Annotated in this window: 52 protein-coding genes (2 of these 52 cut by a window edge); 24 read left to right on the top strand and 28 right to left on the bottom strand. The window is 73.1% G+C overall.

Annotated features, from left to right (window positions below):
- Positions 1–1,999, bottom strand: partial view of an NACHT domain-containing protein gene (locus SMD11_RS30850; protein WP_087929569.1) — the 5' portion only. The gene continues 371 nt to the left of window position 1, outside the view; only the first 1,999 of its 2,370 coding nucleotides appear in the window; the start codon lies at positions 1,997–1,999; the stop codon falls past the left edge of the window.
- A gap of 198 nt (positions 2,000–2,197) precedes the next feature.
- Between SMD11_RS30850 and SMD11_RS30845 the strand changes: the two genes are divergently transcribed.
- Positions 2,198–2,380, top strand: coding sequence for a hypothetical protein (locus SMD11_RS30845; RefSeq protein ID WP_087929568.1), 183 nt, complete (start codon positions 2,198–2,200; stop codon positions 2,378–2,380).
- 387 nt (positions 2,381–2,767) lie between these two features.
- The gene (locus tag SMD11_RS30840; RefSeq protein WP_087929567.1) at positions 2,768–3,541 is read left to right on the top strand and encodes a hypothetical protein; all 774 of its coding nucleotides are present in this window, start codon (positions 2,768–2,770) and stop codon (positions 3,539–3,541) included.
- A 213-nt stretch (positions 3,542–3,754) separates the two neighbouring features.
- Here the strand turns inward: SMD11_RS30840 and SMD11_RS30835 are convergent, their stop codons facing one another.
- Positions 3,755–4,714 carry an EamA family transporter gene (locus SMD11_RS30835; RefSeq protein ID WP_087929566.1) on the bottom strand — a complete coding sequence of 320 codons (960 nt, stop codon included), beginning with the start codon at positions 4,712–4,714 and terminating at the stop codon, positions 3,755–3,757.
- A gap of 70 nt (positions 4,715–4,784) precedes the next feature.
- Between SMD11_RS30835 and SMD11_RS30830 the strand changes: the two genes are divergently transcribed.
- Positions 4,785–5,651 carry a LysR family transcriptional regulator gene (locus tag SMD11_RS30830; protein WP_087929565.1) on the top strand — a complete coding sequence of 289 codons (867 nt, stop codon included), beginning with the start codon at positions 4,785–4,787 and terminating at the stop codon, positions 5,649–5,651.
- A gap of 24 nt (positions 5,652–5,675) precedes the next feature.
- Here SMD11_RS30830 and SMD11_RS30825 read toward each other — a convergent pair whose 3' ends face one another.
- Both SMD11_RS30825 and SMD11_RS30820 read right to left on the bottom strand, forming a co-directional pair.
- Entirely contained in the window at positions 5,676–6,143 is a 468-nt protein-coding gene (locus SMD11_RS30825) for a PPOX class F420-dependent oxidoreductase (RefSeq protein ID WP_087929564.1), read from the bottom strand.
- A 95-nt stretch (positions 6,144–6,238) separates the two neighbouring features.
- Entirely contained in the window at positions 6,239–7,177 is a 939-nt protein-coding gene (locus SMD11_RS30820) for an oxidoreductase (protein WP_087929563.1), read from the bottom strand.
- Between the two features lie 104 nt (positions 7,178–7,281).
- On the opposite strand from SMD11_RS30820, the gene SMD11_RS30815 reads away from it, so the two are divergent.
- Entirely contained in the window at positions 7,282–7,863 is a 582-nt protein-coding gene (locus SMD11_RS30815; RefSeq protein WP_199844105.1) for a TetR family transcriptional regulator, read from the top strand.
- A 132-nt stretch (positions 7,864–7,995) separates the two neighbouring features.
- Positions 7,996–8,568, top strand: a complete 573-nt coding sequence (locus tag SMD11_RS30810; RefSeq protein WP_087929561.1) for a TetR/AcrR family transcriptional regulator — start codon at positions 7,996–7,998, stop codon at positions 8,566–8,568.
- Here SMD11_RS30810 and SMD11_RS30805 read toward each other — a convergent pair.
- Positions 8,558–9,481: an MBL fold metallo-hydrolase gene (locus SMD11_RS30805; RefSeq protein ID WP_087929560.1), complete on the bottom strand. Its 924-nt coding sequence runs from the start codon at positions 9,479–9,481 to the stop codon at positions 8,558–8,560. The two genes, SMD11_RS30810 and SMD11_RS30805, sit on opposite strands and share 11 nt — an antisense overlap.
- A gap of 176 nt (positions 9,482–9,657) precedes the next feature.
- Here SMD11_RS30805 and SMD11_RS30800 point away from each other — a divergent pair, with 176 nt between their 5' ends.
- Both SMD11_RS30800 and SMD11_RS30795 read left to right on the top strand, forming a co-directional pair.
- Positions 9,658–9,867, top strand: a complete 210-nt coding sequence (locus SMD11_RS30800) for a hypothetical protein (RefSeq protein ID WP_087929559.1) — start codon at positions 9,658–9,660, stop codon at positions 9,865–9,867.
- Positions 9,854–11,245 carry an amidase gene (locus SMD11_RS30795; RefSeq protein ID WP_087929558.1) on the top strand — a complete coding sequence of 464 codons (1,392 nt, stop codon included), beginning with the start codon at positions 9,854–9,856 and terminating at the stop codon, positions 11,243–11,245. Before SMD11_RS30800 ends, SMD11_RS30795 begins: the two co-directional genes overlap by 14 nt.
- Before the next feature lie 78 nt (positions 11,246–11,323).
- Here SMD11_RS30795 and SMD11_RS30790 read toward each other — a convergent pair whose 3' ends face one another.
- Complete coding sequence (locus tag SMD11_RS30790; RefSeq protein WP_087929557.1) at positions 11,324–12,487, bottom strand: AAA family ATPase; 1,164 nt, start codon at positions 12,485–12,487, stop codon at positions 11,324–11,326.
- Positions 12,488–12,750: 263 nt separating this feature from the next.
- Here SMD11_RS30790 and SMD11_RS30785 point away from each other — a divergent pair, with 263 nt between their 5' ends.
- Positions 12,751–14,109, top strand: coding sequence for a hypothetical protein (locus SMD11_RS30785; protein WP_087929556.1), 1,359 nt, complete (start codon positions 12,751–12,753; stop codon positions 14,107–14,109).
- Positions 14,110–14,137: 28 nt separating this feature from the next.
- Here SMD11_RS30785 and SMD11_RS30780 read toward each other — a convergent pair whose 3' ends face one another.
- Positions 14,138–14,971 carry a maleylpyruvate isomerase family mycothiol-dependent enzyme gene (locus tag SMD11_RS30780; protein ID WP_087930832.1) on the bottom strand — a complete coding sequence of 278 codons (834 nt, stop codon included), beginning with the start codon at positions 14,969–14,971 and terminating at the stop codon, positions 14,138–14,140.
- Between the two features lie 129 nt (positions 14,972–15,100).
- Between SMD11_RS30780 and SMD11_RS30775 the strand changes: the two genes are divergently transcribed.
- Positions 15,101–16,042 carry an NAD-dependent epimerase/dehydratase family protein gene (locus tag SMD11_RS30775; RefSeq protein WP_087929555.1) on the top strand — a complete coding sequence of 314 codons (942 nt, stop codon included), beginning with the start codon at positions 15,101–15,103 and terminating at the stop codon, positions 16,040–16,042.
- Between the two features lie 376 nt (positions 16,043–16,418).
- The gene (locus tag SMD11_RS30770; protein ID WP_087929554.1) at positions 16,419–17,315 is read left to right on the top strand and encodes an alpha/beta fold hydrolase; all 897 of its coding nucleotides are present in this window, start codon (positions 16,419–16,421) and stop codon (positions 17,313–17,315) included.
- A 13-nt stretch (positions 17,316–17,328) separates the two neighbouring features.
- Here SMD11_RS30770 and SMD11_RS30765 read toward each other — a convergent pair whose 3' ends face one another.
- Complete coding sequence (locus SMD11_RS30765) at positions 17,329–18,639, bottom strand: aminotransferase class V-fold PLP-dependent enzyme (protein WP_087929553.1); 1,311 nt, start codon at positions 18,637–18,639, stop codon at positions 17,329–17,331.
- Between the two features lie 246 nt (positions 18,640–18,885).
- On the opposite strand from SMD11_RS30765, the gene SMD11_RS30760 reads away from it, so the two are divergent.
- Complete coding sequence (locus tag SMD11_RS30760; RefSeq protein ID WP_087929552.1) at positions 18,886–19,872, top strand: aldo/keto reductase; 987 nt, start codon at positions 18,886–18,888, stop codon at positions 19,870–19,872.
- 64 nt (positions 19,873–19,936) lie between these two features.
- Here SMD11_RS30760 and SMD11_RS30755 read toward each other — a convergent pair whose 3' ends face one another.
- The 4 genes from SMD11_RS30755 to SMD11_RS30740 form a co-directional block, all read right to left on the bottom strand.
- Positions 19,937–20,335, bottom strand: coding sequence for a hypothetical protein (locus tag SMD11_RS30755; RefSeq protein WP_159395408.1), 399 nt, complete (start codon positions 20,333–20,335; stop codon positions 19,937–19,939).
- 145 nt (positions 20,336–20,480) lie between these two features.
- On the bottom strand, positions 20,481–22,061 hold the full coding sequence (locus SMD11_RS30750; RefSeq protein ID WP_234366240.1) for a hypothetical protein: 1,581 nt from the start codon (positions 22,059–22,061) through the stop codon (positions 20,481–20,483).
- Between the two features lie 128 nt (positions 22,062–22,189).
- Positions 22,190–23,677, bottom strand: coding sequence for a sensor histidine kinase (locus tag SMD11_RS30745; RefSeq protein WP_087929549.1), 1,488 nt, complete (start codon positions 23,675–23,677; stop codon positions 22,190–22,192).
- Positions 23,670–24,356 (bottom strand): response regulator transcription factor, encoded by a 687-nt coding sequence (locus SMD11_RS30740; RefSeq protein WP_087929548.1) that lies wholly within the window; start codon positions 24,354–24,356, stop codon positions 23,670–23,672. The genes SMD11_RS30745 and SMD11_RS30740 overlap by 8 nt, the downstream gene beginning before the upstream one ends.
- A gap of 145 nt (positions 24,357–24,501) precedes the next feature.
- Between SMD11_RS30740 and SMD11_RS30735 the strand changes: the two genes are divergently transcribed.
- The 3 genes from SMD11_RS30735 to SMD11_RS30725 all read left to right on the top strand — a co-directional run bounded on the left by SMD11_RS30735 (position 24,502) and on the right by SMD11_RS30725 (position 26,580).
- Positions 24,502–24,927, top strand: a complete 426-nt coding sequence (locus tag SMD11_RS30735; protein WP_087929547.1) for a PepSY domain-containing protein — start codon at positions 24,502–24,504, stop codon at positions 24,925–24,927.
- Between the two features lie 120 nt (positions 24,928–25,047).
- Positions 25,048–25,521: a carboxymuconolactone decarboxylase family protein gene (locus SMD11_RS30730; protein ID WP_087929546.1), complete on the top strand. Its 474-nt coding sequence runs from the start codon at positions 25,048–25,050 to the stop codon at positions 25,519–25,521.
- A 135-nt stretch (positions 25,522–25,656) separates the two neighbouring features.
- On the top strand, positions 25,657–26,580 hold the full coding sequence (locus SMD11_RS30725; RefSeq protein ID WP_087929545.1) for an RNA polymerase sigma-70 factor: 924 nt from the start codon (positions 25,657–25,659) through the stop codon (positions 26,578–26,580).
- 190 nt (positions 26,581–26,770) lie between these two features.
- Here SMD11_RS30725 and rox read toward each other — a convergent pair whose 3' ends face one another.
- Together rox and SMD11_RS30715 are read right to left on the bottom strand one after the other, a co-directional pair.
- Complete coding sequence (gene rox, locus SMD11_RS30720) at positions 26,771–28,195, bottom strand: rifampin monooxygenase (protein ID WP_087929544.1); 1,425 nt, start codon at positions 28,193–28,195, stop codon at positions 26,771–26,773.
- Between the two features lie 207 nt (positions 28,196–28,402).
- On the bottom strand, positions 28,403–29,818 hold the full coding sequence (locus tag SMD11_RS30715; RefSeq protein ID WP_087929543.1) for a polysaccharide lyase 6 family protein: 1,416 nt from the start codon (positions 29,816–29,818) through the stop codon (positions 28,403–28,405).
- A 165-nt stretch (positions 29,819–29,983) separates the two neighbouring features.
- On the opposite strand from SMD11_RS30715, the gene SMD11_RS30710 reads away from it, so the two are divergent.
- The 4 genes from SMD11_RS30710 to SMD11_RS30695 all read left to right on the top strand — a co-directional run bounded on the left by SMD11_RS30710 (position 29,984) and on the right by SMD11_RS30695 (position 35,382).
- Entirely contained in the window at positions 29,984–31,366 is a 1,383-nt protein-coding gene (locus SMD11_RS30710) for a M14 family metallopeptidase (protein ID WP_234366239.1), read from the top strand.
- A gap of 98 nt (positions 31,367–31,464) precedes the next feature.
- The gene (locus tag SMD11_RS30705) at positions 31,465–32,325 is read left to right on the top strand and encodes an ABC transporter ATP-binding protein (protein WP_087929542.1); all 861 of its coding nucleotides are present in this window, start codon (positions 31,465–31,467) and stop codon (positions 32,323–32,325) included.
- Positions 32,322–33,311 carry an iron-siderophore ABC transporter substrate-binding protein gene (locus SMD11_RS30700; protein WP_087929541.1) on the top strand — a complete coding sequence of 330 codons (990 nt, stop codon included), beginning with the start codon at positions 32,322–32,324 and terminating at the stop codon, positions 33,309–33,311. Before SMD11_RS30705 ends, SMD11_RS30700 begins: the two co-directional genes overlap by 4 nt.
- A 4-nt stretch (positions 33,312–33,315) precedes the next feature.
- Positions 33,316–35,382, top strand: coding sequence for an iron ABC transporter permease (locus SMD11_RS30695; RefSeq protein WP_087929540.1), 2,067 nt, complete (start codon positions 33,316–33,318; stop codon positions 35,380–35,382).
- 125 nt (positions 35,383–35,507) lie between these two features.
- Here the strand turns inward: SMD11_RS30695 and SMD11_RS30690 are convergent, their stop codons facing one another.
- Positions 35,508–36,107: a short chain dehydrogenase gene (locus tag SMD11_RS30690; protein WP_087929539.1), complete on the bottom strand. Its 600-nt coding sequence runs from the start codon at positions 36,105–36,107 to the stop codon at positions 35,508–35,510.
- 137 nt (positions 36,108–36,244) lie between these two features.
- Between SMD11_RS30690 and SMD11_RS30685 the strand changes: the two genes are divergently transcribed.
- Positions 36,245–37,108, top strand: a complete 864-nt coding sequence (locus tag SMD11_RS30685) for a LysR family transcriptional regulator (protein WP_087929538.1) — start codon at positions 36,245–36,247, stop codon at positions 37,106–37,108.
- Here SMD11_RS30685 and SMD11_RS30680 read toward each other — a convergent pair.
- Positions 37,105–37,731, bottom strand: coding sequence for a UbiX family flavin prenyltransferase (locus SMD11_RS30680; RefSeq protein WP_159395406.1), 627 nt, complete (start codon positions 37,729–37,731; stop codon positions 37,105–37,107). The two genes, SMD11_RS30685 and SMD11_RS30680, sit on opposite strands and share 4 nt — an antisense overlap.
- Positions 37,728–39,170 (bottom strand): hypothetical protein, encoded by a 1,443-nt coding sequence (locus tag SMD11_RS30675; protein WP_324614787.1) that lies wholly within the window; start codon positions 39,168–39,170, stop codon positions 37,728–37,730. The genes SMD11_RS30680 and SMD11_RS30675 overlap by 4 nt, the downstream gene beginning before the upstream one ends.
- A 484-nt stretch (positions 39,171–39,654) precedes the next feature.
- On the opposite strand from SMD11_RS30675, the gene SMD11_RS30670 reads away from it, so the two are divergent.
- Positions 39,655–40,056: a hypothetical protein gene (locus SMD11_RS30670; protein WP_087929537.1), complete on the top strand. Its 402-nt coding sequence runs from the start codon at positions 39,655–39,657 to the stop codon at positions 40,054–40,056.
- A gap of 73 nt (positions 40,057–40,129) precedes the next feature.
- Here SMD11_RS30670 and SMD11_RS30665 read toward each other — a convergent pair whose 3' ends face one another.
- Entirely contained in the window at positions 40,130–40,894 is a 765-nt protein-coding gene (locus tag SMD11_RS30665; RefSeq protein ID WP_087929536.1) for an SDR family oxidoreductase, read from the bottom strand.
- Between the two features lie 71 nt (positions 40,895–40,965).
- On the opposite strand from SMD11_RS30665, the gene SMD11_RS30660 reads away from it, so the two are divergent.
- Positions 40,966–41,589, top strand: a complete 624-nt coding sequence (locus tag SMD11_RS30660; protein ID WP_087929535.1) for a TetR/AcrR family transcriptional regulator — start codon at positions 40,966–40,968, stop codon at positions 41,587–41,589.
- A gap of 115 nt (positions 41,590–41,704) precedes the next feature.
- Here SMD11_RS30660 and SMD11_RS30655 read toward each other — a convergent pair whose 3' ends face one another.
- The 5 genes from SMD11_RS30655 to SMD11_RS30635 all read right to left on the bottom strand — a co-directional run bounded on the left by SMD11_RS30655 (position 41,705) and on the right by SMD11_RS30635 (position 46,897).
- Positions 41,705–42,871 (bottom strand): serine hydrolase domain-containing protein, encoded by a 1,167-nt coding sequence (locus SMD11_RS30655; protein WP_087929534.1) that lies wholly within the window; start codon positions 42,869–42,871, stop codon positions 41,705–41,707.
- Between the two features lie 175 nt (positions 42,872–43,046).
- A complete protein-coding gene (lepB, locus tag SMD11_RS30650; RefSeq protein ID WP_087930828.1) occupies positions 43,047–43,931 on the bottom strand; it encodes a signal peptidase I in 885 nt (294 codons plus the stop codon).
- 239 nt (positions 43,932–44,170) lie between these two features.
- Positions 44,171–45,475 (bottom strand): phosphatase PAP2 family protein, encoded by a 1,305-nt coding sequence (locus tag SMD11_RS30645; RefSeq protein WP_087930827.1) that lies wholly within the window; start codon positions 45,473–45,475, stop codon positions 44,171–44,173.
- 115 nt (positions 45,476–45,590) lie between these two features.
- Entirely contained in the window at positions 45,591–46,472 is an 882-nt protein-coding gene (locus SMD11_RS30640; protein WP_087929533.1) for an NAD(P)H-binding protein, read from the bottom strand.
- Positions 46,469–46,897, bottom strand: coding sequence for a nuclear transport factor 2 family protein (locus SMD11_RS30635; protein ID WP_087929532.1), 429 nt, complete (start codon positions 46,895–46,897; stop codon positions 46,469–46,471). Before SMD11_RS30635 ends, SMD11_RS30640 begins: the two co-directional genes overlap by 4 nt.
- A 92-nt stretch (positions 46,898–46,989) precedes the next feature.
- On the opposite strand from SMD11_RS30635, the gene SMD11_RS30630 reads away from it, so the two are divergent.
- Positions 46,990–47,580 carry a TetR/AcrR family transcriptional regulator gene (locus SMD11_RS30630; protein WP_087929531.1) on the top strand — a complete coding sequence of 197 codons (591 nt, stop codon included), beginning with the start codon at positions 46,990–46,992 and terminating at the stop codon, positions 47,578–47,580.
- Between the two features lie 89 nt (positions 47,581–47,669).
- Here the strand turns inward: SMD11_RS30630 and SMD11_RS30625 are convergent, their stop codons facing one another.
- The gene (locus tag SMD11_RS30625) at positions 47,670–49,271 is read right to left on the bottom strand and encodes an alpha/beta fold hydrolase (RefSeq protein WP_087929530.1); all 1,602 of its coding nucleotides are present in this window, start codon (positions 49,269–49,271) and stop codon (positions 47,670–47,672) included.
- Between the two features lie 11 nt (positions 49,272–49,282).
- Complete coding sequence (locus tag SMD11_RS30620; protein WP_087929529.1) at positions 49,283–50,857, bottom strand: alpha/beta fold hydrolase; 1,575 nt, start codon at positions 50,855–50,857, stop codon at positions 49,283–49,285.
- 232 nt (positions 50,858–51,089) lie between these two features.
- Between SMD11_RS30620 and SMD11_RS30615 the strand changes: the two genes are divergently transcribed.
- Complete coding sequence (locus tag SMD11_RS30615) at positions 51,090–51,476, top strand: VOC family protein (RefSeq protein ID WP_087929528.1); 387 nt, start codon at positions 51,090–51,092, stop codon at positions 51,474–51,476.
- A gap of 34 nt (positions 51,477–51,510) precedes the next feature.
- On the opposite strand, the gene SMD11_RS30610 is transcribed toward SMD11_RS30615, so the two are convergent.
- From SMD11_RS30610 to SMD11_RS30600, 3 genes are all read right to left on the bottom strand, one after another.
- Positions 51,511–52,569: a vWA domain-containing protein gene (locus tag SMD11_RS30610; protein WP_087929527.1), complete on the bottom strand. Its 1,059-nt coding sequence runs from the start codon at positions 52,567–52,569 to the stop codon at positions 51,511–51,513.
- 112 nt (positions 52,570–52,681) lie between these two features.
- Entirely contained in the window at positions 52,682–53,080 is a 399-nt protein-coding gene (locus SMD11_RS30605) for a DUF6234 family protein (RefSeq protein ID WP_234366238.1), read from the bottom strand.
- Between the two features lie 154 nt (positions 53,081–53,234).
- Positions 53,235–54,485 (bottom strand): MFS transporter, encoded by a 1,251-nt coding sequence (locus SMD11_RS30600; protein ID WP_087929526.1) that lies wholly within the window; start codon positions 54,483–54,485, stop codon positions 53,235–53,237.
- Positions 54,486–54,851: 366 nt separating this feature from the next.
- Between SMD11_RS30600 and SMD11_RS30595 the strand changes: the two genes are divergently transcribed.
- A protein-coding gene (locus SMD11_RS30595; RefSeq protein WP_087929525.1) for a VOC family protein crosses the window boundary here: on the top strand, positions 54,852–55,125 show its 5' portion. 119 nt of this gene lie beyond the right edge of the window; 274 of the gene's 393 nt are visible here — the first part of the coding sequence; it begins with the start codon at positions 54,852–54,854; its stop codon lies beyond the right edge, outside the window.

Here is a 55,125-nt window from a genome sequence, read left to right as displayed (position 1 = left end):
TCTCGCGCGCGGCCGCCGCGGTCTCCGGGCGGATGCGGGTGCCCAGTGCCGCCTGGAGGGCGATGAAGGTGCCGCCTTCGGCCCCGCCCTTCCGGGCCACGCGATGGAGCTCCTTCCACGGGTCGGCGCCGGCGCTCGCGGCGAGGTCGAGGACGAATCCCGCGTAGGACATGTCGGCGCGCTTGCGCGCCGGCGCCTCCTCGTCCGCGCGAGAGCCGCTGCGCAGGGCTCTGCCGACCGGCATGCTCCAGCACCGGCAGAACGGCCACGTGGCGGGAGGCCTGGACCAGCCCCACTTGACGAGGCGACGGGTCGCCGCGGCACTCGCCGCCCGGTCGCGGGTGGCGTGGCAGGCGGCGTGGTACTCCAGGAACGTCCGGTGCGGGAAGGACAGTTCCCCGTCCTGGACGGTCAGCAGGCCGGTGGGGCGCAGCAGGTCGCCCAGGAACCGGTTCCAGTCCGGCCCCGGCACCTGCGCGGGCGGCCGGGCGAGCGGGTGCGCGGCGAGTGCGCCGAGCGTGGCCGGGGTGTCCTCGAAGAAGACCCGGTGGGCGAGCGAGCGGACGAGCTCCGGGAGGTGGCGCCGCGCGCGCTCCGCCGCGGCTCCGACGTCCTGTCTGTCCGGGAGGTGCTGGAAGGGCTTCTCCAGGGCGTCGACGGCCCTCTGCTGGGTGTCGGCGATGCTCTTGTGGCTGTTGCGCCGGTAGATCCGGTCCATGAACCGGGTGTAGACGGCGGTGCGCCCCTCGGGGAACGGGCCGCCGGGTTCGACGGCGTACAGCCCGCACAGCATGGAGGCCATGAGCGGGGTACGGGCCAGGTGGTCGAGGTCGGCGTCGGCGATCAGGGCCGTGAACAGCGCGGTGTGCCGGTCCGGGTCGCCCAGGACCCGGAACCGCTCGTGGGCGTAGCGGCGCAGGTCGTCCTGGGTGAAGGGCCGCAGGGCGAAGCGGGCCGCGTGCGAGCCGGGGGTGTCGAGTTCGCCCGCGGGCAGGGGGCGGGTGGCCACGACGAACCGGTACGGCGACCCGTCGGCCGCCGCCTGGTCGGCCAGCCTGCCCAGCAGGCCGGCGCGCGCCTCCTGGTCGGCGACCTCGTCGAGGCCGTCGACCAGGACGAGCCAGGTCGCCCGTGGGCGGGGGCGCCGGCCGAAGAAGTCCTCGGTCAGGGTCGTACCGGGCGGCAGGTGCCGTCCCAGCAGCGCGGTGACGCTCGTGGCCAGTGCCTGGGACAAGGGGGCGGGACCGGTCAGGGCGACGGCGGGGACCAGGACCGGGACGGTCGCGTTCCGCTTGGCCCTGCCGTCCGGCGGGCCGTCCGCCGAGTCGAGCAGATGGACGCGGAGGAGGGTGGACTTGCCGCTTCCGGGGGCGCCGATCAGCACGGCGACCGGGCTCCCGGAGGTGAAGACGTCCGTCGCGGGCCCCGGCTCACCGGCGGGCGGGCACGGTGCTCCGGCCGCACCGGCCGCACCGGCCCCGGCGGACCCGGCGGCTCGCGGGGGCAGAGGCAGCACGTGCCGGGGCACACAGCCCTCGGGCAGCGGCGGCGGCCGCGGGGTGTCCGGGAGGTCCGGGTAGGGGTGGTCGCGGGCGTAGCGCGCCGCGGCCTTCAGGTAGCCGGACAGCCGGGGGTCGGGCCGCGGCGGCGGGTCCTTGCGGGCCAGCAGCCACAGAGTGTGCCACGACGCGCGTAATCCGTCCCGCTTCCTGACCTCGGCGGCCTCCGGGCGGGCGGCGCCCAGGGGCAGCAGCCGCCCGCATTCGATGAGCAGGGCCTCGGCCAGGGCCCACAACTGCGGGAAGTCGGAGCCCGGTTCCCCCGCGAAGCGTTCGCTGACCCGTTGCGGATTCAGCTTCGCCACCCCGTCGGGCAGCAGGCGGTTGGCCTTCGCGAGCGCCTGGCTCCGGTCCAGCCCCGAGTCGTGCAGCAGCGCGCGCAGTTCCCTGCCCAGGATCAGCCGTCCGGCACCCGCGCCCGTCGCCTCGTCCCCCGTCATGTCTCACCCGTTCCGGCGTCCGGGCGCTCCGGGAAAATCCGCTCCCGAGCCCGGTACGCACCGCTGTGACCTGCGTCTTCGAACTTCCGATCCGGACCCTTCCGGGAACGCGTGACCCCACCGCGCGGCCGGAGGAGTCTGCCTGTGTCCACGGCCACCGGCCGGGGGAACGAGCCTTTAACGGAAGGGAGTCGGCACATGGCCGACACAGCCTGGCCGCTGGTGGCGGGCCTGCTGATCATGGCACTCATGGTGGTCCTGGTCGCCCACCTCGCGTTGAGCGGCAGCGCCGCGCGCGACCGGGCCCGCGTCCTGAAGGCGCTGTCCGAGGTGATCCACGCGCTGGCGGAGGTGGTACGGGCCTTCTGGGGCAGGAGGTGACCCGCGGGGAACACCCCGGCAGCCTTTGCCTCATGGCCTGACATGATGCCGGGGACGCCGGGGCCGCGTCCCCCGCATCGCCGGGATTTTGCGTACGGAGCGGTGGCGGCGGCCGCCGGGTGCCGGGGAACCGCCGGCCCCGCCCCCTTCGGCCGGATCTTCCGCACCACATGCGGAATATCGCCCACCGCCCGGCGCGCCACGCACCCCGCGCCGGACCGGCCTCCGCAGATCTGACGCCAAGTCACCGCTTTGCCGGTTTTTGACTTCTTCTTGAACGTCAGTTGCCTGTACTGTCCCGTCCTGGCCGGTGTTCGCGATCAAGTCCGGCCCGTACCCCACCACTCGCCGGCTCCCCGTGAGCCGCCGGATGCCACCGGAGGATGCATGCCCTCTCGTATCGCCACCACGGTCGCCACGTGCGCGCTGAGCCTCGGGGTCCTCGCCTCGGGCGCGGGCGCCGCCATAGCCGCCTCCTCGTCCACCGCCGCCGGGCCGGCCGCCGACGCCTCGACGCGCCGCGCGGCGGTCGAGGCGCGCGCCGCCGCCGTGGACCGGTGCAGCTACCAGGTGGTCCGCTCCGACGACTCCCGCTACGTCTACTCCGTGAGCGGGGTCTTCGGCGGCACCGTCCGCGAGCTGCCGGTCCAGAAAGAGGACTTCGTGCGGTTCTCCGACGGATGGCGCAAGGTCACCCAGGTCGACGCCTGCGCGGGCGGGCAGAGCCAGGCCCCCACCGCGCTCCGCGTCACGGGCAAGCTGGACAACCCCGACGGCTACGACTCCTCCGTGCCGCGGACGATCCGCAGCGACGACGCCAGGCCCTCGGCCTCCTCGGTGATCCCGAAGGCACCGGCGGTGACGTCCGTCGACCGCCTCGACGCGGCCACCGTCCGCGTCAAGTGGACGCCCACGCAGGGCGGTCCGGACCTCCTCGCGCTGATGGAGACCAAGCCCTTCTACAGCAGCGAGATCGGCATCTGGCACCCCTACACCTTCCAGCGGGACGTCCCGGCCGGCGCCACCTCGGCGGACCGCAAGCTGGAGCGCAGCGCCGGCATCCCGGCGGACGTCCGGGCGCACTCCTACTGGCTGCGCGTCGTCAAGGGCGGCTTCGTCAGCGACCTGCGCGCCGAGAAGCCGGTGACGATCGAGCCGTAGCCACCGGCCGGCCCCTCGCCCCGCCGCCCGCGGGTACCCCCGGTCAGGTGGACCGGACCGGGGGTACGGCCGGTGGGAGGCCCGCCGCCGCTCGCGCGGGCGACGCCCGTACACCGTCCTGAAGACGCGGCTGAAGAGGCCGGGCCGCGACCCCTCCTCGGTGCGGGACGTACCGGCGCCGGGCACGTCCGGGCGGATCCACCACTTCCGGGTTCAGGCCGCCGTGGCGGTCGTACCGGATGCCGCGTCCATGGCGGGCGCGGCCCCGGTCCGGCGGCCGCCCGTACGCACCGCGCCCGCGCTCGCGACGACCACCATCGCCACGGCGGCGCACTGCGACAGCGACATCCCCTGGTCCAGCACCAGCGCGCCCGCCGTCGCGGCGACGGCCGGTGCCAGGCTCGCCAGCACGGCGAACGTCCCGGCGGGCAGCCGGCGCAGGGCGAGGAGTTCCAGCGTGTAGGGCACGCCCGACGACATCACCGCGATCGCCAGGCCCAGGCCCAGCACCCCCGGTTCCAGCAGCGTCCCGCCCGCGGCCCCGATGCCCAGCGGGAGGCTGACCAGCGCGGCGACGGCCAGCGCGATCGCCAGGCCGTCCAGCCTCGGGAAGCGGGCGCCCGCACGGGCGTTGAGCACGATGTACGCCGCCCACAGCGCCCCGGCCCCCAGGGCGAAGGCCACCCCGGCGGCGTCGAGCCGGCCGAAGCCGTCGCGGCCCAGCAGGCAGACCCCCGCCAGCGCGAGCCCCGCCCACAGCAGGCCGGCGGCGCGGCGCGAGACGACGACCGACAGCAGCAGGGGCCCGAGCACCTCCAGGGTGACGGCCGCGCCGAGCGGGATGCGGTCGATCGCCTGGTAGAAGAGGAGGTTCATGCCGCCGAGGGCCAGGCCGAACGCGGCGACCAGCGTCCGGTCGGCGCGCGTGTACCCGCGGAGCCGGGGGCGGGCGACGGCCAGCAGGAGGAGCGCGGCGAACGTCACCCGCAGTGCGACCGTGCCGAGCGCTCCGGCGCGGGGGAACAGCAGCGCGGCGAAGGCGGAGCCGAACTGGACGGACACCGTCCCGGCCAGGACGAGGCCGACGCCGCCGAGGCCGCCGGGTCCGGCGGTGTGCCGAAGTACGGCGGGCGCGGCCGCCGCCGGGGTCGAGGTGTGCACCGTGGAGGTCATGCCCTCCACGCTAGGGATCCGGCCACGCGGCGTGAAATGCCTGCTTCCCCGGCGGTTATGCTTCCGACGCATGACCATCGAGCTGCGGCACCTGCGCGCCTTCCTCGCCATCGCCGAGGCGGGCAGCGTCACCCGCGCCGCCGCCCGCCTCCACCTGAGCCAGCCCGCGCTCTCGCGCACCCTGCGGCAGTTGGAGGACCACCTGGGCGCCCGGCTCGTCGACCGCTCCACCCACCACCTCGAACTGACCGCCGAGGGCCGCCTCTTCCGCGACAAGGCCGCCGCCGCGGTCGCCGCCGTCGAGGCCGCCCTCGACCCCGGGTGCCTGCGGAGCCGGCCGCTGCGCCTGGGCCACACCTGGGCGGCGCTCGGCGACCACACCGTCCCGCTGCTGCGCCGGTGGGACCGGACGCGGCCCGGCACCCCGCTGGAGCTGCTCCGCGTCGACGACCGCACGGCGGGCCTCACCCAGGGCAAGGTCGACGCGGCCGTGCTGCGCGGCGGCGCGGGCGCCGGGGCCGGGCTGCGCACGGAGCCGCTGCTGTCGGAGGAGCGGGTGGTGGTCATGCCGGCGGACAGCCCGCTGGCGGCTCTCCCCCGGATCACCCTCGCGGACCTCGCCGGCCGTCCGATCGTCCTCAACACCGTCTCCGGCACCACGACGACGGACCTGTGGCCGCCGGCGGCCCGGCCCGTGGTGGCCGTCGAGGTGACCAACACCGACGAATGGCTCATCGCCATCGCCGCGGGCCGCGCCCTGGGGGTCTCCACCTCGGCCACGCCGAGCAACCACATGCACCCCTCGCTGGTCTACCGCCCGCTCGTGGACGCGCCGCCCGTCCCCGTCGTCCTCGCCTGGCGCGAGGGCCCGGCGCACCCGGCCCTCCCGGACCTGCTGGCGCTCGTCCGCCAGGTCCTCGCCGACGGGGCCGGCTGAGCCGGGGCGCCGTGGGCACCGGCGTCAGGGCCCGGGGTGACGGCGGTCGCCCCTCCCCCGCCCTCCGGGGGCGCCCGGCGGGAGGGGTTCGACGCCCGACACGTGCCGCACCTTCGTCGGCTCGATCAGCACGACGACCCGCCGCTCGCCCGGGATCCCCCACTCGAAGCGCTCGGATCCGGTGTACTCGGCCGCCAGCAGGTCCATGTTCCGGTCGGCCTCCGGGCCCTCGACGAACCGGACGGCCCGGCCGCGGATCTGGACGCGGTCGTACGGGTCGTCCCGGCTGGTGTGGGACAGGCACACCCGCGGATCGCGGCGCAGGTTGCGCTCCTTGACCCGCCCGACGGCGGTGTTGAAGAAGAGCAGGTCCCCTTCGGCCCCCACCCACATCGGGCTCACGTGCGGCGCGCCGTCGGCGTCGACCGTGCCGACGTACCAGATGTCCGGGGCTTCGATCCGTTCACGGATCTCCTTCGGCAAGGCAGTCATGGGACGCTCCTGCCCGGCGGTGACACCGGTGAAGCCCCGCGCGCACCCGACGGGGCGCGTGCCGCCCGGTTCCCCGAAGTCCGGCGGACACGCGGTCAGATGAGGGCCGGAAGGGCGAACCGTACGCCGGTCAGGCGCTCCGACAGCTCCCACAGGCGCCTGCCGGTCCCGGGGTCGGCCGCGGCGGGGGCGAGCTCCACCCGGGTGGGGGCGCCGCGCAGTTCGGCCGTGCCGTCCGGGCCGAAGAACCGGCCGCCCTCCGCGTCCGGGGCGGTCGCGGCGTACAACTGCGGCAGCGCGCCGTCGGCCGGGGTCTGAGCGAACAGCGGGTTGCCGATCCGGCCGAAGACGAGCCGCCACAGGCCGGTCGGCGCGCTCGTCTGGAGGTTGGTCGCGGTGTAGCCGGGGTGGGCGAGCACGCTGCGGACCGGGCTGCCCGCCCGGGTCAGCCGGAGGTGGAGTTCGTGCCCGAAGACGGCGTTGGCGAACTTCGACTGGTTGTAGAAGCCCATGGGCGAGTAGCCGCGCTCGCCGGTGAGGTCGTCCCAGCGGAGGCGCGCCTTGCGGTGGTTGACCGAGCTCACCGTGACCACGCGGGGGTCGTACCCGGCGGCCAGCGTGTCGAGCAGCAGCCCGGTGAGCGCGAAGTGGCCGAGGTGGTTGCAGGCGAACTGGAGCTCGTGGCCCTGCGCGCTCAGCGACCTGGGCGGCGCCATCACACCGGCGTTGTTGACGAGCACGTCCAGCCGGGAGTGGTCGGCGCGCAGCCGGTCGGCGAAGGTCCGGACCGAGTCGAGGTCGGCCAGGTCGAGCCGGCGCACTTCGAGGCTGGCGTCCGGCTGTCCGGCGGTGATGCCGGCGACCGCCCGGCGGCCCTTCTCCCTGTCGCGCACCGCGAGGATCACGTGCCCGCCCCGGCGGGCGAGTGCCCGGGTGGTCGCGAGGCCGAGGCCGCTGTTGGCTCCGGTCACGAGGAACACCCGGTCGGTCTGGTCGGGAATCTGCTCGGCGGTCCATCGCTGATGCTTCATCATGCGGCACACATTGCCGCTCGTGTCACTCGGTGTCAAGACGCTACTTGGTGCCACACAAGGCATGGCGTTACCATCGTCGGGTGAGTTCCCGCCCCGAAGTGAGCATGGCCGAGCGCAAACGCCGACTGGTCTCGAACGAGCTGACCGAAGCAGCGCTGCAACTCCTGGCGTCGAGGGGGTTCGACGCGGTCACCATCGACGAGATCGCGACGTCCGCCGGCGTGTCCAAGCGGACGTTCTTCCGCTACTTCGCGTCCAAGGAGGACGTCGTCGTCCAGTTCCTGGCCGGCATGGGCGCCGACATCCGGGCGGAGCTGGCGTCCCGTCCCGCCGGGGAGCGTCCCTCGGTGGCGCTGCGGTACGCGGTCGGGGTCCCCCTCACCACCTGTTCCGACCACGCCGACCGGGCACTGCGGGTCGTCCGGCTGATCCTGCGCACCCCCGCCCTGCACGCGCGCTTCCTGGAGCACCAGGCGCGGTGGCGCGACGACCTGGCGGCCGAACTGGCCCAGCGCCTGGACCTCGACCCCGGCACCGACCTCTATCCGCGCCTTGCCGCCGGGATGGCGCTGAACGCCTTCGACGCCGTACTGCACCGCTGGAGCGGCAGCGACGGGGCCGAGGACCCCACCGGGCTGACCGACCGCGCCTTCGCCGTCATCGCCCCGGCGCTGGACGCCACCTGACACGGCCGGCGCGACCGGCGCGCCGGACACGTCCGGCAGCCGGAAGCCTGGAATCCGCGGCGTCCCGGCCGCCCCACCGGACCCGCCACCACCCCGGCAATGACGCAAGAACTTTGCTTTAAGGTGGGCCCCATGAGCCGTAAACCCATGGTCCGCCCCGGAGGTCGCAGCGCGCGGGTCCAGCAGGCGGTCCACACCGCCGTGCGCGAGCTCCAGGCCGAGGTCGGCCGCCCGGAGCTGACGGTTCCCATGGTCGCGGCCCGCGCCGGCGTCACCCCTTCGACGGTCTACCGCCGCTGGGGCGACCTCCAGGAGCTGCTCTCGGACGTCGCCGTCGAGCACCTGCGCCCGGAGGCTCCCCCGGAGGACCACGGCCGCCTGCTGGACGACCTGCGGAACTGGGCCGAGCAGTTCCTGGAGGAGATGGCCGCGCCCACGGGGCGGGCCTACATCCGCGACGCCCTGCTGGGCGACCCCGACGGCGACAACGCCGGACAGTGCTCGGACTTCGCGGCCGGGCAGGTCGGCGCCATGCTCGCCCGTGCCGCGGAGCGCGGCGAGGAGGCCCCCGACGCCGAGACCGTGATCGACCGGGTCGTGGCGCCGATGATGTACCGCATCCTGTTCCGCCCCGACGGCCTCACCGGCGCGTACGCGCGCCGGCTCGCGGAGGACGCCCTGGCGGGCTTCGGCCCTACTCGCTGACGCCGGGCACGGCTTCGAGCCGGTAGCCGTCCCCTTCGGCGACCACCCGGCCGGCGGTCGGCGCGGGGAAGTGCGTGCCGAGGACGAGCGCGCCGGTCCCGGCGAGCCGGGCGAGCAGCGCGCGGCGGGTCGCCTCCGCCCGTACGGGGTCGATGTCCACGCAGCTGCCGATCCCCGGACGCGCCAGCTGCACGGGGTGGTGGACGGAGTCCCCGGTGATGAGCGCCGTCTCGCCCGCGCTGCTCAGCTGGACGACGACCTGTCCGGGGGTGTGGCCCGGAGCGGGCACCAGACGCAGACCGTCCGCCACGTCGATCCCCTCCTCCGGTACGTCGACGAGGTCGAGCAGCCCCGCCTCCTCGACGGGGACGACGGAGTCGAGGAACATGGCGCGCCGCGCCTCGTCCATGTCGTACGCGGCCCAGAAGTCGTACTCCGCCTTCGAGGTGAGGTAGCGGGCGTTGGGGAAGGTCGGCACCCAGACGCCGCCGGTCTTCCGGGTGTTCCATCCCACGTGATCGGCGTGCAGATGGGTGAGCACCACCAGATCGACGTTCCCGGGCGTGAATCCGGCGTCCGCGAGGCGCGCGAGGTAGTCGGTGCGGAGGTCGTGCCACGCCGGGTTCGCCCTCGTCTTGCCGTTGCCGACCCCGGTGTCGACCAGCACCCGCAGCCCGCCCACGACCAGCGCGAAGCTGTGGCTGTCGATGCGCAGGACGCCGTCCCGGCCGGCGAAGTCGGGCCGCAGCCAGCCGTGTCCGGTGACCACGTCGGGGGTGGCGGCCGGCAGCAGCCACGGCCCGGTCTCCGGCGGCAGCGGGATCTCGTCGACGCGGTGGACGGTGATGTCGCCGACGGTCCAGCGGGCGGCGGTGCCGGCCGGGGCCGGCTCGGTGGGCTGCGTCGTGCACATGGGGCGTACTTCTTTCTGCTGCGGAAGGCCGGTGCCGGCCGGGCCGCCTCGCGCGCCCAAAGCGGTCGGAGGAGACCGGACTTGACATCAAAAGCAATTGGTTTGCTTTAAGTGACGGTAGGCCCTACCTTCGACTAACGCAAGCCGTTAGCTTTAGCGCGAGGGAAGGCAGCCCCATGTCCGCCGCAGATCTCACTCCACCCGAGGCCGCCCGCTGGGCCGCGCGCTCCGGACTGTCCCTGGCCCCGGACCGGCACGCGGAAGTGGCGACGACCGCCGACCACATCCATTCCGTCGTCTCGGTCCTGCGCGAGCTGGACTTCGGCGACACACCGCCTGCCACCGCGTACCGCGCGGGAGGGGAGCAGCACGATGCAGCCGTATGAACTGACCGTGGCCGACGCGGCCGAGGCCGTGCGCGCCCGGCGGCTCTCGCCGGTCGAGCTGGTCGACTCGGTGCTGGAGCGCATCGAGCGGGTCGAGCCGCGCCTGCGGGCCTTCACCACGGTGACGGCGGGCCCCGCGCGAAGAGCGGCGCGGCAGGCGGAGGACGAGATCGCCGGTGGCGGCCTCCGGGGCCCGCTGCACGGCATACCCGCCGGGCTGAAGGACCTCATCGACGTGGCCGGGATGCCCACCACGGCGAGCTCACGGGTGCGGACGGACCACCGGGCGGAGGCGGACAGCACGGTCGCCGCGCGGCTCGCCGACGCCGGCGTGGCGTTCGTCGGCAAGACCCACACCCATGAGTTCGCCTACGGCCTGACCACCCCTCAGACCAGCAACGCCTGGGACCTGGGGCGGGTGGCCGGCGGCTCCAGCGGCGGTTCGGCCGTCGCCGTGGCAGCGGGGGCGGCCGCCTTCGCCCTGGGGACCGACACCGGCGGGTCGATCCGGGTGCCCGCCGCGCTCAACGGGGTGGTCGGGCTGAAACCGACGTACGGCCTCGTGCCCCGGTACGGCGTGACCTCGCTGGCCTGGTCGCTCGACCACGTGGGCCCCCTCACCCGCACCGTGGAGGACGCGGCGCTGGTGCTGGCCGCCCTGGCCGGGCACGATCCGCGCGACCCCGCGTCCGTCCCGGCGCCGGCCGTGGACTACCGACCGGGCCCCGGCACGGATCTGACGGGCCTTCGGGTCGGCGTGCCGCGCAACTACTACTTCGACCGGGTGAACCCCGAGGTCGAGGCGTCCGTCCGCCGGGCGATCGGCCGCCTGGAGGAGCTCGGCGCCCGCCTCGTCGAGGTCGAGATCCCGATGACGCGCTACATCCAGGCGACGCAGTGGGGCCTGATGGTGCCCGAGGCCTCCGCGTACCACGAGCGGACGCTGCGGGCGGTGCCCGATCTGTACGCGGCGGACGTCCGCGTCCTCCTGGAGGCGGGCGAACTCATGAGCGCGGGGGACTACCTCCGCGCCCAGCGCGCCCGCACCCTCATGCGGCAGGCCTGGCTGGAGATGCTGGAGGCGGTCGACGTGATCGCCGCGCCCACCGTGCCGCTCACGGCCGTGAAGGCCGGGCAAACGACCGTGACCTGGGGCGACGGTGAGGTGGAGAGCGTCTCGGACGCGTACGTACGGCTGTCGGCGCCGGCCGACATCACCGGGGTCCCCTCGCTGACCGTCCCGGTCGGCCGGGACGCGGCGGGCATGCCGATCGGCATGCAGCTCATGGGGAAGCCGTTCGGCGACGCCACGGTGCTGCGCGCGGGCCACGCCTACGAACTGACCGGCACCGCCGCCGGCCTGGCCCCGGCCGTCTAGCGGACACCCCCGTACGCCCGCCGGACCGGGCGCGCGGGCCCGGGGCCGGCGGCGGACGCCGTGCGGCGCCCCGGGGCGTCAGCGCTTGGGCCAGTACCACAGCGGCTCGTCCAGAAGGCCCTCCCGGCCCGCGACCTCCGTCTGTCCGAGGGCGTCCTTGACCAGGGTGAGGGAGTTGACGTCGAGCCGGTGGCGCCGGGCGCCGCGGGTCAGGGCGTCGGCCAGCTCCGGAGCGTGCGTGACCACGACGATCTGGGTGTCCCGGTTCGCGGTGAGGACGAGCTCGGCCAGCGGGGCCAGCAGGTCCGGGTGGAGGCTGGCCTCCGGCTCGTTGAGGACGAGCAGCGCGGGCGGGCGCGGGGTGAGCAGCGCCGCCGTCCACAGCAGATAGCGCAGGGTGCCGTCGGAGAGCTCGGCCGCGCCGAGCGGGCGCAGCAGGCCCGGCTGGCGCAGCCGCAGCTCGAACCGGCCGCTCTCGCTGACGATCTCCACCCTGCTGCCGGGGAACGCCGCGTCCACGGCGGCGTCCAGGGCGGTGTGGTCGCCGATCTCGCGGATGGTCTGGAGCGCGGCCGCGAGGTCCGCGCCGTCGTGGCCGAGCACGGGGGTGCGGGTGCCGATCCGGGCGCCGCGCGCGGGCGCCCGCGCGTCGGTGCGGACGTGGTCGTAGAACCGCCAGGACCGCAGGTGCTCGCGCAGCCGCAGCAGGTCGGGGGCGAGCCGCGGGTCGGCGAGCGCGCCGAGCATGCTGTCGTAGGGGCGGACGCCGTTCACCGTGCTGTGCCAGGTGCCGTCCGCGGTGCGGGTGCGCACGGCGGGGCCGGAGCGGTCCGAGAGCAGGGCGGCGGGGCGGAGCACGGGCCCGGCCCAGGTGCACTCCCGCTTGATCTCCGGGTCGAGGTTGAACATGGACGGCGCCCCCGCGCCGCCGGCGGTCGGGACCGGATGCCCGAAGTCGACCGCGTAGCCGAACTCGTCGCCGGCGAAGCCGAGGCGGAGGCCGACGGGCTCGGCACGGCCCGGACCGCGCCGCTCACCGGCCCACAGCGTCGAGGGCAGCCCGCCCTCGCGGGCCAGCGCCGCCACCGCGCCGCCCTGGGCCGAGTCGGCGAGCAGCCGCAGCGCCCGGTAGAGGCTGGACTTGCCGGTGCCGTTGGCGCCCGTGACGACGTTGAGCCGGTCCAGGGGGACGATCAGGCGGCGCAGGGATCGGTAGTTCTCGACGGCGAGGGTGGTGAGCATCCGGGCCTCTCGGTGCCTTGCGGTGGATCTTTCGGCCAGTCTGCCAAGGGGGTCTGACATCGCGCTCCGGGCGAGGCCGGGCACCGGCCACGCCCGCCGACGGCCCGCGCCCTCCCGGGCGTCATAGCCCCTCGCTACTCCCCCATAGGCGAATTCTCCTTGATCCCCGTGCCGGATCCGGGGTTCAGTGACCCGGTGGCCGAGGGACGGAACTCCGTCCGGGGGTGGGACTCGTTGCGGCCCGGTCCCGAAGGAAGTGATGCATGAAGTTCGCACCCCGCTCGCTGCTCATACCCCTGCTCCTCGCGGGCGTGGCGGCGCCGCTCGCCGCCTTCCCCGCGGCCGCCGACCCGGGCGGCTCCGGGCACCAGGCCCCGCCGGTGGTCGGCGCGGGCGACGGCCCGGCCGACAAGGAGGCCGTCTCCGTCGTCAGACCGGGCGCGGACGGCAAGGTCACCCAGGTCCCGGTGGGCGGCGCCCGGCTCACGGGCTACGACGCCACCGGCGGGCACGCGGTCCTGACCGGCGCGCGGGCGTCCGACGGCGCCGGGAGCGGCGCGGGCACCCCCGCACAGCTCCGGGTGGGCGACGTGATCGCGAGCCCCGTCACCGCCGTCACCCCCCACGGCGCCCTGGTCAAGGTCACCGCGACCCACCCCGGCGCGGGCGGATCCGTGACGGTCGACACGGCCCCGGCCGACCTCACGGAAGCGCTCGGGGACGCCAAGGCCGACGTCCGTACCCCCCTGACGGCGGCCGACCTCAAGACCAAGCCGCTCACCCAGGGCGGCCACGTGTCCACCGGACCGTCCGACGGTCAGGGCATCCGGCTCGACGTGGACGTCCCCGTGCCGCCCGGCGTGAAGCCGACCGCCGGCCACTCCTCCGCACTCTCCGGCCACCTCGACCTCAAGCCGGAGATGCTCTTCTCGTACGAGCGGGCCCACTGGTACTCGGTCCAGCCGTCCAAGGCGGAGATCGGCCTGTCCGCCGACTACACCTACGAGGTCAAGGCCCACGCCGAGGGCTCCGCCTCGTACGACACCGGCCGCAAGCCGCTGCGCATCCCCGCGGCCGAGGTCGACGTCGACAAGACGGTCTGGCTCGGCCCGGTGCCGATCGTGCTCACCATGAAGGTCGACTACTTCTACGACGTCTCGGCCGACGGAAAGATCAGCGTCGACGCCGAGCAGCGCTCCACCGGCCGGCTCGAAGCCGGTGCCCGCTACGACGCGGACAAGGGCTGGAGCGCGCTCTCCGGGCCCGAGCCGGCCACCACGGGCACCCCGGCCCGCGTCGAGGGCTCGGCCACGGCGAAGGCCGGCATCGGCACCCACGCCCAGCTCGGCCTGTACGGGTCGGTGGGCGTCGCCGCCGACTTCATGCCGTACCTGAAGGCGACCGCGCACGGCGTGGCCGGGGACGGCAGCGCGCCGAAGACCGGCGCGGCGAAGGCGGACGCACCCCAGGGCGTCAACGGCGACTGGGCCGTCTACGCGGGAGCCGACCTCACCGGCTCGTTCTTCGCCAAGCTGGCCGTCTTCGGGGTGAAGGTCCTCGACCACACCTGGGAGTTCCCCAAGGTGACCTACGAGCACAAGCTGGCCGGCAGCGACTCCTGACCGGGACGCGGCCGCCGGGCCCCGGGGCTCACTCCTCCTCCAGCCAGAAGCCCGTCCGCTCCCGCCAGAGGTCGAGCAGCGGCACGTCGCCGGTGACCTCGACACGCCCGGCGGGGACGGGGCGCCGGTAGACGAACAGGAGCAGGTCGGCCAGCGGGCCGCGCACGGACGCCGCGGCGTCCGCCGTGATCCCGGCGGGGCGGGCGCGGCGCCAGGTCGCGGACGTGCCGGTCAGGTCGACCAGCCACTCCCCCGGCGCGTGGGCCGGGGCGTCCGTGGCGTGGAAGCGCAGGACGCGGCCGGGGCCGAGCAGACCCGGCGTGCCGGGGCCGGGGTCCACGGCCTCCGGCAGCACGCCGAACTCCATCCACTCGTCGAGCGCGTCCAGGGCGGCCTCGGCGCCGAGGGTGAACTCCACGCCGACGGCCAGGGCCGCGTCCGCGCGGTGCACTGCCGTCTCGTACGCCATGCGGCGGGCCCAGAAGCCGGACGTCCCGCCGGGTCCGGGGGTCCACACCGCCGCGCCGGGCCCGGCGGCGCGCAGTGCGTCCGCGAGCTGCCCGGCGCCCTCGGCGAGCCAGGCGCCGAGCTCGGCGGGGCCTTCGCCGGGGCGCTCGGGCGGATGGTTCACCTCGGTGTCGGGCACGGGCCGGGTGGCGCGGGTGCGTACGACCGTCGCGGCCCAGCGGTGGGTGGCACCGAGGTGCCGCAGCAGCCTGCCGAGGTCCCAGCCCGGGCAGGAGGGCACGGGCGACGCCGGGTCCGCGCCGGAGAGGTGACTTCTCAACAGGTCGGTCTGGGCGAGGATTTCCAAGCGGTGACGCTCGTACCGGTCAGGGCTCTCACGGCTCGAAGGGTTCATGGCGACCAAGGTAGCGAGGGGCGCGCGCCGACGCGGGCGGATTTCCGGCCGGGCCGGCCGGTCACCCGCCTCCGACCTGCGACGACCTGGCACAGGGGAGAGATCACTCGCGCGCGCTAGGGTGCGCGGGTGAGTCTTTGTGTCGTAGTGGGATTCGGGCCCGCCGGGGCGGCCACCGCCCGGCTGCTGGCCGGGCGGGGTCATACCGTGCGGGTCGTCACGAGGTCGGGCCGGAGCCCGGAGCCCTGCATCGAACACGTGGCGACGGACGCGGCGGACGGCGAGCGGCTGACCGAGGCAGCCCGGGGCGCGGCCGCGATCTACAGCTGTGCCGCGCCGCCGTACCACCGCTGGGCGAGCGACTGGCCGCCGCTGGCCTCCTCCCTCTGCGCGGCGGCCGAGGCGACCGGGGCCGTCCTGGTCATGCTGGGCAACCTCTACGGCTACGGCCCGGTGGACGGCCCCATGACCGAGGAACTGCCGCTCGCCGCGACCGGCGCCAAGGGGCGGGTGCGGGCCGCCGTCTGGGAGCGGGCGCGGAGCCTGCACGAGCAAGGTCGCGTCAGGGCGGTCGAGGTGCGGGCCTCGGACTTCTTCGGGCCCGGCGTGACCGACGGCGGGCACCTGGCCGGGCGGGTGGTGCCGCGGGTGCTGCGCGGCAGGCCGGTCGCCACGCTCGGGGACCCGGACGCCCCGCACAGCTGGAGCTATCTCCCCGACGTGGCCAGGGCCCTGGCCGAGGTCGCGGGCGAGGAGCGGGCCTGGGGGCGCGCCTGGCACGTCCCGACGGAGCCCCCGCTGTCCGTCCGCCGGATGGTCGGCCGGCTCGCCGACCGGGCGCACACGGGGCCGGTCGCGGTGCGCGGCACCCCGCCGGCCGCGCTGGGGGTCGCGTCGCTCTTCTCGCCGCTGCTCCGCGAACTGAAGGAGATCCGCTACCAGTTCGACCGGCCCTTCGTCATGGATTCGAGCGCCTACGAAGCCGAGTTCGCGGTACGCGCCACCCCCGTCGACGAGCAGGTCGGGGCGACGGTGGACTGGTGGCGCGGGCGAACGGCCACCGCGGGGTGACGCCGGGCCCCGGGCTTGTGACGCGCGCCGTTCCGCCCGGCGCGCCCGTGCGTGGACGGCGCCGTGAGCCGCGCCGCGGAAGACGCCGACGCCGCACGCCGCGGGCACGGGACGCGATGGACCGCGCCCCCACGCGGCCGCTGGACGTCCCGGCCCTGGCCCGGATCGCCCGTGTCCCGGAGGGTAGTTCGCGCGCCGCGACCCCTTAGGCGACCCCATCCGCCGCACCCGGCCCCGGTCCTGAGCGGAAGGGCCGCCCGGCTTCCGGCGCGCGCGGGTCCCGGGGCATGACCGTGACCACTCACCGGCAACTTAGGCTAACCTAAGCCCCCTTCGGTCGAACGGCTCACCGTATCCGCTTCTGAGGACGGTCACCATGCAGCGACAGCACAGTCAAGGCATACCGGGCACCGCGCGGACCCGCGACGGCCGCGAGCTGTTCTTCATGGAACACCCGGGGCCGGCGGACGGCGGTGGAAGGGCCACCGTGGTGTTCGAGGGAGGCCTGGCGTCGCCCCGCTCGTACTGGGCGCTCGTCCAGCGGGCCGTGGCCGGATCGGCCCGGGCGGTGGTCTACGACCGCAGTGGCCTGGGCCGCAGCGCCCCGGATCCGTCCGGCCGGCGCCACCTCGCCAGGCTCGCCGACGACCTGGGCGACCTGCTCGACCACCTCGGGCCGGGACCGTTCGTCCTGGTGGGGCACAGCTGGGGCGGCCCGGTCGTGCGCCTCGCCGCGGCGGCCCGGCCCGAACGGATCGCGGGTCTCGTGCTGGTCGACCCCACCGACGAGACCTGCGACCTGCTCTTCGAGCCTTCCATCCGCAGGCTGGAGAGGGTCCGCTACCGGGCGGCCCTGCTGCTGGCCCGCCTCGGGGTGTTCGGCCTCCTCTTCCGCAAGGTGACCGCCGCCCTGCCGCCCGACGCCGCCGCCGACATGCGCGCGGAGGCCTTCACCGTCGCGGCGGTGCGCACCATGGGGGCCGAACAGGCCCGCGTCGAGGCCGACCTGCGCGCCCTGCTCGGCCGGCCGCCGGGACTCGGCGACCTCCCCGTCACCGTCATCTCCGCGACCCGCCCCACCCCCGGCATGAGCGCACAGGCCCGGAAGGCCGTGAACGAGTCCCACGCCTACCGGGCGCGGCAGTCGCCGCGCGGACGGCACGTGCTGGCCCGGCAGGCCGACCACATGGTCCCCACGTCCGAGCCCGGCGTCGTCGTCACCGAGACGGAACGCCTGCTCGGCGCCCCGGCCGACCGCTCCCCGGAGCACTGAAGGGGCCGGACGGTCAGGGGCGGAACCGCCGGGACACGTCCCGCAGCGCCGCACTGAACCGGTCGATGTCGTCCCGGCCCGTGAAGAGCGCGGGCGTCACCCTGACACAGTCGCCCTTCACCGGCCCGCCGCGACGGACGGTGAAGATCTTGTACTCGTCGAACAGGTACCGCGCGATCGCGGTGTTGTCCGCCTCGGAGGTCCGTCCGGTGACCCGGAACGACGTGATCCCGCCGTACATCGCGGGTTCGTCGGGGGTGAGCACCTCCAGGCCGGGCAGGTCCCGGGCCGCGCGGACCCAGCGGTCGCGCAGATAGCGCAGCCTGGCCTGTTTGACGGGGCCGCCGCCCAGGGCCCGGTGGAAGTCCAGCGCCGTGGGCACGGAGAGCACGGGCGCGACGTCCATCGTCCCGGAGTGGACGCGTGAGCGGATGTCGGTGACCGGGTAGGTCTCGTCGGCGAAGACGGGGTCGATGTCGGCGAGGCGGCTCCGGCGGATGTGGAGGAAGCCCGTGCCGAGCGGCGCGCCCATCCACTTGTGCAGGGACAGGCCGACGAAGTCCGCGCCGAGATCGGGGAGGGCGAAGTCCAGCTGCCCCCAGGAGTGCGCCGCGTCGACGATCACATCGACGTCCCGCTCCCGGGCGGCGGCGACGATCTCGCGCACGGGGGTGACCAGGCCGGTGCGGTTGTTCATGTGGCTGAGCAGCAGCAGTCTGACGCGCGGGTGCGCGCGCAGCGCCTCGGCGTAGGTCTCCAGCACGGCCTGGCGGGTGGCGGGTTCGGGGACGGCGATGCGCACGATCCCCGCGCCACGGCGGTCCTTCAGCCAGTTCATGGCGTACTGCATGCTGTAGTAGTCGAGGTCGGCGTACATGACGTCGTCGCCGGGCCGCAGCCGGTTGTAGCCGCCGATGAGGTTCTGGAGCGCTTCGGTGCCGCAGCGGGTGAGGGCGATCTCCTCCGTGGGCACACCGGCGACGGCGGCCGTACGTCTCCTGATCTCCTCGGCCTCCGCCTTGTAAGTGGTCCGCAGGAGGTAGGAGTTGAGCGAGTTGAGACGCTCGACGTTACGGGCGTTGGCGCGGCGCACGACCTCCGGCATGATCCCGTAGTAGCCGTTCTCCAGGTTGACGAATTCCCGGCTCACCCGGTACTGCCGGGCGACCGCACGCCAGAACCCCTCGTCCCGGGCGACCTCCTCGGGCCGGGCACCGGCGGGGACGGCCAGCGGGGGCGATTCCTCCGACGCGCCCCGGGCCGCCGCGGGGATCGCGGCGACGGCGCCGAGCGAGGCGAGCACATGACGTCTGGGCAGAACCATCGAACAGCCTCCAGGGTGAGGAGTCGGTGGAGCGGGACCGCGTTCCAGAATCACAGGCGGCACGGCTTCGTGGGAGTGTCCGGACGACGGCGGCGCCACGCCCCCGCCCGGAGGGCGATCGTCCGCACGCCTGGGAGCGGGGACCGCCCGGCCTCCGGAGGCACGGGCACGGCGCCCGTTTGACTTGGAGCGCACTCCAGCACCTAGCGTCCTGAACTGATGATTCCGACATCAGGAGGCAGCAGCATGAACGACGTCCCCACCCGCCGCCTGGGTGACCTGACCGTCTCCGCGCAGGGCCTGGGGTGCATGGGCATGAGCCACGTCTACGGCGCCGCGGACGACGCGCAGTCGATCGCGACAGTGCACCGCGCCCTCGACCTCGGGGTGACCTTGCTGGACACCGCCGACTTCTACGGTGCCGGGCACAACGAGGAGCTGATCGGAAAGGCCGTCGCCGGGCGCCGCGACCAGGTGGTGCTGGCCACGAAGTTCGGCTTCGCCAACCGCCTGGGCGAGCCCACCCTCATCCGCGGCGACGCCGCCTACGTACGCCAGGCCTGCGAGGCGTCGCTGCGCCGGCTCGGCGTCGACCACATCGACCTCTACTACCAGCACCGCGTCGACCCCGACGTGCCGATCGAGGAGACCGTCGGCGCCATGGCCGAGCTGGTGCGGGAGGGCAAGGTCCGCCACCTCGGGCTGTCCGAGGCGGGCGTGGGCACCATCCGGCGCGCGCACGCGGTGCACCCGATCGCCGCGCTCCAGAGCGAGTGGTCGCTGTGGACCCGCGACCTGGAGGCGGAGACCGCCCCGGTCTGCCGCGAACTCGGCATCGGCCTGGTCCCCTTCTCCCCGCTCGGACGCGGCTTCCTCACCGGCCGTTACCACTCGGTCGAGGGGATGGCGGCGACCGACCTGCGGCGCACCCAGCCGCGCTTCGCCGACGGCAACCTCGAACGGAACCTGGCCGTCGTGGCGAAGCTCGACGAGCTGGCCGCGGCGAAGGGCGTCACCACCGGCCAGCTCGCCCTGGCCTGGGTCCAGCACCGGGGCGACGACGTGGTGCCGATCCCCGGCACCCGCCGGCAGCGCTACCTGGAGGAGAACCTCGCCGCCCTGGACGTGGAGCTGACCCCCGGGGACCTCGCCGCCATCGAGGCCGCCGCGCCGCCCGAGCGGATCGCCGGCAACCGCTACGACGCGACCGGCCTCAACCTCGTCGGCAATTGAGCCGCGCCGCTCCCGCCGGTGCCGCGGCACCGGCGGGAGCGGTCGAAGGCCCGGGCCGCGCGGCTCACTTCACCTCGACCTTGGCCTTCCACGGCACGATGATCAAAGGGCAGATGTGGCCGGAGTCGGGGCGGCACTTGCGGGTGACGCTGATCGTCGCGACACCCTCGTTCTTCGCGTGGAACACCGCGGAGGCGCTGCCTTCCGGTGTCGTGCGGCCCTCCGCCCGCCTGAGCACCACGGCGTCGCTGGTCTGCGGGACGTCCCAGGTGTACGTACGCGGCTTGTCGTAATAGCGGGCGAGGCGCACCTCGATGTCGGTACCGGGAGACACCTCCAAGGCTCTCCCGGCGTCGGCCTTCGTGAGCACCACGCGCTTGGCGGGCGCCTCGGCGGAAGCGGACCCCGCTGTCAGCGCCAGCACCGCGGCGAGCGGAGCGACCAGACACCTGACTGCTTTCACGGTTCTCCCTCAGGACTCCGACGTCATCACATACCGGGTCGGAACGACCCGCACCAGACTCCTCCCCGGAGCCCGAGGGGCGGGTGCGTTCAGTGGTAAGACCCCCCTTGTGGGTGGCAGGGCGTACACGCTGACCCCGGCGCGGTCAGCCGCAGCGCCCTGTCACCCGAGGCGACGGCGCCAGGTGGAGGTACCAGTCGGCCCCGTCCGGCATCCGCAGCACACACGGCGTCCAGCCGCGCGCGAACCCCGGCGCCCGCGGACCGCGGGCGGCGACGGCCACCGGCTCCGCCCGTACGCGCCGCAGCAGCTCGCCGACGGTGACGGAGGCGTTGTTGCCGCTCAGCGCCTCGGACGAGCAGCCCGCGTGGAAGGCGAGGGGGACGACCTCGGGGCCGACCAGCGTGCACGGCGGCCGCAGACCGGCCCGGTGCAGGAGCCCGGCGGCCCGCAGCGTGTCGGCGCGCAGGCGCGTCTGGTCCTCGGTCCTCCGCTGGAGCACCAGGTACTGGGAGACCAGGTGCAGGGCGAAGCAGACACCCAGCACCACGGCCACGGCCGGCCGCCGGCGCCGTCCGGCGCCACGGATCAGGGCCACGGCGAAGGCCGCGACGGGGACGGCGAGTTGGGCGTAGGCCGGCATGAGGAAGCGCGGCGCCGCGTAGTCGAGGAGGAAGAGGTACTGCGCCGACATCGCCACCGCGCAGGCCGCCGGCAGAGCGAGCACGGCCGTCCGCGGCGAACCGCGCCGGAGGCGGGCGGGCCGGCCGCGCCGGCGCCCGGCCAGGAGCAGGGCCGCGGCGGCCACGGCGGGCGTGGCGAGCCACCAGAGTGACAGCGGCGGGTAGTCCCAGGTGAGGTGGCAGGGGCGGCACAGCAGCGGCCCGTTCAGGGCGCGCAGGTGCATGCCGAGGGTGTTGGTCCACCCCATGCCGCCCTGGACTCCGCTGCCGTCCCGCAGCCGGGCCAGCGGCCCGTCGAAGCGGGTGTACGCCTCGGCGAGCCACGGCACCAGTCCGGCGGCCAGGCCGCCCGCCACGGCGGCCGCCGGCCGCCACCGGCGCCAGGAGGGCGTCACCACCACGGCCGTGAGCAGCGCGAGCGCGAGGAAGACCGCGTCGGGCGGGCGCGTCGACGCGGTGAACGCCACGCTCACCGCCACGGCGATCACGCCCCGCCGCCCGGGCCCGGTCACGGCCCGCAGGAACCATCCCGTCGCGGCCGTCGCCCCGTAGGCCACGTAGAGGTTCGGCATGACCTCGCCGGCGTAGAACTGCACGACCCACAGGCCGGCGAAGGCCGCGGCCGCCACCGCCGTCACCGCGTCGCCGGCCAGGCGGCGCCACGGCCAGAAGGCCACCGCCAGACCGGCCGTGGCGAGCGTCACCATCCAGGCCCGCAGCACCACCACGGACGCGCTGAGCAGCACCGCGGGCGCGGCCAGCCAGCTGATGCCGCGGGCCCGCGGCGCGCTGAAGTACGCGGCCGGCACCCGGGGGCTGACCTGGCTCACGTACACGGCCTCGTCCCAGCCGAGCGGCAGCCGCAGCGGCATCACCGCCAGCTGGACCACGGCGAAGGCCACCGCCACCCACACCAACGGCGCGGGCCCGCGCCACCGGCGGGCTCCCCTCGTGGCGGCGCGGAAGGCGTCGGCCCCTTGTCGCGCGGCCGGGCCGGCGGCGCGTTCCCGGTCGTCCGCGACCTGGCGCCCGACGTGATGCACCACGCCCTCCTCGCCCACGCGGAGTGGTCACGGTCGGTTCCACACTAAGTTCCCCGCGTCACACGCGCACCGCGGGCAGCTCGGGGGGCCGTCGCCCGCCGCCGGCGGGACAGGCGGGAGGGAAGGCGTCAGGCCTGGCCGGGACCGGGCGTCCGCGACTGTTCGCCGGGGGTGCGCAGGCACGGCAGCTCGACCTCGAAGAGGGCTCCGCCCTCCGGGGCCCGGCCCACCGAGATCCGGCCGCCGTGCCGGCGTACGACGTCGCGGGCGATGGCCAGGCCCAGGCCCGCGCCTCCCTCGTCACGGCTGCGCGCGTCGTCGAGCCGGACGAACCGTTCGAAGACGCGCTCCCGCTCGGCGGCGGGCACGCCCTCGCCGTCGTCGCCGACGGACAGCACGACCCGGTCGCCCTGTCCGCTCAGGGTCACGGACACCCGCGAGGCGGCATGCCGTTGGGCGTTGTCGAGCAGGTTGCCGAGCACGCGGGTGAGCCGGGAGGCGTTGCCGGGCACCGTATGGCTCTCGCCGGTGATCCGCACGCCGGGCGTGATCCGGTCGGTCGCCGCCCGCTGGACCAGTTCCGCGCGTACCAGCCGGGCGAGGTCCACGGTGCCCGCGTCGGCGCCGTCGCCGGCGTCGAGCCGGGCGAGCAGCAGCAGGTCGGCGGCGAGTGTCTGGAGGCGGATCACCTCTTCGAGGAGCCCGTCGGTCTCCAGGAGCCCGGGGTGGGCGTGGGCGACCTCCAGCTGGGTGCGGAGGCTGGCGATGGGGTTGCGCAGTTCGTGGGAGGCGTCGGCGACGAAGCGGCGCTGTCGTTCGACGGAGGTCTCCAGGGCGGCCAGGGTCTGGTTGGTGGTCGCGGCCAGGCGTGCCACCTCGTCCCGCGAGGCCGGTTCGGGCACGCGGCGGCTCAGGTCGTGGCTGGAGGTGATCTCGGCCATGCGCGACCGGATGGCCTCGACGGGGCGCAGCGCGCGGCGGGTGACGAGCCAGGTGACGGCGGCGATGACGAGGAGGAGCAGGGGCAGGCCGATGAGCATGGCCCGGGTGACGGAGGTGATCGTCTCCTCTTCGTCGTCCAGGGGGGTGGCGGCGTAGACGGTGTAGGTGCGGCCGTCGTACGTGGTGGCGTGGACGGAGGCGAAGCGGTACTCCGCCTTCTCGTCGTCGACGGTGACGGCGAGGGTCTTGTGGCCGGTGTCGGTGGCGACCTGACCGCGGCGTGGTGGCCCGTCGTGGTCGTCCCGCTCGTCGCCCTCGTCGTCGTCGCGCTCCGGATGATTCCGCGTGGCCGCGGGGGCGGGGTCGTACGTGGTGAGGGGCCCGCGTCCGCGCAGCGGCTCGCTCGCGGCGAGGACGCGGCCGGCGCCGCCGACGATCTGGACGAGCTGGTCGTCGTCCTCGGGCAAGGGGGCTTCGCCGAAGCGGCCGTTGAGGGCCGCCTGGGAGCCGGCGACCGTGCGGGCGCGGACCTCGGACTGCAAGGACACCCGGTCCGTCAGGTCTCCGCGCAGCACGCCGACGACGGTGATCCCGGCCGCCACGAGGGCCAGGGCGACCACGACCGTGGCGCCGAGGGTGGCGCGGGCGCGCACGGAGGCGAACGGCCTAGACACAGGAGCCACCGTCGGTGGCGAGCCGGTAGCCGGCGCCGCGGACCGTGGTGATCGAGCGGCGTCCGAAGGGGATGTCGAGCTTGCGGCGCAGGGTGCGGATGTAGACCTCGACGATGTTCGGGTCACCGTCGTAGGCGAAGTCCCAGACGTGTTCGAGGATCTCGGCCTTGGAGACGACCTGTCCGGCGCGCAGGGCGAGCTGTTCGAGGACGGCGAACTCCCGCGCGGTGAGCGGCACCTCCGTGTCGCCGCGCCGCGCCTGCTTCGCGTCCGGGTCCACCGTCAGGTCCCCCAGCCGCAGCACCGGGGTGCCGGCGCGGGTGCGGCGGCGCAGCAGGGCGCGGATCCGGGCGACGAGCACGACGTAGGAGAACGGCTTGGTGAGGTAGTCGTCGGCGCCGGTGTCAAGGCCCTCGGCCTCGTCGTACTCGCCGTCCTTGGCCGTCAGCATCAGGATCGGGGTGTCGTCGCCGGCCGCCCGCAGGGTGGCGCAGACGCGGTAGCCGTTCATGCCGGGCAGCATGATGTCGAGGACGATCAGATCGTAGGCGGTCTCGCGGGCCCGGTGCAGGCCGTCCAGGCCGTCGTGGACGACGTCGACGGCGAAGCCCTCGGCGGTCAGGCCCCGGGCGAGGGTGGTGGCCAGCCGTTTCTCGTCCTCCACGATCAGCAGTCGCATGCCTTCAGCGTGGCAGAGCGAACCTGAAGAAGGTTTCAGCTTTCTTCAGCGGGCGTTCAGGAAGCCTTCGGCACCGTGAGGACAGCAATGACGACCGGCCCCGCCACCGGCGGCCGGATCTCCGCAGACGAGAGGGACTGTTCTCATGAATCCGCAGCTCAAGCGCGTACTGACCGGCCGCCGCCGCACCCTCGCCGCCGTCCTGGCCGCGACGCTCCTGCTCGGCGGCGCGGGTGCCGCGACGGCCGCCGCCCTCACCGAGGACGGCCGCGGCGACACCCCCGTCGTGTCCTCCATCAGGGCGGACGAGCGCCACGACGACGATCACGACGACGACCGTGCCGAGCACCTCGCGCTCCTGAAGAACGCGAAGGTCGACGTCCGGCAGGCCACCGACGCGGCGCTGAAGAGCGTCCCGGGCACCGTCGTCTCCGCCGAGCTGGACGACGACCACGGCCGCGCCGCCTGGGAGGTCGAGATCGTCGACGGCAAGGGCACCGAGCACGACGTCACCGTCGACGCCGCCGACGGCAAGGTCACGGCGGACACGGACGACGACCAGGACGACTGACCTCGCGGGCCGGCCGGGCGGCGAGCCCAGGAGACCCAGGTCACATCCGTCCATGTCACAGGGGGTCGGGCCACCTCGTCTCAAGGGGTGTAGCCACTGACGACCTCGAAGGAGCACACCATGGACGCGCGACTGAACTTCTTCGCCGCCCCGACCGCCGGCAAGGCCCTGAAGCACTTCATGGCGCTGGGCAAGCTGCTCAAGGACTCGACGCTGCCGGCCGCCACGCAGGAGCTGGTGGCGCTGCGCGTGAGCCAGATCAACAGCTGCGCCGTGTGCGTCGACATGCACACCAAGGAGGCGGCCGCCGCCGGTGAGACCCCCCTGCGGCTGAACCTGGTGGCGGTGTGGCGGGAGGCCACGGTCTTCACCGAGGCCGAGCGTGCCGCGCTGGAGCTGGCCGAGGAGGGGACCCGGGTCGCGGACGCGGCCGGCGGGGTCGGTGACGAGGTGTGGGCGCGGGCCGCCGAGCACTACGACGAGGATCAGCTCAGCACCCTGGTGATGCTCATCTCCCTGATGAACACGTTCAACCGGCTGAACGTCATGACCCGGCAGCCGGCCGGCGACTACGTCGCCGGGCAGCTGCGCTGACGGCGTCGGCGACCGGCTCCGGGCCGCCGGCGCCGGGGACGTACCCTGGCCTGCCGGTCACCCGGATGATCATCGGAAGGATGCCCGCACCGGCGAGTACGGCCTGGTGGGGGCTTCAGGGGGAAAGGATTTCGCGTGAGCAAGGTCGAGGAGTTCGAGGAGCTGCGGCCGCTGCTGTTCTCGATCGCCTACCGGATTCTCGGCAGTGTGGGTGAGGCCGAGGACGCGGTGCAGGAGACATGGCTGCGCTTCGACGGCTCGGCGACCCGGCCCACGTCGACCAAGGCCTTTCTGTCGGCCGCGGTGACACGGATCTCGATCGACGTGCTGCGCTCCGCCCGGGTGCGGCGCGAGGAGTACGTGGGCCCGTGGTTCCCCGAGCCGCTGCTCACCGACCCTTACGAGGATCCGGCGCGGTCGGTGGAGCTGGCCGACTCGGTGTCGATGGCGGCGCTGCTGTTGCTGGAGCGGCTCAGCCCGCTGGAGCGTGCGGCGTTCGTGCTGCGGGAGGTCTTCGGCTTCGGCTTCGACGAGGTCGCCGCGGCGGTGGGGCGGTCGGAGGCGGCGTGCCGGCAGCTGGTGGTACGGGCGCGGCGGCACATGGCGGCCGGGCGGCCGCGCTTCGAGGCGGCCCGTCAGGAGCGGGAGGAGCTGGCGGCGCGGTTCTTCGCCGCCCTCCGCGAAGGGGACGTCACCGGCCTGCGGGAACTGCTCGCCGCCGATGTGTCGATGGTCGGCGACGGCGGCGGCAAGACCCCGCAGCTGGCCAGGGCCGTCGTCGGCGCCGGGAAGGTGGCCCGGCTGCTGGCCGCCGTCTTCCCCCGGCTGGCCCTGGTCGAGGTGACGTGCACACCGCACGAGGTCAACGGCCAGCCGGGCGCGATCTTCCGCGACCGGGACGGCAAGGTGCTCCACGCCTTGGCCCTCGATGTGCTCGACGGGCAGATCCAGGCGATCCGCGCGGTGCTCAACCCCGACAAGCTCGGGCACCTGGGCCCGGTCGGGGACGCCTGGGCGACCCACTACGAGGTACGGCGGGTGGGCCGGCCCACGGCATAGCCGCGGGACCGGCCGCACAGCTAACGCCTGCCGGTGCCTCAGCGGCGTTGCCGGCAGCAGCGCTTCGCCTGCCGGGGAGGTGACGAGGGAGACGGCTGGGGAGCGCCCGTACCGCACGGGCGCTCCCCGGCCGAGGTCAGCGGGGCGGCCGACGGTCCCGGAAGGTTCACGGCCGCGACCGGCTTCGCGCTCAGCCAGTGGCGGCGCCGAACCACTTCGGCAGCTCGCCGAGCAGGTCCGCCTGGTCCTCGCCGACCCAGGCCACGTGGCCGTCGGGCCGCAGCAGCACGGCGGGTACGTCCAGTTCCTCGCTGATGTCGACGACGTGGTCGACCCGGTCCGCCCAGCCCTCCACGGAGAGCATTCCGGTCCGGTCGAGCAGCAGGCCGCGGCCGTCACGCATCAGCTCGTAGAGACGCCCCTGCTTCAGCTGGACGTCCCGCAGGCGGCGGCCGAGCAGTTCGTGGCCCTCGCCGAAGTCGTAGCGGACGTCGATCGCGGTGATCATCTCGGTCACGTACCGGTTCACGGCCTCGAACTTCAGCAGCTCCGCGAACAGCTCCTTCAGCGCCGTCGCCCCCGCGTCGGTGCCCAGCAGCACGCCCTGCGCGCGGGTGTTGGACACCACGCGGGCACCCACCGGGTGCCGCTCGGCATGGTAGGTGTCCAGCAGGCCCTCCGGTGCCCAGCCGTTGACCTCGGCGGCCAGCTTCCAGCCGAGGTTGAACGCGTCCTGCACACCGAGGTTGAGCCCCTGCCCGCCGATCGGCGGGTGGATGTGCGCCGCGTCTCCGGCCAGCATCACCCGGCCGACCCGGTAGCGCTCGGCCTGCCGGGTGGCATCGCCGAACCGGGACAGCCAGCGCGGCGAGTGCGCCCCGAAGTCGGTGCCCGCGACCTCCCGCAGCCGCTCCTTGAACTCCTCCAGGGTCGGCGCCGCACGGTCCTCGGCCACGCCGTCGGCGGGCACGATGACGCGGTACACCCCGTCCTCGCCGGGCACGGTGCCGAACCGCGTCTCGGTCTTGGCGACCTCGGCCGTCACGGCGGCCACCGTCGCCGGATCGGCGGTCAACTCCAGCATGCCCAGCAGCGTCTCGACCTTGGCGGGCTCACCGGGGAAGCCGACGCCGAGCAGCTTGCGCACCGCGCTGCGGCCGCCGTCGCAGCCGACGACATAGCGCGAGCGCAGCCGCGTGCCGTCGGCCAGCTCGACGGTCACCCCGTCCTCGTCCTGGCTCAGCCCGGCCACCTCGCAGCCGCGCCGCACCTCGGCACCGAGTTCGGCGGCGCGCTCGGCCAGCACCCGCTCGGTGACCGGCTGCGGCATGGCGAGGCCGTACGGGTGGGCGGTGTCCGCCTGCTCCGGCCACGGCGTGGGGAAGGCGGCGAAGGGGCCGCCGACCGAGAACGGTTCGCTGACCGCGCGGAAGCGCTCCAGCATGCCGCGCTGGTCCATCACCTCGACGCTGCGCACGTGCAGACCGCGCCCGCGGGACTCCGCGGTCGGCTCGGTCAGCTTCTCCAGCACGACCGTGCGCACCCCGGCCAGTCGCAGCTCGCAGGCCAGCATCAACCCGGTCGGTCCGCTGCCGACGACTATCACGTCGATCATCAAGAAAATCTCATTTCACAGTTCTGGCTTCGACCGGTGATTCTGCGTCATGACCGGGGCCTTGCCGCAAGCCCCCTTGTGCGCTATAAGTTGAGAGTGGCAAGGAGCGGTGCGCTCCTTGCCTTTGTCTTTGTGCCTTGGCTTTTGCGCCTTGTCTCTTGCCTCTTGTCTTTTGTGCCCTGTCTCTTGCCGCTGCCCGCTGTCCGCTCAGGCGGCGTTCGGGCCCACGTCCGCGGCCGTGAGGGGGCGCCGGACCGGAGCCGCCGTCGTGTACTGGTCCGCGCCGACGTCACGGGCGCCGCCGCGCGGGTGGCCGTCGATGTCCTCGGTGACGGACCGGCTCTTCAGCGTCGCCGCTCCGATCGCGGGGCTGCCCGCCGACAGCCGGAACACCCCGTCGGACTCCTGCCGGAGCAGCGGGTCGACGCGGCGGAATCCGCCGGAGGGGATGTTGCCGTCGGACGCGGCGCCCCACAGGATGTTGCCCTGCCAGGTGAAGCCGGAGCTCTTCCCCATCGCGACCAGGCTGCCGGCGCTCGCGACCAGGAGGTTGTCGGCGACGACCACGTCCTGGGGCGCGTGGTCACGCCCCTCGCCCGAGAGCGTCCCGGCGTTGCCGGCCAGCGTGTTGTGCACGATCACCGCGCGGTCGCACGCGTCGTTGCCCCGCCTCTCCGCCTTCGACTCGCCGGTGTGGTGGTCACGGGTGGTGCCGCTGCCGATCACGAGGGCGCGGCCGGACAGGCCGCCGAGGTAGTTGTTGACGACCAGATGGTCGTTGCCGTAGACGCGGATGCCCTCCTTGCCGCCGAGCAGGTAGTTGCCCTGCACGGTGGAACCGTTGCCGTGCCGCAGCACGATCCCGCCACGGCTGTCGCGGACGGTGTTGTACTGGACGGTGTTGCCCGAGGTCTTCACCGAGACGGCCTCGGGGTCTCCGTCGCACTTCTCGAACAGGTTGTGCTCCACGACCGCGTTCGCGACGAGCAGCGCCCGGGCGCTGTCGCCGAGCCGGACGGCCTCTCCGCCGTTGTCGCCGGCGAAGCTGTGGCGGGAGAAGTGGTTCCTGAGCAGGGTCAGGTTCTGGGCGACGGTCTTGTCGTCGGCGCCGTCGAGGACGACGAAGATGCCCTCGGTGGTCCTGTCGTGGAACCGGTTCCGGTCGATCTTGACGTCGTCGCCGCGGACGACGACCCAGTCCAGGCCGCTGACATCGGCGAACTTGAAGTCGTTGCGGGTCAGCCGGATGCGCGAGGAGTTCGCCGGGATCTCCAGCGTGCTGCTCTGCCGGAAGGCGAAGCCGCTGACGACGATGTTGCTCGAACCGCTGAAGACGAAGCCGCGCTCGCCCTGGAGCACCGCGCCGCCACGGGACTCCGCGACGATGGTGATCGGCGCGTCGCCGGTGCCGTTCTTCCCCGAGACACGAAGGGCGCCCCCCGACGGGACGGTGTACGTGCCGTCGGCCACGACTATCCGGTCGCCGGGCACCGCGCGGTCGATCGCCTTCTGGAGGGCGTCCAGGGAACTCACCGTCACCGGGGCGGCCGAGGCGCCGAACGGTACGGCGGCGAGCCCGGCGGCGCCCAGCAGGGTGCCGGTGAGGAAGGTACGTCTTTTCATGATGGCTCCTGAGAGAACGGATATGTACCGAGCCGATCCTTGTGCCCCACCGTGATGTTGCGCAATGCCTGACGTTCCGTAATAGCGGAGCCATATATTCCACTATTACGGGCGGCGGATCCGGCGCTCTGTTGCGCAGGAGTGGACCGGAGTACCTTCCGCCCCATGGGGATACGCACGCGGAACACCCGCATGACGGACAGTTCGCTCGTGACCACGGCCGCGGGCCGCCCCCTCGGACGAGCCGGCCGGTTCCGGCCCCGAGGACGCCCGTCGGCGACGGCCCTCGCCACCGGCCTCGCCACCACCGCGCTCGCCCTGACACTCGTCCCGGCGCCCGTACAGGCCGTCCCCGCTCCGCCCCGCACCGGATTCGAGCTCAGCCACGGGGCCCGCTGGACCACCCAGGACGAGGAACAGCGCCTCCTGGCCGCCCTCGGGTCGAGCGACCGCGTCTCCGTGCACCGCATCGGCACCACGCGGCAGGGCCGGCCGCTCCAGCTGGTCCGCGTCGGTCCCGCCCACCGCACCGCCGGGACCCTGCTTCTCACGTGCAGTCAGCACGGCGACGAACCCGCGGGCCGGGAAGCCTGCCTCACCCGCGTCCGCGACCTCGCCCACGCCACGGACGCGGCCACGCGGCGCTTCCTCGAACGCACCACCGTCCTGGTCGTCCCCACCGCCAACCCCGACGGCCGCGCCGCCGGCACGCGCACCAACGCGGACGGCGTCGACATCAACCGCGACCACCTCGCCCTCAGGACCGCCGAGAGCCGTGCCCTGGCCGCCGTCATCCGGGACCACCGGCCCGACATCGTCTACGACCTGCACGAGTACGGCGCCACCCCGCCGTACTACGACAAGGACCTGTTCGACCTCTGGCCGCGCAACCTCAACACCGACCCGCGCGTGCACCGGGAGGCACGGACCCTCTCGGCGGACCACGTGCGCCCCACCGCCCGCGACGCCGGGCACAGCACGGGCACCTACGGCATCTGGACCGACCCGGTGACCGGCGAGCCCGTCAAGCAGGTAGCCGGCGACGGGCAGGAGCGCATACTGCGCAACACCGCCGGCATCAAGCACGCGGTCGGCCTGCTCATCGAGAGCCGCGTCGACCCGGCGACGGAAGCGGAGAAGGCGGACCCGGCCCTGAACAACCGGCGCCGGGTGCGCTCCCACCTCGCCGCGCTCGACGGGACGCTCGCCTTCGCGGACGAGCGGCGCGGGCACATCGTCGCGGCCACGGCCGCGGCGCGCCTCAAGGGCCTCGCCGACCGCGGCCCGGTCCACCTCGGCGGCGCCGACAACGAACCCGCGCCGCCCGGCCGGACCCTGACCGACCCGCCCTGCGCCTACCGGCTCACCGCCGGGCAGTACGCGGACACCCGGGACGAGCTCGCCCTGCACGGCGTCCGGGCCGTCCCCTCCCCGGCGGGCGGCGCGCTGGTCCCGCTGCGCCAGCCGCTGCGGTCCCTGGTGCCACTGCTGCTGGACGCCAGGGCGTCGTACGCGCTCACCGCCGCCGAGCCCGTCGACCACTGCTGAAGCGCGGCCGACTCGAAAAATATGGCGAAATTTCGTCTTGTGCCCGGCCGTCCCGACCCCACTTCACCCCGTCATAAGGTTAGGCTAACCTTCGCAGCGTGAGAGTTGCTGAAGAGACCCCCGACGCCAGGCGTCCCCGTGGGCATGAGCTGTCGGCCACGGGTGTCACCGTGGCGTACGACGGCGTCGACGTCGTGCACGACGCGTCCCTGACGCTGCGGCCCGGTGAAGTGACCGTCCTGGTGGGTCCCAACGGCAGCGGGAAGTCGACGCTCCTGCGCACGCTCGCCCGGCTCCAGCGCCCCCGGACCGCCGAGCTCGTCATCGACTCCGACACCGACGGCCTCGCGCTGTCCCCCCGCGAGTTCTCACGCCGCGTGGCCCTGCTGACCCAAGGGCGCCCCACCCCCAGTGGACTGACCGTCCGGGATGTGGTCGAATTCGGCCGCTACCCGCACCAGGGCCGCTGGGGCAAGGCGGACCCGGGAGGCCGGGCCGCCGTGGACCGCGCGCTCGCCATGACGGGCGTCGGGGAACTCGCCGAGCGCGGCGCCGAACACCTCTCCGGAGGACAGCTCCAGCGCGTCTGGCTCGCCGGCTGCCTCGCGCAGGAGACCGGCGTGCTGCTCCTCGACGAGCCGACGACCTACCTCGACCTGCGGTACCAGATCGAGCTCCTCGACCTGGTCCGCGACCTGGCGGACGACCACGGGATCGCCGTCGGCGCCGTCCTGCACGACCTCGACCAGGCCGCGGCCGTGGCCGACCGCATCGTGCTGCTCCGCGCGGGCCGGGTCATCGCCGACGGCCTCCCCGAGGACGTCCTGACACCGCGGCAACTCACCGACACGTACGGCATCCGCATCGAGGTCGACCACGACCCCACCACGGGCCGGCTGCGCACCCGCGCGATCGGCCGGCACCACACGCGTAACGAAAGGCTCAGCACCACCTCATGAGACGCTTCCTCCTCACCGCGGCGGCCGCCACCGCCGCTGCCCTCGCCCTGACCGCCTGCGGAACCACCGAGCCCGCCGCCGACGACGACGCGAAGAAGAAGACCGCCGAGCCCCTCACCCTCACCGACGCCAAGGGCGCGAAGGTGGAGCTCGACGGCCCGGCCAAGAAGGTCGTCGGCACCGAGTGGAACGTCGTCGAGAGCCTGGTCTCGCTGGGCGTCGCCCCCGCCGGCGTCGCCGACGTCAAGGGCTACAAGACCTGGAACACCGCGGCCCCGCTCAAGAACGACCCCAAGGACATCGGCACCCGCGGTGAGCCGAGCACGGACACCATCGCCGCCCTGAAGCCGGACCTCATCGTCGCCACCGACGACCTCAAGCCGGCCGTCGTGAAGCAGCTGCGCAAGGTCGCCCCGGTCCTGGAGGTGCGCGCCGCCGACGCCGCCGACCCGATCGGGCAGATGAACAAGAACCTCGACCTCATAGCCAAGGCCACCGGCACCACACAGCAGGCCGAGAAGCTCAAGAAGGACTTCGAGGCGAAGCTGGGCGAGGGCAGGAAGGCGCTCGCCGACGCCGGTCACGGCGGGGCGAAGTACGCCTTCGCCGACGGTTACGTCGTCTCCAACCAGGTCACGATCCGGCCGTACACCAGCGGTTCGCTCATCGGGGCCGTCAACGAGAAGCTCGGTCTGAAGAACGCCTGGACCGTCGAGGGCGACAAGAGCTACGGGCTCGGCTCCACCGACGTCGAGGGCCTCACCAAGCTCGACGAGGACGTCCGGTTCGCCTACATCGGCAGCGAGGGCGACAAGAACAGCACGCCGTTCGCCGGCGTCCTGGCGAAGGACTCCGCGTGGACGTCGCTGCCGTTCGTGGAGAAGGGCAACGTCCACCGGCTGCCCGACGGCATCTGGATGTTCGGCGGCCCCCAGTCGATGGGCAAGTACGTCGACTCCGTCGTCGAGGCCCTGAAGAAGAAGTAGCACCGTGACCGTCACCGCCTCACCTCCCGCCACCCGTCCGCCGGCGGCCGCCTCCCGGACGGGCGCGGCCACGGCGGTGGCCGTTCTGGTCCTCCTCCTCGTGGGCCTCGCGCTCGCCGACATCACGCAGGGCACCGCCTCGGTGGGCGCCTCCGAGATCTGGAAGGCGCTCACCGGCCGGGCGGACCCGGGCGACGCGTCCGTCGTCGTCTCCTCCCGGCTGCCGAGGATGGCCGCCGGACTGCTCGTCGGCGTCGTCCTCGGCATGGCGGGCGCCGCCCTCCAGGCCGTCAGCCGCAACGTGCTCGCCTCCCCCGACACCCTCGCGGTCAACGCCGGCTCCTACCTGGCCCTCGGGCTGGTCTCGGTCACCGGCGTCTCGCTCCCCCTCGTCGCCCACTCCGGCGTCGCGTTCGCCGGCGGCCTCGCGGCGGCGGCCGTCGTGCTCGGCCTGTCCGGCCTGGGCACGGGCTCCGTACGGCTCGTCCTCGCCGGCAGTTCCCTCACCCTCGGCCTGACCGCCGTCACCGAGGGGCTGCTCCTGCTGTTCCCCCAGCAGACCGAGGGCCTCTACCAGTGGAACCAGGGCAGCATCGCCCAGCACGGCTTCGACGCCGTGCTCCATACGGCGCCGGTCGGCCTCGTCGGACTCGTCGGGCTGCTGCTCGTCGCCCGCCGCATCGACGCCCTGGCGCTCGGCGACGACGCCGCCCGGGGCCTGGGCGTCCCCGTCCGGGCCACCCGGATCACGGTGGTGGTGCTCGCGACGCTGCTCTCCGCGGCGGCCGTCACCCTCGCCGGGCCGATCGGCTTCGTCGGCCTGTGCGCCCCCGCCCTCGTCCGCCCCGTGGCCCGCAGGGTCCGCGCGTTCACCCGCGCGCGTTCGGGCATTCCGGTCGCGGGCCTGGCCGGCGCGGTGCTGGTCCTCGGCTCGGACGTGCTCCTGCGCGCCTTCGTGCCGGCCGACGTGGCCGTCGCCGTGCCGACGGGCGTCGCGACCAGCGTCGCCGGCGCCGTGCTCCTGATCGTGATGGCCACCCGGGTCAAGGACACCGCCGGGGCCACCGCGACCGACCGGCTGCGCATCCGGAGCAGGACCGTCTTCCTGACCACCACGGCCGTACTGGCGGTGGCGCTCGTCGGCGTGACGGTCGCCGCCGTCCTGCTGGGCGACAGCAAACTGCTCCTGGGCGACGTGGTGAACTGGGCCCAGGGCAGTGCGGGCCGGACCGTCGGCTTCGTCCTCGACACCCGCGTGCCCCGGGTCGTCGCGGCGCTCCTCGCGGGCGCGGCGCTCGCCCTGGCCGGAACGCTCGTCCAGGCCGTGACCCGCAACCCCCTCGCGGAGCCCGCCACCCTGGGCGTCTCCGGCGGGGCCTCCCTCGGCGCCGTGCTCGTCGTGACGACGGTGCCGTCGGTCGGCTCGTGGGGCATCGCCGGTGCCGCGTTCGCGGGCGCCGCGGTCGTCTCCGCCGTCGTCTTCGGACTCGCGGCACGGGGCGGGTTCCAGCAGAACCGGCTGGTCCTCGTCGGGTTCGGCGCCGCCACCGGCACCTCCGCCCTGATCAGCCTGATCATCGTCCTCACCGACCCGTTCAACGCGACGAAGGCCCTCACCTGGCTCTCGGGCTCCACCTACGGGCGGACCCTGCCCGACGCGGCGCCGCTCGCGGTCGTCCTCGCCGTGGGCGTACTCGTCGCGGTGCTCAACCGCACCGAGCTCGACCTCGTCTCGCTCGACGAGGACACCCCGAGACTCCTGGGACTCGACCCGGCACGGGGACGCCTGGGCTTCCTCGTGCTGAGCGTCCTGCTCAGCGCCACCGCCGTGGCGGCCGCGGGCATGATCGGCTTCGTGGGCCTCGTGGCACCGCACGCGGCCCGCGCCCTGGTGGGCCGCCGGCACGTCCGCGTGATCCCGGTCTCGGTGCTCCTGGGCGCTCTGCTCGTCTGCACCGCGGACATGCTGGGCCGGACCGTGATCGCACCGGCCCAGCTGGGCGCCGGCCTGATGACCGCGGTGATCGGCACGCCGTACTTCCTCCACCTGCTCATGCGCGGGCGCCGGTAGGACGCGCACGCCTTCGCCCGCTCCTACGACGCCGGGGAACCCTGTACGGGGTCCCCGGCGTCGGCATGTCCGCGGAACGTGACCGCGATGACCGCCGCGTTCCCGTGGCCCGCCGGAGCCGGCCTCTAGCGCACCCGGTACACCTGCCCCGTCCGCGCCCCCTCGACCGAGCGGACGTACGCCGTCGCGACACGTGCCGCCGGGACGGGCTCCATGCCCACGAAGAACGGACCGTAGGCGGGCAGGGACTCCTCGGCCACCGTCGGGCTGACCGCGTTGATCCGCTGCGGCGGGAGCTCGATCGCGGCGGCGCGTACGAACGCCTCGACCGCGCCGTTGGCCGCGGACGCGGCGGACCCGGCCACGATCGGCTCCTCCGTGAGGATGCCGCTGACCAGGGTGAAGGAGCCGGTCGCGGCCACGTGCCTGGCGCCTTGGCGGACCAGCTCCAACTGGCTGAGGGCCTTGCCGCGGAAGGTCGCCGCGAAGTCGTCCGCGGCCAGCTCGGCCAGCGGCTTGAACACGGCGTCACCCGCCGCGACGGCCACCGCGTCCAGCGGGCCGGCCTGCGCGTACATCCGGGCCACGGCCTCCGGGTCGGTGACGTCGCAGACCAGGTCACCGCCCGTGCGGCCCACGCCGACCACCTCGTGCCCGCGCTCCGCGAGCGCCTCGCGCACCGCGGAGCCCAGCGTGCCACCCGCGCCGACCAGAAGAATCCTCATGGCTCACCGTCCAAATGTCTGGAGAACCCCCCGGGAACGCCCCGGGGAGACCGGGCGAACCACCCGGCGCATCCGACGCTACGGACCGCGCTCCGCCCCCGGAAATGCCGTCCGGGCAGCGACTATGCTTCCCACGCATGGATGTGGAACTGCGTCATCTCAAGGCCCTGGCCGCCATCGCCGAGGCCGGCACCGTCACCGCCGCTGCCGCCCGGCTGCACATGACGCAGCCCGCCCTCTCCCGCACGCTCGCCCAGCTGGAGGCGCGCGTCGGGGTCCGGCTGGTCGACCGCTCCTCCCGCCATCTGGACCTGACCCGGGCCGGGGAGACCCTCCTCGGGCATGGGCGCGCCATCCTCGCCCACCTCGACGCGGCGCTCGCCGACACCCGGGCCGTCGACCGGCCGCTGCGGCTCGGCTACACGTGCGCGGTCCTCGGGCGGCAGACCGTCCCGCTGCTGCGCTCGTGGCGTCGGGCGCATCCGCACGCGCCGCTCGAAGTCGTCCGGCAGGACAACAGCACCGCGGGCCTGGCCACCGGTGACACCGACGTGGCGGTGCTCCGCACCGTGCCCGCCGACCCGCGCATCCGCACCGAGGCCCTCTACACCGAGGACCGGGTCGCCGCCCTGCCCGACGACCACCCGCTCGCGGCCCGCGAGCGGGTGCGCCTGGCGGAACTCACCTCCGGCCCGGCCCTCCCACTGGCCCTGTGGCCGGACACCGGCACCGCCTCGGTGGACCTCTGGCCCCCGGCGCGGCGCCCGGACCGCACGGTCGAGGTGCGCAACGTCGACGAGTGGCTGAACCTCATCGCCACGGGTGGCGCGTTCGGCGTCGGCGCGGCCGGCACGGCGGAGAGCCACGGTCACCCGGGGGTGCGCTTCGTCCCGGTCGACGACGCGCCCGCCGCCACGGTCTACCTCGCCCGGCCCGCCCACCCCACGCACCCGCGCACGGAGGAGTTCCTCGCGGCGGTGCGGGAGGTCGTCAGCGCCTAGGCTCCGGACGGCGCGACCGGGTCCGCGACCGGGTCGTCCGTCGCGGGCTCGACCTCAGGCCTGTCGAGCCCGCCCTTCCACCGGAAGGCGGAGGGGAGTTCGAGGCCGAAGTGGTCGAGGATGCGGGCCACGAGGTGCATGACGATGTCGTCGATGGTCTCGGGGTGGTTGTAGAAGGCCGGCATCGGAGGGAGGATCAGGGCTCCCATGCGGGCCAGGGCCAGCATGTTCTCCAGGTGGATCTCGTTCAGTGGTGTCTCACGGGGGACGAGGACGAGTTTCCGCCGCTCCTTGAGCGTGACATCGGCCGCCCGTACGACGAGGTCCTCGGCGTACCCCGCCCGGATCGCGGCCAGCGTCTTCATGCTGCACGGGGCGATGATCATCCCGTCGGTCCGGTAGGAGCCGCTGGCTATCGCGGCCGCCTGGTCCCCGGGCCCGTGGACGTGGTCGGCCGTCTCGCGCAGATCCCGCACGGTGCGGTCGGTCTCGTACTCCACCAGGGCGCGCCCCCACCGGGTGAGGACGAGGTGGGTCTCGACGTCCAGCGCCCGCAGTGCCTGGAGCGTGCGGACGCCGATGACGGCACCCGACGCGCCGGTCATGCTGACGACGATGTTCACGGCCGCGCCTTTCCGTCGTCGACCGCGACCGCCACGGGGGAAGCGGTGTGCGGTGGCCGGTCGCCGAGCGACCAGGCGATGCCGTGCAGGAGTCCGTGCCGGCTGACGACCATCGTCTCCTTGCCGAGGTGCTTCATCGTGGCCCGCACCACCAGCGCGCTCGCGACGATCACGTCCACCATGCCCGGGTGCATGCCGGGCATCCGGGCCCGCTGCGCGGCCGTGGACCCCAGCAGTTCGGTCACCACCCGGTCCACGTCGCGGTAGCTCAGCCGCCCTGGGTGGGATCCGGGTGCGGGGGACGCCCCTTCCCAGGCGATCGCCGCCACGGTGGTGACCGCCTCGGAGGCCCCGATCAGGGTGGCGTCCTGCCATCCCGGCAACGCCTCCAGCGCCTTGTCGAGCCCGGCTTCGACGGCCTGTTCGGCCTCGGCGATCTCCCGCGGTGCCGGCGGGTCGGTGCGCAGGTGGTGTTCCGCGATCCGTACGCATCCGAGGTCGGCGGAGACGGCGTGCTCGGCGTCCGAGGAGCCGAGCGCGAACTGGGTCGAGCCACCGCCGATGTCGGCCATCAGATACGGGGCCCCGGCCCGGTCCGCCAGGGCGCGGGTGACGCCCGTGAAGGCCAGGTGGGCTTCCTGTCCGCCGGACAGCGCCTCGCTCGTCAAGCCGAGCGTGTCGCGCACCAGGGCCAGGAACTCCCCGCCGTCGGCGGCGCCACGCGTCACCCAGGTGCCGCACATCCGCACGCGCTCGGCGCCGAACGCGGTGATCAGCGCCGCGTAATCGGTCAGGACCGCACGCGCGCGGCCGACGGCCTCCCGCGCCAGTCTCCCGGTGCGGTCCACGTCCTGTCCCAGGCGGATGATGTCGAACCGTTCCACCACCTCGGACATGCGCGCGTCCGGGCCGTGGCCCGCCGAGGGCAGATCGGCCACGAGGAGCCGGATCGAGTTGGTGCCGCAGTCGATCGCCGCCACCCTGGTGCGCGCGTCCCCGGCCGGCGACGGCCGCCGGTGCGACAGGTCGCCGTCGTCTCTTCGGCCCTGTGCCATGAACGCCGGGGCACCGGCCCGCCCGTCGTCGGCACGAGGCGGCCGGACGCGGGCCGTCAGGGCGGCCGGGTCGACATGGTGGATGTCTATTTTGGTCATCCAGTCGTCCTCCGGCAGCGGCCCGATGACGTAGATCTTCTTCCCGGCGCCCGCGGCGTAGCCGAGTTCCCAGGCGCAGTCACGGCCGATCGGCGGCTGGCAGATGACGCACTCGGCTTCGTCGATGGCCTGCCGGCACGCGAGAGCGCCGTCGGGGAATCCGAACGAATCGGCCTCGTCCTTGGGTAACCACAGGGTCAGCCCGAGGATGCCGGCGAGGCGTTCGGCGTGGGACGGGTCGGTCTGCTCGTTCTTGCACTTGGCGCAGTAGTAGGCATGCGGCATACGAATCGCTCCTCGGTCGGGGCGTTCACGACGGCGTTCCTACAGCGGTGTTCGGGTGGTGGCTTCGTCCTGATGGGTCGGACGTGACAAGAGAGTTGATGCGGAATCAGTTGGCAGGGCGACGCCGTCCCGCGTCAACCCCTCCTGCCGCGTCGAGGCCTCCCGGTCGGCGAGGGCGGGCGGCGTATCCGACGCGCGGGACGCACAGCTCTCACCAAAGGGTAGGTATCCGTAAGCCCTTTGAGAGGGGCGACCGGTCTCCTCCGGCACGGCCCCTCCTCCGATACGAAAAGAGCCGGCCGGTCAAATTGCCGACCGATTTCGGAGTCCGTTTCCTTCCCCGCGCTCCAGACTTGCACCCTTTGCCGGTGACCGGCAGGAGACACCCGCCCCGGGCCGGAACACCCTTCCTCTGAATTGGCGTCAACAGCCCTTGCTCCACTAGACTTTACGCGCACACCGGCAAAAAGGAGAGGCGCCATCCATGGGCACCAAATTCATTGAGGTAGACGAATCCCACAAGGGCCAGCCCAACGTGGAGGAAGGGGTAAAGACGATCGAGGTCAGCGGTCAGGCGATCACGACCCCGATTTTCGTCAAGCGGATCGACTTCGACGACCTCGCCCCCGAGGTGACCGACAATCTGACCACGGTCAAGTTCGCCGTGACGGTGACCGAGGAAATGGAGGACCTGACGGGGGAGGTGGACGAAGACGGTTCCCCGGTGACGGAAATCAAGGAAATCCAGGTGCCCAAGTGGCTCGAAATCGACCTGGGTCCCGAATCCTTGAGGCAGTACGAAGAGGTAATGGCGCCCTTCTTCGCCGGCGCCCGCGAAACCGAGGCACCGACCATTCCCGCGCCCCGCAAGCGCCGGAAGAAGTGATCCCGGGCCCCTCTCCTGCCGCCAGGAGAGGGGCTTCGTCACCGCCGGGCGGGTTTCCCCTCGGGGCTCGCCCTCAGGCGCGCGGCCCGAGGAACAGGCCACCGCTCGCGTCGATGACCTGACCGGTGATCCAGCGCGCGGCGCCGGAGGCGAGGAACGCGACCACGTCGGCGACGTCGTCGGGCCCGCCGAGCCGGTCGAGCGCTGTCATGCCGGCGATGCGTTCGGCCAGGCCCGGCGCCTCGAAGAACGCTCCGTTGGCCGCCGTCCTGGTGGCGCCGGGAGCGACCGCGTTGACCGTGATCCCCCGCGCCCCCAGCTCGTTGGCCAGGGTCCTGCTCATCGTCTCGACCGCGCCCTTCGTCATGGCGAAGGACGTCTGGGCGGGGTTGGCCATCCGGGTCGCCACGGACGAGATCGTGATGACGCGGCCACCGTCGCGGAGCAACGGCAGCGCTCGCTGGATGATGAAATACGGCGCTCGCACGTTCACCGCGAAGAGGTGGTCGAACTCCTGCCGCGTCGTGACGCCGATCGGGCCGGCGGGCGCGGCCGCCGCGTTGTTGACGAGGATGTCGAGCGGCCGCCCGGCCAGGCCGGCCTCGACCCCCGCGAAAAGCGTCTCGACGTCGTCGTCCGTGCCCAGTTCCGCCCCGACGGCGAACGCGGTCCCACCGGCGCGCCCGATCTCGTCCACCGTCGCCCTCGCGCCGTCCTCGTCCGTGCCGAAATGCACGACGACCACGGCCCCCTTCACCGCCAACCGGACCGCGATCGCCTTCCCTATGCCGCGCGACGCCCCGGTCACCAGAGCTGTCCTGCCCGTCAGATCGCTCATACCGCCCCACCCCTTTGGCTGTTAGCGTCTACCAACTTGGTAGTCACTACCACTCCGGTAGGGTCTACCACATGCCCGACCAGCACTCAACACTGCGCGCACAACGCCGAGTCGAGACGCAGCGCGCGATCCAGGCGCACGCGGTGCGTCTGTTCACCGAGCGCGGCTACGACGCCACGGCCATGACCGACGTCGCCGAAGCCGCGGGCGTGTCGCCCATGACCCTGTACCGGCACTTCCCCACGAAGGAAGACCTGGTGCTCATCGACCAGAACGGCCGGCTCGTCGCCGAGCGGATCGCCGCCTCACCGGCCTCACGGCCCCTGGTCCGCCGCATCGGCGCCGCCCTCGTCGACTCGGCGGCGGCGCTGACCGGCGACGAGCCGACGGCGAACGCCCAGTTCCTGCTGGCCCGCCTCCGGCTCATGATCTCGACCCCCGCCCTGCGGGCCAGGCACCTGGACAACCACTACGCCCTTCAGCAGGCGATCGTCGAAGCCCTGGGAAACGAAGCCACCGACCCCGGCACCGCGTTCCGCGCCCAGGCGGCGGCCGGCGCCTGCCTTGCCGCGATGCACACGGCGCTGGTGCGCTGGGCCGAGGACGACGGCCGGACCGACCTGCCAGGCTTGATCGCGCAGGCCCTTGCCGCCGCGTTCGGCGACGACGTGCTCGCCCCCGTCCCGGACGCGTGAGAAGGACCTCCGCACACTCGCCGAAGCGAACGGTGCCGAGCGTCCCTCCCCACGTGGCTCAGTACGCCCGGTGCCGGGCGGGGTGCGAGACGGCGGACCCGGCCGGCCGCCGCTCTCAGGACGACGTGCGGCAGTACTCGGCATCGACGATCTTGAGCAGGGACGACGCGTCCCAGTCGCCGTTGTAGTTGTAGGCGAGCTGGTGGCGGCCGTCCTCGGTGGTCACCGCCATCGACAGCCACCCGAGGATGCCTCCGCCATGGCCCCAGAGCGTGGTGCCGCAGCTCGTCCTGAGCCGTGCGAGGCCGAGCCCGTAGGACGTGTACGGGGAACCGGGGGCGGCGGGAACGGTGGTCTTCATCGCCTTCAGCTGCTTCGGCGGCAGCAGCTCGCCGCGCAGCAGGGCGCCGTAGAACCGGTTCAGGTCGCCCGCGGTGGAGATGATGTCGCCGTCGGCCCAGCCCTGCGATCCGTTCCTCTCGGTGATGTCGTCGATGCGGTCGGGTGCCGACGCGAACAGCTTGGAGTAGCCGCGGCTGCTGGGCCGGGGCAGGTGGATGCTGTTGCCGGGGTTGGACGTGTTCTTCAGCCCCAGTGGCCTGATGACGCGGTCGCGGATTTCGTCCTCGTACGGCCTCCCGCCGGCCTTCTCGACGATCAGCCCCGCGAGGATGTAGTTGGTGTTGGAGTACGAGTGCTCGGCGCCGGGCTTGAACAGGGGTTTGTGGGAGAGCGCCACCTTCACGTGCTTCTCGGGCGGCAGGGTGTCGTAGCGGTGTCCGAGGTAGCCGTCGCCCCGCGTGTACGTCCTGGCGTACTCCTCGTCGGCCAGGTAGTCGAACAGGCCGCTGGTGTGGTTGAGCAGCTGCCGGACGGTGATCTCGCGGCCGTCGTTGCCGTTGCCCCGCACCACGCCGGGCAGCCGGCGCTCCACGGTGTCGTCGAGGTCGAGTCTCCCTTCCGCCTCCATCTGGAGCAGGACGGTCGCCACGAACGTCTTGGTGATGCTGCCGACGCGGAACTTGTCGTTCTTCCCGCGAGGTGCCCCTGACGTCAGGTCACCCACGCCCGACGCCGACTTCCAGACACCTCCGGTGTCACGCGCCTGGGCCGTGACGCCGGGGACGCCCGCCTTCACGGCCTCGTCCATCGCGCGCTGCGTGGCCCGGTGTCCGGACCCCGCTGGGGGCGTGTGCGTCGCTGCCTGGGCGGGCGCCACGAAGGCGGTGGCGGCCACCGCGACCCCCGCCACTCCGGCCTTCGTGCTCTTCCGTAACGCCATCGCGCACTCCTCACAGTCGTCCGAAGCGGCGTCCGTACGGCCCGGGAGGCAACCGCGGGAGTCACCGTCCGCGTTGCGGGAGGGCCGCTTGTGTACCAAGACCGCGGTCAGTGCAGGAGTGGTTGAGAGGCGTGAGCCCACCGTCGGCTACGCGGGTCAGGATGCCGGCGTCCGGTCAGCTCCGGCTCGTACCGCCGGACTTGCCGCGGGAGACCGGACGGCGGCGCACCAGGACCAAAGGGACGGCCCCTACGAAGGCCACCGCTGTAGGCGCGGCGGCAGCCGCCTTGTCGATGCCCTTCTGGCCGAACGTGGCGGGAACGGAGAGCGTGTCCCAGCGGTCGACGGGCCAGGCGATGACGACGGCGCGGCCCACCACCTTGTCCACGGGGACGAAGCCCTTGTCTTCCTCCTCCTGGTGGAAGCGGGAGTCCTCCGAGTCCTGCCGGTGGTCGCCCATCACCCACAGCCGGTCCTTGGGCACCGTTACCTTGAACCGGCTCTCCGGGTTCATGCTGCACGGCACGTCGCCGGGGAAGACGTAGGGCTCCTCCAGCGGCTTTCCGTTGACCTTCAGCGGGCCGGCGCCCTCGCACTCGACGGTGTCGCCGGCGACGCCCACGACCCGCTTGATCAGGTCCTTCTCGCCGGCGGACGGCATCAGCCCGACGAAGCCCAGCGCCCTCTGCACCACATTGGGCTCGGGCGTCGGATGATTCCTCATCCACTGCCCCGGGTCGTGGAAGACGACGACCTCGCCGCGGGCGGGCTTCGCGCCGAACCACGGGGTCAGCTTGTCGACCAGGACCCGGTCGCCCGGTTGCAGGGTGTTCTGCATGGACTCGGAGGGGATCGAGAACGCCTGCACCAGGAAGGACTTGATCAGCAGTGCCAGCACCAGCGCGACCACGATGAGCAGGGGAAGTTCCTTCCACAGCGGCCGCTGCGCCTTCCCGGGCCTTCCGGCCCTCCCCCACCTCCTCGCCTTCCCCGCCGGCTTCCCGGGCCTCTCCCCCGGCCCGTCCCGCTCCGACCGCTCGCCGGCCACCACGTCCCCCACCATCCGCTCCTCGCCTCGGCCCTCGCCCGCTCCGTCCGCGGCGCGGGTCCCGGAACTCCTGATCGAGCGGGATGTTCCGGCAATGTCACCCTATGCGAGGAGGGATGACGGCCGGTCGTGAAGTGCGCCACCGCCTCGGGGCAGGGCACCGCCGAGGGGTTGCCTGTCACGCGGAAGGGCTCCGACCCTGACGCGAGGTCAGGGTCGGAGCCCTTCCGGCACCGCACCCGGAGCGCGGCTCACACCAGTTCTGGTTGCGGTTCCGGTCGGCGCACCGGTGCGGCCTCCGGTTCCCGTTCCCACAGTTTGGTGGTCCGTACGTAGCCGTAGATCACCGAGGTCATCGCCAGGATGAGCAGGGGGCCGAACACCCACGGATACTCGGCCATCTCCATCGGCAGATAGCGGTAGGACGCCAGGAGGGCGGCGAAGACGATTGCCCCATAGGAGACCAGCCGGGTTCCCGACCGGTCCCAGCCACGGTCGAGCGAGCGCAGCGCTCCCTCGACCGTGAGCGCGAACACCACACCGGCGACGAGGTCCACGCCGTAGTGGTAGCCGAAGCCCAGCGTGGCGCTGAGCGTGGCGACCAGCCAGAACGCCCCCGCGAAGCGCAGGAGGCGTGGCCCCTTGCGGGAGTGAATGAAGATCGCGGTGGCCCAGGCCGTGTGCAGGCTGGGCATGCAGTTGCGCGGGGTGATCCCGTCGTACGGCACCGGGTGCGGGGTGCCGATCGACAGCGGGGTGTCCGGCCACAGGTCGGCCACCGCCCAGTGCAGACCGCCGGTGCCGGAGGTGCCCGGGCCGAAGGCGAAGATCGGTCCGACCACCGGGAAGATCATGTAGATGCCCGGCCCGAGGAGGCCGATCACCAGGAAGGTGCGCACCAGGTGGTGGCTCGGGAAGCGGCGCTCGGCGGCCACGTTGCGCAGCTGGTACAGCGCGACGACGATCGCGGCCACCGCGAGCTGCGCGTAGACCAGGTCGAGAACATGGGTGCCGACCGGGCCGGTGGCCTTGAGGATCCGGCCTGCCAGCCACGACGGATTGCCGAGCGCGTGATCGGCGGTCGCCACGTACTCGTCGAGCACCGTCGAGCGGGTCTTCGCCGTGATGAGCAGCCAGGTGTCACCGGTCTTGCGGCCGGCCACCAGCAGCAGGCCCAGTCCGACGCCCTTCAGCAGCAGGGCGCGTTCCTTGCCGGTGCGGCGTGTGAAGGCGATGACCGCGCAGCCCAGGATCACCCACAGCGCGCCGTTGCCGAAGAAGTGGCCGTCGGGCGTCTTCGCGTCGACCGCCCACCGCACCAGCACGAAGACGACGTCGATACCGATCGCGGCACCGGCCGCGATGAACCGTTGCCGCCAGGTGAGCACCACCATCATCAGTGCCATACCGCCGTACAGCGGCCCTGGCTTGGGGGCGAATATCACCTCTCTCACCTGATTGGTGATCGGCCCCGGCTGACCGGTGTAGTGGCGTGCGGCGATCTCCAGCGTGACGAGGAAGCCAAGGGCGACCACGCCGGCCGTGGCCCACAGGATCGTCCGTGGTCGACGCCACGCGGCGAACCTATTTCGGCAGTTTATTCGCGAAAGCACCCGCCGATACTATCCGTATCAATTGTTTGACCGACGTGCGAGATGTTAGTCAAAGAGGTCACTCTTCGTGCCCGGATGGCGCGGGTTTCCGGTGCGGGGACAGCTCCCGTTCGGCGACCGTCCGGAAATCGCGCGGCGGGCGGCCGGTGAGCCGCTGGACGGCGTCGGTCGTACGGTCCTCGGCGCCCTCGGCGATGGCCCGGTCCATGTCGGCCAGCATCGTGGCGAACTCCGGCGGCATCAGTGCGGTGAGCCGGTCGCGCATGCCGTCGTAGGTCAGGCGGTGGTGGGTGACAGGGCGGCCGGTGACCTGGCTGACGATCGCGGCGATGCCGTCGTGATCGAGCGCCTCCGGCCCGGTCAGGATCAGGTCGGTACCGGGGGCGCGGTCGTCGGTCAGGGCGTGTGCGGCGACGGCGGCGATGTCGTCGGCGTCGACGAAGCCGACCCGGCCGGCCCCGGCCGCGGTCTGGATGACGCCGCGCTCACGGATGCTGTCGGCGTGGGCGTGCGCGCCGGTGAAGTTCTGCATGAACCAGGAGGGCCGCAGCACCGCCCACTGCTCGAACAGACCGGGCAGGGCCCGGTGCACCGCTCCTGCCGCCGGGCCGCCCTCGGGGATGGCCGAGGAGCTGAGAAGTACGGCGCGACGGACACCGGCGGCGCGGGCCTGCCGCAGGAAGGGCAGCATGACCGCGGCCGGGTCGGGGTCACCGACGGGCGGGACGAGGTACACGGCGTCGGCTCCGGTGAGGGCGGTGCCGAAGGTGGCGGGGTCGTACCAGTCGAAGACGACCGGCTCCGCGCCCGGGAGCGGGGTGCCCCGTCGGCCGGCGGCCTTGACGCGGTGGCCGGCGGCGACCAGCCGCGCGGTGGTGCGGCCGCCGGTGGTACCGGTGGCGCCGGTGACCAGGACGGTGACACTGCCGGTGACGGTCATCGGGCACCGCTCCCCATGAGGTCCATGCCGGGCGTACGGACGGCGAGAGGGTTCCAGTAGTCGCGGTAAGAGGTGAACCGCCCGTCCTGGACGGTCACGACGGCGATGTAGGTCATGTCGAAGGGGCTTCCTGTCGTGACCATGCGGCCCACCCCGCGCATCTCGACCACGAGGGTGCCGGGGTCGGCGGTCTCGTGGATCTTCAGGTCGGGGAAGTCGTGCAGGTCGATGTGGTCGGGGTAGTCGCGCATGTAGGCGGCGACGGCCTCCCGCCCGTCCAGCCGCCCGGGCCACCCCGGCGGAGCGAAGGGGAACTCCATCACTCCGTGCTCGGCCCACAGGCCGACCCAGGCGGGAATGTCCTTGTCGAGGAGCAGGCTCAGGCTGTGGCGGTACAGCTCCGCCGGCGAGGTGGTCGCGGGCATGGGGTTCTCCGTCCCGTACGATACGGACCAGCGGTCCGCTTCTCCTGGCAAAGATACGGACCGCCGGTCCGTATCGCAACCGGAGGAACCCCGTGCCCGAACCCGAACGCAAGCCACGCAAGGACGCGGTCCGCAACCGGGCGGCCGTCTTCGCGGCGGCCGACGCCCTCTTCGCCGGCTGCCGGAGTCCCGAAGAAGTGACCATGGCCGACATCGCGGCGGCGGCCGGCGTCGGCAAGGGGACGCTCTTCCGCGCCTTCGGCGACCGCACGGGGCTGATCCGCGCGCTGTACGAGGCCCGGCTCGAACCCCTCAGGACCGCCGTCGAAGAGGGCCCGCCACCGCTGGGCCCCGCCACCCCACCGCTCCAGCGCGTGCCGGCCCTGCTCGACGCCGTCCTGTGCTTCAAGCTCGACAACCGCCACCTCGCACAGGCCCTGGAGGGCACCGGCACGGACAGCCCCTACCGGACGGCACACTACGAGCGCTGGCACACCCTGCTCCGCGACCTGCTGGAAGGTGTCCCGGGAGCGGCCGACAGCGACTTCACCGCCCACGCCCTCCTCGCCGCCACCCGCGCCGACCTCGTCTCCTACCTGACCGACGAGAAGGACATGCCGCGCGAGGAACTACGGGAACGGCTGGCGAAGTTCACCGCCGGGGTTCTCACCGGGACCGCGTGAGACCGTCCGGCGAGGTGATGACCGATCGGTGACAGTGTCACGCCGGAGGTACGTGGCAGCCACCGAAGACCCACGTCACCTCGACTGTGTCACGGGCCGATCTCGAACCGGGGCGGTTCGAGGCCCGTGAGGCATCCGGTCTTCGGGGCGGTCGGATCGTCGAAGAAGGAGACGGTGATCTCCTGGGCGCACTTGGACGTGGCGAACACGACATGGGGCTCGTAGGGCACCGTCACGACCGTGGCGCGGCTCAGCGCGCGGGCGACATACGGCCCGTTGGCCGCCCCGGTCTGGGCGTCGAAGCCGCCCGACAGGGCGAGGGTGGGTATGTCGCTCCGCGTGACGTCCCGGATCGAGGGAGGCGCCGCGGGGACGTTCCAGACGGCGCAGTCCGGACGGAGGAAGGTGAGCTGCGGGGCCTGGGCCAGTACCGAGCGGGGGAAGGACGGGAACGCCTCCCGCCCACCCCGGAGGGCCTCGGTCCGGCTCTCGTACGGCACCCACTCACTACAGAAGACGCCGTAGGCGAGCCCGTGGGCGACCCTGCCGAAGGCCTGGGGGCTGACCTTGCCGCCCGCCCACTGTTCGGCGACCCGCCGCGGATTGCCGTGGGCCAGCTCGTCGAGGGAGCGGGGTACGCCCTCGGCCACATGGGTGGCGGAGGTCAGCCAGTTCACCAGGGCTCCGCCGTCCAGTACGACCTTCACCGGGTCCGGGTGGCCGGGGACCGTGACGGTGGTGGTGACCGGGTGGGCTTCGAGTTCGCGGACGAGGCGTTCGAAGGTGGCGGGCAGGTCCGGATAGCGGCGGGCGCACTCGGGCTGCTCCGCGCAGGCCTTGAACAGCCCGTCGAAGCCCTGCCGGGCGCTGCTCCAGGTCAGCGCCGACCCCGCCTTGGACGGCGGCAGGATGCCGTCGATGCCGACCGACCGGATCCCCTGGGGGTGTTGGCGCATGTAGATGAGCGCCAGGTGGGTGCCGTAGGAGATGCCGAACACGTTCCACCGGTCGATGCCCAGCGCGACGCGCAGGTCCGCGTAGTCGGCGGCGCTCTCGGTGTCGTTGTAGGCGCCGAGGTCGGCACCGCGGCCCGCCAGTCGGTCGCGGCAGGCGCGCGTCGCGTCGACGTGCAGGCGCTCGGTGGACGGCGCGTCCTGGACGAGGCCGACCGCGCGTGCGTTGAACTCGTCGATGTCGCGGCAGGTGAGCGCCGGGTCGGCCGAGTACGTGCCCCGCTGGGACATGAGGATCACGTCACGGTCGCGGTTCAGGCCGCCGTCGACCGCCATCTTCGCCTCCCCGACGGCGTCGTCGCCGGGCCCGCCGGCGAGCCAGACGATCGGGTCGGGTTTCGGCTCGGCGGCCGCCGCCGGCACGATCGCGACACCGAGGGTGATCTTTCGGCCGTCGGGCTTCGCACGGTTCTCGGGCACGGTGAGCGTTCCGCAGCGGGCTCTTGCGAGCGCGGCGATCGGCTCGGGCGTCTTCGGGCAGGGGCCCGGCTCGAAACGGGCGTCGCCCGCCGTCCGGGCGACCGTGCCGGTCGCCGCTCCCGCGGAGGTGCCGGGTTCCGCGCGTGCGGGCGTCGCGAGCAGGCCGGTGACGAGGATTCCGGTCGCCACCGCGGCCGGCGCGGCGTGGAGCCGGCGCGCGGTGCGGCGGCGACGGCGGGGTGCGTGGTCGAGTGCCATCTGCCCTCCGGTCACTTCGGGATGATCGTGAACGGTTTCGGGGTGAGACCGGCCACGCAGTCGGTGTCGGGCGCGGTCGGACGGGCGAGGAACGAGGCCAGCACCCGTTGCGCGCAGGGCGATTGCGGGACCACCCAGTGCCCGATCCCGGGGATCCGCACGGATGTCGAGCGGGGCAGCGTACGGGCCGCCTCCCGCGCCCAGCTCGCCCCGGTCTTCGTGTCGAACGTCCCGGAGACGATGAGTGTCGGCACCGTGCTGACGGTGGCGACCCGCTGGGTGGAGGTGCGGTCCGGTACGTCCCAGACGCGGCACACCCGGTGCTGGAACGGAAGCTGCGGCGCCTGGGCCAGGACCGTGTCCGGCCACCCGGGGAAGGCCCACCGCCCCGCCTTCAGCACGTCGGACGGCGTGGAGCCCGGCACCCACTCGGCACACGCCACCGACTCCGTCAGGCCGTGGGCGGTCCGGCCGACGGTCTGGACCGAGTCGGCCGCGCGGGCCCGCGCGAAACGCTCCGGACGTCCGTGGGCGAGCTCTTCGATCGCCGCGGGGACATCGGGCGGCTTGACGGCGTTGGCGACCAGCAGGTTCAGCAGCGCTCCCCCGTCGAGGACGACCTTCACCGGGTCCCCTCCGCTCGGTGGCCGCGCGTTCAGCGTCAAGGGCCGTGCTTCCAGCCTGCGCACCTGCTCGGTGAGGGTGCGGCGGAGGTCCGGGTAGCGTCTCTTGCAACCGGGCTCGGCCGCGCACACGTCCAGGAGGTTCTCGATGCCCTCACGGGCGCTGCTCCAGGTCCACGGCAGGGTCGCGATGTGCGGAGGAGTGACCGAGTCGATCGCCACCGCGCGAATCCCCTGGGGGTGTTCGCGAAGGTAGGTGAGGGCCAGGTCGCTGCCGTAGGAGTAGCCGTAGACGTTCCACCGGGGGATGCCCAGTGCCGTGCGCAGGTCGGCGAAGTCGGCGGCGTTCTCGGTGGTGTTGTAGGCGCTCAGGTCGGTCCCGTCGGCCGCCAGGCGGTTCCGGCAGTTCTTCACCGAGTCCAGCAGGAGCCGTTCCGCCTGCCGTGAGTCGTGGCCGAGCCCTACGTACTCCGCGGAGAACCGGTCCAGCTCCGGGCAGGCGAGGTGGGGCCGGTCGTAGAGGTTGCCGCGCTGGGCCATGACGATCAGCGCGCGGTCCCGGTTCAGGCCGGAGTCGACGAGGAAGGGAATGTCGTCGAACGTGTCGCCGCCGGGGCCTCCCGCCATGAACACCACCGGGTCCTCGGCGGGCTTCGCCGACGTGGCGGGAATGACCGCCACGGCCAGCCGGATCGTCCGGCCGGCCGTGGCGGCGTGGTTCTCGGGCACTTTCAGGGAGCGGTTTTCAGGGACCTCCAGGAAGCCGCACCGCGCGGTGCTCAGCGCGGCTATCGGCTCGGGTGGCTTCGGGCAGGGAGCGGGCACGAACCGCGACACGACGGCCGGGCCGGGCCCGGCGGTGCGGCTGTGAGGCGATGCGGCGGCACTCCCCGGTGCCGGACCGAATGCCGCCAGGACCACGGCGGCCGAGACCGCCGCCGCGTTGATGCCGTGCTTGGTCATGTGATCCCGTTCCTCTGCCGGTATCCACGGCTGCCCAGCCGGACAAAGCCACGGCGGTTCGGGCGGATCGCACCTTATGGACGATACCGGGTGGGTCGGACGGGCGCATACGGACGGCACCAGGCCGGATGAATACGCTCGGCTCACCTCACCGTCGGACACTACGATCGGCGTGCGGCCCTCGGCGGACCCGCTACTCGATTGCTCGATTGCTCGATCGGGAGGTCCTGACATGACCAGTAAGTTCACCGAGCTCGCGATCGACTGCGCCGATCCCCGTGGTCTCGCCCGGTTCTGGTGCTCGGTCCTCGACTACGAGGTGCGGGACGAGGACGAGGGAATCGTCATCATCGGCTCCCCCGCGGTGCCCGAGGGCAGGAACCGCCCCGGCCCGGTGCCACCGGCGTTGACGTTCGCGCGCGTGCCCGAGGGCAAGGCCGTCAAGAACAGGCTTCACATCGACGTCAACCCGGCCGACAGGGACCAGGACGAAGAGGTCCGCCGCCTGCTCGGCCTGGGCGCTCGGTACGCCGACGTCGGCCAAGGCGAGGAGAGCTGGGTCGTGCTCGCCGACCCGGAGGGGAACGAGTTCTGCGTCCTCGCGGACCGCTGCCCCTGACCAGGCGGCCCTGACATACCGGTTCCGGCAGCCCTCAGACCATGATGAGCAGGCGCGTACCGGGCTTGAGCTTCCTGTTCACCGAACGGCTCTGCACATAGACCTCCAGCTTGGGGTTGTTCCCCGCCTTCACCGAGACGGTCCCCTGGATGCCCGTACCGAACAGAAGGCTGCGCGCCGCGTCGCCCGTGTAGGCGCGGTCGGTGTCCTTCTCCACCACGATGACCTCCTTGTTCGGCTGGACCTGGGCCCGGGCGCCCAGCTGGTAGTAACAGGCACCGCGTTCGTACGTCACACCCGGATGCGAATCGACGAAGGGGCGGATCTCGGCCTCCTTGTCGACCTTCAGGAGCCGGTACTTGTTCGCCGGGACCGGTTCGAGGTTCGCCCGCACCTCGTCGATGGAGATGTCCTGACCGACGGCGAACAGGTTCTTCGTGCCGCGCACACCCTTCTCGCGGGCCCGGAGGAAGCTGGTGGCGGCGGCGCGCACGGTGCCGATGGCCTCCTCGACGCCCTCCTGGGAATCCGCGTCCCAGATGGCGATGTTCCCGGCCGGGAAGCCGTAGTTCTGGGCGGTCCGCTTGGCCAGGGAGTTCGGGACGAGGATCGCGGACGTCCAGTGGCCCGGGAGCCCGCCCATCCTCGCCGCGATCCTGTCCAGCCATGGGCCGAGGACGGCCATGTCGCCGTCGTGCCGCCTGTCGCCGCCGGAGGCGTTCTCCTCGCCGTCCGTCACCACGATCTGGAGGAAACTGTGCTCACCGTATTCCTCCCAGATGTGTCCCAGGTCGTCCAGGGACTTCAGGGAAGCCTCGATGAGGGCCGTGGCACCGTTGTTGACGCGGTACAGACCGCGCATGGACGGCAGGTGCTTCACGTCCATGTCCCAGACCAGGTTCTCCACCCTGTGGTCGAAGGAGTAGAGGCTGATCCGGGTCTCGTGACCGAGGCTGTCCGACTCGGCCTTCAGCCCCGCCACGAACTCGTCTACCACCCGCACGAGTTGGCTCTGGTGCGGACGCATGGAACCCGAACAGTCCACGACCAGCGCGACGTGATTCACCTTGTGCTGGATCCTGTTGGCGGACATGTCTGTACTCCCTCTCCGAGGCTCGCTGAGTGATTTCACTCTATGAGGAGGCACTGACAACGGCGTCTGACGCTCCGGCACCGCTCCCCGCCCCGAGCCGCCTCCGGCTCCCTCAGCAGTGCGCGCTGTAGCGGACGCACCCGGGCGACGGAGCATGGCCGCTGTCCCACTGGTGCTGTGCGACCACCAGCACCCCTCCGGCCAGGAGGGCCACCAGCAGGTGCGCGATCACCGTCCAGCGGGCACGGAAGATTCCCGCGAGCACCGCCGTGACGAGGACGGCGATCAGCAGCACCCGCACCCGCCCGAGGTGCGCGAGGCGGGCCGCGTCGATCCGCTCCCGTTCGCCTTGCGCCGCCCATACCTCCAGGCCGAGGCCGAACATCCAGTCCAGCACGAGCCACGCCGTCTCCAGCAGGAACAACGGGATCGCGAAGGCGAGGTCGACGCCCCGGCGTGTCCGGTGCGACCAGGGACGGCGGCGCTCCGGCGCCGGAGAGGTGAACATCATGGCCGCAGGGTGCCGAGCCCGGCGGCGGGTGCGCATGAGTACGCGTACTCATGCGCGGCTCCCTTCCCCCGGTGGGCGCGATGCCGCAGAAGGAGGGGACACGTCGACGGGCCGGCCGCGGCCTGCCTTCCGGCGCGTGCCGAGTCGCGGTGTGTCACGTCCGGCTCCGGGCCGGATCGTGCTCGGGGTGCGGCGTGCGGTCGTGCCGCGGAAGCAGGAAAGGGGTGATCAGCATGAGGAGACCCGCGACGGCGATCGCGGTACGGGGGCCGGTGACGCCGCCCAGCAGGCCCCACAGCGCGGTCATGGCCGCGACGGTCACCTTGCTGGTGACCGACCACGCCGACAGGGTGCGGGCGACCCGGTCCGGCGGCGTCCGGTCGAGCCGGTAGGTGGCGAACACCGGGTTGAACACGCCCATGCAGGTGATCAGGCCGAACTCGATCGCGATGACGAGCACGAGCCCGGCCACGCCGGGGCGGATGAAGGCCAGCCCGAGCGACCAGCACGCGCGCAGCGCCCCGGCGGTGAGCATGACCTTGTGCCGACCGAACCGTGGGACGAGTCGGCGGGCCAGCCGCGAGCCGATGATGCCGCCGACGCAGGGCAGGCCGAACGCGAGGCCGTACTGCCAGGGGGCGAACCCGAGGTCTCCGAGCATGAGAACGGCGAGCGGCGGCAACGTGGCCATGATCAGGCCGCTGATCAGGACCGTGTTGAAGAACAAAGGGCACAGGGCCGGGTCGTTCAGGATGTACCGCCACCCGTCGAGCAGGTCGCCGGGCCGGAGCCGCTTCCCGTACGCGCCGGTGCGCGCCGGAAGCGGCTCGCCGCCGCCGATCGCACGGATCCCCACGGCCGAGAGGAGGAAGCTGACCGCGTTGGCCGCCACGGTCATCACCGGGCCGAACAGCCCGATCGCGGCCGTGCCGGCCGGCGGTCCGAGCACGGTGGCGGTCCAGGTCGTGGACTCGAAGCGTCCGTTCGCGACGAGCAGGTCCTCCGGTGGCACGAGCGCCTTCAGACAGGCACCACTGGCCGCGTTGAAGGCGATGTCCGCCGCACCGACGACGACGGACACGACCAGGAGCTGGACGAATCCGAGCAGCCCGAGTGCGTACGCGGCGGGGACGCTGATCAGCGCCACGAACCGGGTCAGGTCCATCGCGACCATCACCGGCCGCTTGCGGCGGAACTCCACCCATGGACCGAGCGGCACCGCGACCGCCGCCCCTACCGCCAGCCCCGTCGCCGACAGCATCGAGACCGCGGTCGGCCCGGCGTGCAGCACAAGGATCGCGATCAGGGCGAACGCGTCGAACGCGAGCCACGTGCCGAACGTACTGACCGCGTACGCCGCCCACAGCCACCCGAACCGCCGGCCCAACGGCCTCCTGCCCACCATCCTCAGCCCCCCAGACACCTCACCCGAACAAGCCGCCACGCCCGTCACGCGAATCCGCGGACCGCTTCGGCGACAACGGTCCCATGACGCGTCGAGCCGGCCGGAGGCGGAGCGGATCACCCGCCGGCACCGGGGCGGCCGGCCCAGGCCGCGCGGGCTCGGCGCACGAGGACACGCTACGCCGACCGGTGCAGACCCCACCCGCCACGCCACCCTCGACGAGCCCGTGGAGAAGACTGGGCGGACACTGTTCGGGATCTGCTCGCGACCGGGCTTGAGGCCTTGGCGTACCGGCCCGGCCGCACAGCGGCGGATCACCGACCGATGGCTCGTGCCCGACAGATCCGGACCGGAGGAGCGTCTCCCATGAAGATCCATCTGACCAGCGTCTTCGTCGACGACCAGGCAAAAGCCCTGCACTTCTACACCGAGGTCCTCGGCTTCGTGAAGAAGCACGACGTCCCGGTGGGCGAGAAGGACCGGTGGCTGACCGTCGTCTCTCCCGACGACCCCGGCGGCACCGAACTCCTCCTGGAGCCCGCCGGCCACCCGGCGGCCAGGACCTATCGCGACGCGCTCGTCGGGGACGGCATCCCGCTCGCCCAGTTCGCCGTCGACGACGTGAAGGCGGAGTACGAGC

Origin of the sequence: Streptomyces albireticuli (genome assembly GCF_002192455.1) — a bacterium.
Classification (GTDB): Bacteria; Actinomycetota; Actinomycetes; order Streptomycetales; family Streptomycetaceae; genus Streptomyces; species Streptomyces albireticuli_B.
The sequence above is the reverse complement of the archived record's forward strand: the minus strand, read 5'-3'. Positions and strand labels throughout refer to the sequence as shown.

What these genes read in the sequence shown, in the direction of transcription:
- SMD11_RS30845 (WP_087929568.1), top strand. Translation starts at nt 2,198, where the DNA reads ATGGCCGACACAGCCTGGCCGCTGGTGGCGGGCCTGCTGATCATGGCA.
- SMD11_RS30840 (WP_087929567.1), top strand. Translation starts at nt 2,768, where the DNA reads ATGCCCTCTCGTATCGCCACCACGGTCGCCACGTGCGCGCTGAGCCTC.
- SMD11_RS30835 (WP_087929566.1), bottom strand. Translation starts at nt 4,714, where the DNA reads ATGACCTCCACGGTGCACACCTCGACCCCGGCGGCGGCCGCGCCCGCC.
- SMD11_RS30830 (WP_087929565.1), top strand. Translation starts at nt 4,785, where the DNA reads ATGACCATCGAGCTGCGGCACCTGCGCGCCTTCCTCGCCATCGCCGAG.
- SMD11_RS30825 (WP_087929564.1), bottom strand. Translation starts at nt 6,143, where the DNA reads ATGACTGCCTTGCCGAAGGAGATCCGTGAACGGATCGAAGCCCCGGAC.
- SMD11_RS30820 (WP_087929563.1), bottom strand. Translation starts at nt 7,177, where the DNA reads ATGATGAAGCATCAGCGATGGACCGCCGAGCAGATTCCCGACCAGACC.
- SMD11_RS30815 (WP_199844105.1), top strand. Translation starts at nt 7,282, where the DNA reads ATGGCCGAGCGCAAACGCCGACTGGTCTCGAACGAGCTGACCGAAGCA.
- SMD11_RS30810 (WP_087929561.1), top strand. Translation starts at nt 7,996, where the DNA reads ATGAGCCGTAAACCCATGGTCCGCCCCGGAGGTCGCAGCGCGCGGGTC.
- SMD11_RS30805 (WP_087929560.1), bottom strand. Translation starts at nt 9,481, where the DNA reads ATGTGCACGACGCAGCCCACCGAGCCGGCCCCGGCCGGCACCGCCGCC.
- SMD11_RS30800 (WP_087929559.1), top strand. Translation starts at nt 9,658, where the DNA reads ATGTCCGCCGCAGATCTCACTCCACCCGAGGCCGCCCGCTGGGCCGCG.
- SMD11_RS30795 (WP_087929558.1), top strand. Translation starts at nt 9,854, where the DNA reads ATGCAGCCGTATGAACTGACCGTGGCCGACGCGGCCGAGGCCGTGCGC.
- SMD11_RS30790 (WP_087929557.1), bottom strand. Translation starts at nt 12,487, where the DNA reads ATGCTCACCACCCTCGCCGTCGAGAACTACCGATCCCTGCGCCGCCTG.
- SMD11_RS30785 (WP_087929556.1), top strand. Translation starts at nt 12,751, where the DNA reads ATGAAGTTCGCACCCCGCTCGCTGCTCATACCCCTGCTCCTCGCGGGC.
- SMD11_RS30780 (WP_087930832.1), bottom strand. Translation starts at nt 14,971, where the DNA reads ATGAACCCTTCGAGCCGTGAGAGCCCTGACCGGTACGAGCGTCACCGC.
- SMD11_RS30770 (WP_087929554.1), top strand. Translation starts at nt 16,419, where the DNA reads ATGCAGCGACAGCACAGTCAAGGCATACCGGGCACCGCGCGGACCCGC.
- SMD11_RS30765 (WP_087929553.1), bottom strand. Translation starts at nt 18,639, where the DNA reads ATGGTTCTGCCCAGACGTCATGTGCTCGCCTCGCTCGGCGCCGTCGCC.
- SMD11_RS30760 (WP_087929552.1), top strand. Translation starts at nt 18,886, where the DNA reads ATGAACGACGTCCCCACCCGCCGCCTGGGTGACCTGACCGTCTCCGCG.
- SMD11_RS30740 (WP_087929548.1), bottom strand. Translation starts at nt 24,356, where the DNA reads ATGCGACTGCTGATCGTGGAGGACGAGAAACGGCTGGCCACCACCCTC.
- SMD11_RS30735 (WP_087929547.1), top strand. Translation starts at nt 24,502, where the DNA reads ATGAATCCGCAGCTCAAGCGCGTACTGACCGGCCGCCGCCGCACCCTC.
- SMD11_RS30730 (WP_087929546.1), top strand. Translation starts at nt 25,048, where the DNA reads ATGGACGCGCGACTGAACTTCTTCGCCGCCCCGACCGCCGGCAAGGCC.
- rox (WP_087929544.1), bottom strand. Translation starts at nt 28,195, where the DNA reads ATGATCGACGTGATAGTCGTCGGCAGCGGACCGACCGGGTTGATGCTG.
- SMD11_RS30715 (WP_087929543.1), bottom strand. Translation starts at nt 29,818, where the DNA reads ATGAAAAGACGTACCTTCCTCACCGGCACCCTGCTGGGCGCCGCCGGG.
- SMD11_RS30710 (WP_234366239.1), top strand. Translation starts at nt 29,984, where the DNA reads ATGGGGATACGCACGCGGAACACCCGCATGACGGACAGTTCGCTCGTG.
- SMD11_RS30700 (WP_087929541.1), top strand. Translation starts at nt 32,322, where the DNA reads ATGAGACGCTTCCTCCTCACCGCGGCGGCCGCCACCGCCGCTGCCCTC.
- SMD11_RS30690 (WP_087929539.1), bottom strand. Translation starts at nt 36,107, where the DNA reads ATGAGGATTCTTCTGGTCGGCGCGGGTGGCACGCTGGGCTCCGCGGTG.
- SMD11_RS30685 (WP_087929538.1), top strand. Translation starts at nt 36,245, where the DNA reads ATGGATGTGGAACTGCGTCATCTCAAGGCCCTGGCCGCCATCGCCGAG.
- SMD11_RS30675 (WP_324614787.1), bottom strand. Translation starts at nt 39,170, where the DNA reads ATGCCGCATGCCTACTACTGCGCCAAGTGCAAGAACGAGCAGACCGAC.
- SMD11_RS30670 (WP_087929537.1), top strand. Translation starts at nt 39,655, where the DNA reads ATGGGCACCAAATTCATTGAGGTAGACGAATCCCACAAGGGCCAGCCC.
- SMD11_RS30665 (WP_087929536.1), bottom strand. Translation starts at nt 40,894, where the DNA reads ATGAGCGATCTGACGGGCAGGACAGCTCTGGTGACCGGGGCGTCGCGC.
- SMD11_RS30660 (WP_087929535.1), top strand. Translation starts at nt 40,966, where the DNA reads ATGCCCGACCAGCACTCAACACTGCGCGCACAACGCCGAGTCGAGACG.
- SMD11_RS30655 (WP_087929534.1), bottom strand. Translation starts at nt 42,871, where the DNA reads ATGGCGTTACGGAAGAGCACGAAGGCCGGAGTGGCGGGGGTCGCGGTG.
- SMD11_RS30640 (WP_087929533.1), bottom strand. Translation starts at nt 46,472, where the DNA reads ATGACCGTCACCGGCAGTGTCACCGTCCTGGTCACCGGCGCCACCGGT.
- SMD11_RS30635 (WP_087929532.1), bottom strand. Translation starts at nt 46,897, where the DNA reads ATGCCCGCGACCACCTCGCCGGCGGAGCTGTACCGCCACAGCCTGAGC.
- SMD11_RS30625 (WP_087929530.1), bottom strand. Translation starts at nt 49,271, where the DNA reads ATGGCACTCGACCACGCACCCCGCCGTCGCCGCCGCACCGCGCGCCGG.
- SMD11_RS30620 (WP_087929529.1), bottom strand. Translation starts at nt 50,857, where the DNA reads ATGACCAAGCACGGCATCAACGCGGCGGCGGTCTCGGCCGCCGTGGTC.
- SMD11_RS30615 (WP_087929528.1), top strand. Translation starts at nt 51,090, where the DNA reads ATGACCAGTAAGTTCACCGAGCTCGCGATCGACTGCGCCGATCCCCGT.
- SMD11_RS30610 (WP_087929527.1), bottom strand. Translation starts at nt 52,569, where the DNA reads ATGTCCGCCAACAGGATCCAGCACAAGGTGAATCACGTCGCGCTGGTC.
- SMD11_RS30605 (WP_234366238.1), bottom strand. Translation starts at nt 53,080, where the DNA reads ATGATGTTCACCTCTCCGGCGCCGGAGCGCCGCCGTCCCTGGTCGCAC.
- SMD11_RS30600 (WP_087929526.1), bottom strand. Translation starts at nt 54,485, where the DNA reads ATGGTGGGCAGGAGGCCGTTGGGCCGGCGGTTCGGGTGGCTGTGGGCG.